Below are 57,671 nucleotides of genomic sequence, written 5' to 3' on the forward strand. Positions count from 1 at the left end.
GGGTCTGACCATCGCACTTTTCATGGGAATTAACAGTGCATACCAATATGCGGACAGTTCATCTCAGGCAATTGAATATTTCTTTGTAGTGTTTATCTTTTCAATAATAATTTACGTTCCATTATATTTACTGCTTTTATTTGCTGCCTATAAAAGCGCATTGAATAAAAGCCAAAAAGTGAACAGCAAAATGCTTGAAGATGATGATGATGATGCGGGGCGATACCGATGAAAAATATTCGCTTGAAAATGGCCCGAATTGAACATGATCTATCACAGGACGAACTTGCAAAGAAAGTTGGGGTTACACGCCAAACAATCGGACTCATCGAGCTTGGCAAGTATAATCCGACATTAAGTGTCTGTATCGCAATTTGCAGAACATTAAACAAGACATTGGATGAACTATTTTGGGATGAACAGTCCGAATAACGGCAACGACAAAAGGGGAGTTCAAAAGTTATTTCACTTTTGCACTCCCTTCTCCTATAACTCAAGCTTGTACAGCTGGTCGTCCTTTTCTCCCCGTGTACCGCGTCCATCCGTATTATTCGTTATCCAGTACAATGTATTTTCTTCAATCCATACATCGCGGATTCTCCCCATATTATTGACGATTTCTCTTACCTCTTTTGACTCCAAATCAAATTCAAGCACTGCTGTACCCCGTAGTGCTGCAACATATAGCTTGCTGTCGTAGAACGCCATACCTGAAGGGGCCCATGTATTTTCACTGCCTGATGTAAATAAAGGGGATATGAATCCTTCCTGCTTTTCTTCCCCTTCTATTAAAGGCCAGCCATAATTTTGTCCAGCTTCAATTTTATTAATTTCATCATTTGCGCTTTGTCCATGTTCACTTGCATACATTGTGCCGTCCGGTGACCACGTAATACCTTGCGGGTTTCGGTGTCCGTAACTGTACACATATGAATTTGGAAAAGGATTGTCGTCCGGAATGCTCCCGTCCAAATTCATGCGCAATATTTTTCCGCTGAGTGTAGACAAGTCCTGTGCAGTTTGTGCATTCGAGGCATCACCTGCTGTCGCATAAAGATTTTGATCCGGACCGATCTTTAAACGTCCGCCGTGATGATACGTACCACTAGGGATTTCATCGAGCAGTACGCGTTTCTCCAACCAGTTATTATTTTCAAGCAAAAGCAATACAATCCGGTTAAACTGATCGCTCCCATTTTCATACGTATAATAAGCGTATGCCTCATTTGACTGTTCAAAATCCGGTGCCAATACAAAGCCAAGCAGCCCTGCCTCTGATGCAGTGGAAAGTGCTTTTTCAAGCTTTACGTCCTGTCTTGTCATTTCACCTGACTCCACTTTTACAATATGCCCTGTTCGCTCCGATATATATAAAGTGTCCCCAAATTTATTAATTGCCCACGGTGCCTCTAAATTAACAGCAATAGTTTCGTATTGCTCAATCGTTTGCGAACTATTACTTCCAATGGACACAGGTTTTTTTTCATTTGTAGAACACCCTGTTAAACATAGCAGGGAAATACCTAACCCAACGAATAACTGCTTCACAGAAAAACCTCCATACCATTTCAAAATTCCTCATTTAAAAATCTATAAAAAACGGGTGTTTCGTTGCGTCCAAACAATATTCTATTCTTTGACGAAAGTTTCCGACTGTCACCATATCCAGGGCCACTTCAATTGGGAAATACCCGACTTCCAGACTTTCCGGTGAAGTTGTCGGTGTCCCCCCGATTGGTTTCGCTAAGAAAAGCGTATTGCATATAGATTTTTTTACATTTTGAAAAATACCGCAGAATTTGAGTATTTCCACATCTATTCCCGATTCTTCTTTTGTTTCCCTAATCGCTGCAGCCGTCAAAGATTCGCCTTCTTCCACTTGACCGCCCGGCATTTCCCATCCTCGTTTAGGTCCTTTAATAAGCAGAATCTCATTTTTACTGTTCAGTACAATCGTTGCTGCAGACACAATATGTTTTGGGGTTGCATTTATTACTTGCTGAATTTGTTCCAATCTCATCAGTCCTTTTAAAATTATCTATATCGCTTATTTTAAAAGGTTCTATAGAGGAAATTTAAAACCCTGCCATTAAGAGAATCTTTCTTTTAATCCTGCATTTCCTAATTAACAAACAACGATACACACGCAACGCCAAATATAATTACTGATACAACCCAAAAGAGAATTCCTGATTGTTTATTTTGAGTCCGTCTGTATTCTCTAAATCCTATTATCCCAAACATCGCACTCATAAAGATAAACATAAGCGGCTGCAGGTGGAAGCGATCTGTAACCAAACTATAAATACCAATCAATGATGCCAAAAATGCTAAAGTTAGTTGAAAGGCAGCAAGTATATCTACTTTCGTTTCCTTCATTTGTAACTTCCACCTCAATTCCTGATATGGAATTAAATAAGTTATTCTATAAAATATTCCTCAGCTAAAATAGCTAAGTAATCCATATCTTCATATAAATCGCCTTTTAAAAATTCCTGCCTGTGGCGTCCTTCCCAAACCATGCCGGACTTCTCCATTACTTTTCTTGAAGCGATGTTTCTAACCATGCAGCGGCTGTAAATTCTATTTAATTGATGTTCCTGAAATCCGTAATCAATTATTTTTTTGCATGCTTCTGTTGCATAGCCATTACCCCACGCCGAGACATCGATAAAATAGCCCACCTCTGCACTGCGGTGGTTTTTCGAAACTGTAACGAGACCGCAATTCCCGATATAGCGGCCATTCTCTTTTAAAAACACAGCAAACTCATAGGCTGTCCCTTGCTCAAAGCTTTTTTGCAAATAGGAAATCCACTGATCGACAACTTCGCGTGGATACGGATGCGGAATCATGACCATTGTGTCCGCAATCTCCCTATGCTTTACTACTTCAAAAATAGCATCTGCAAATTCAACTTCATATGGCTTTAATATGAGTCTTTCCGTTTCTAATATCATTTCCTCATCCCCTAAACTATTTAATGAAATATTCCATGTAAATATCATTTTCCTTAAAACCCATTTTTTTGTACAACGGTTTTCCCATCGGTGAAGAAACCAAAAATATGTGATGTACATTTCTTTCTTTTGCATCTGCCAGTAACCGCTCGACCAACTGTTTGGCTAGCCCCCGACCTCTGCTTTCCGGTGTTGTGTACATATTTAAAATATACCCGCGAATGCCTGTATGATTGGAATAACTAGGGGGAAAGGAAATAAAATGAATGCCCCCTGTAGCGATCGCACTTTTCTCTTCCTCAATGATCCATTGAACAAATTGTTTGGAGTTCAATTGCTTCTCAAAAAAGCTCCTTAATTGTTCATCAATATTAGAAGATACGGTTTGCCCTTCCTCCAATAATAATCGCTTACGTAAATCTATTAGTAATTCCATATCATCTGTAGTAGCCACTCGAAATTCCATTCATATCCACCTTCCTAATTTTATTGGGTCTCAACTATTCCCTATCCATAATGACGAGCTTTTTCGTCTTGAACTTTTCTGAAACAGCATAAATAAGTGTAATTATAACTGCTGTAATATATGGATAACCTACCATCACAACAAAGTTTGTATGTTCGACTAAACTGAATTCTCCCCACTCAAGCCATAGACGCCAGCCCATTCCGAGAGCACTGAATAGTAGCGAAATGAAAAAAACCAGTACCGTTTTGTGAACAAAAATCCCCACAAAGACATTTGCAACAATTATATAGATAAGGAAAACTAACAATGAAAAGCCCAAATCAAATCCCTTTAAATTTGGAATAACATAATTAAAGGATATACCCGTAAAAAACAGAATCGTAATGAGATTAAAAATTAAAAAATGTTTTCTATTCTTTTCTATTTTTTTATAATCATCTTTGCCGAACATTCCTTCACCTCTTTTACTTATTGTAACAATTAATGGAATATATAGAAGTAGTAAATCCTTATTTGTACGGTGATCGGTATAGTTATCATTTTAATTACGGTTCTCGTTGCTGCAGGTGCCGCATTTTTAAAACATGTACTTATAAAAATCCGATTGAAAGTGAATTAAAAAACAACCACTCCGATCATCTTTCGGAGTGGTTGTTCGATTTCTATTATTTTATTTCGCTAATATCCAATAGCTTTTCTGCCGTGCCATTCACACTTCCATATGCATCATTCAGTTCATGCATACTTGTAGCAAACTGTTCTGTAAATGCTGCGATTTGGCTTGTCGTTCCATTAACTTCTTCAATAGAAGTGCTAATTTTATTAAGCTGCGCAGCAATTTTTTCTGCGCTTTCTTTGCTGTTCTGCGCCATTTTTTGAATTTCCTTTGCTACAACAGCAAAGCCTCTTCCATGCTCGCCAGAACGCGCAGCTTCAATCGATGCATTTAATCCTAAAATCTGTGATTTCGATGCAATTCCTTTTACAAGGTCTACCATTTGGTTAATTTCACCGATATCGGCCGTCATCATTTCTGTTGATGTAACAAGCCCGTCCAAACGACTCGATACGTCCATGCTCGCCGAAGTTAACTCTTCATTCGTTGCAGTCATTTCCTCTACCGCACTCGATAACTCTGTCGCTAATTGGCGCATGGAATCCATCTTTTCATTTGAAATAATGGCACTTACTACTCCGATTATATTTTTCCCATCAAAAATTGGCTGAGCTGATGAAATATAAGCAAAACCAAATCTTTCCGGACCTTTTTCTTCTCTTAAATAGCGCTTTGTCGTCAATGCACGCTCTGTAACAGTGCCGCGGAAGTCCGTCATTCTCAACCCTACATTAATTTTTAAATCTATGTACTTTCCTGGTAAGTATCCGACAACCTCTTCATTGCTCGCTACAATGATACAAGCATCTTCCGGAAAAGTTGCCTGGTATAACTCCATTGAATCTACTACTGCTTGTAATTTTGTATGCATGCCCATCTCTCCTTTAAATGTATTATATAATAGATAATAGTATCTTAATATCGCAATCTTCCGAAATGTACTTGAATAATCTCTGCTAAATGCTCTTATAAAAAAATCCCCTTCTCTATAAAAGAAGGGGAAATTATTATTGTTCTTCCATCGCTGCAGCTGCAGTCAGCATATTATCATAGTCTTCTTCATCATAGACCAGATTATAGATTTTCCACAGGCCGTCTTCTGTTTTCTTTAAGTAAGCCGTTCCGGATAAGTCTAAAGTCATTTCCAGATTAAAGTTGATTTCCGGGTCAGTCATCTTAATATGAACTTTCAAATCATCAATTTTTACTGCGGCAAAACGTTTATTCAGTGAAATTACCTTACTTGAATACTCGCCGATTTTTTCAGATGAACTCGAACCAGTTGAAAAATCTGCATCTTCCAATAGCAATTGGCTATCAAGTGAATAAGCTAAGTAGTAGCCTGTTGTTGTTTCACGATAGAGCGCATCCATATCCTCTACGTTTTCCATGTCTGAAGAAAACTCAAACTCTTTGTCAATATAGCGATTCACTGTTGCAATGATTGAAGCTTCATTCTCTGTTTCACCACTCTCTAAATGCAACGCCCTGTCAATCATCAGTACTGCATGGGAACGTTTTGCATAATCATTCGGTTTAAATGTTTCTCCGTAGCCATTTACAATACCGGCACCTGCTGTTTTCACAATCGCCTCATAAGAATAGCTATTCGGATTTACATCGATAAACATTTTTCCTGTTTTCGAAAAATCAACTGTCCCATTAAATGCACGATAAATCATCGCTGCCATTTGAGCACGTGTAATTTTATCGTTCGGTTTAAATGTACCGTCTTCTTTCCCGGTAATAATGCCTTTACTGCTGGCAATCTGAACAAAATCATAATACCATGCAGAAGATTTTACATCAGAGAACTCTTTTTTAATATCGCCGTTTTTTAAATTCATTGCGTTAACTAAAATCTTTGTAAACTGTGCACGCGTAATACTATTTTCTGGCTTTAAAAGAATTGAAGTATATTCGTATACTTCACCATCTTCTTCATAAACTGTTGGTTCTTCATATCCGTCGATAATATTTGCATATAAGAAACGTTCCAACTGCTCATATGCGCCATGTTCATAACTTACATCATCCATGTAATACTGATCGATCGTTTTTTCTGCTGCCGACGCTGGCGTTACAGTAATTAAACAAACTGTAAAAATTAATAAAAATGCTAATTGAAGTACCTTCAATCTAGTTAACCCCACTTCTCCAAAATCTATAATACCTTAACATATTACATAAACAGAATTTATATGAATACAAGTATATTTTGGTAATGTTTTATTAATAGCCTAAATAGTAGTAAAAGATGAATGCGACAACAAAGTTAGGGACTGCCATCGTCAGGGAACACCATGCAATCTTATTTCTTTGAACCCAATTTTCTTTCGTTTCCATTGCCAAGTTTGCCCTCATCCGGTCACCATTTACGAACGCACCGGAAAAAATGCATGCCACAATTAAAAAGATAAAACCAATCCTGCTCGTAATATTAGAAATCATATGAACATCCCAAAAAATAATAGCAAATAAAATACCTATTATTGATAATCCCATACCAATTAGAAAATATTTCATATTTATTTCTCCCTTCTCCTATATACCTTATTAGTTTGGAAAAGGTTTCAAAATAGACAATTACAGTGAAAACTACTTTGTTAGGCATCCTCTGGAACTAAGTAATAATGTACGATACTTAGAAATCCCTTCGCTGAATTTTTCATTGCCTGTTCGTCGATATTAAAATAAGGTGTTCAGTATAGGTATTTGTCCAATGAAAAAAGAGCTTCGGCTTTAATCCGAAACTCCTTTTATTTTATTCTTCATAATAGCCGGCAACAACCTGCCCCACTGCTTTTGCTGCTACTAGAAGTGCATCTTCATCGATATCAAACTTCGGGTGATGATTGTAGAACGGTTTTTCCACTCCTTTTGGTGTACAGCCAATATAGAAGAAACAAGAAGGGAATTTTTCCGCATAATAGGCAAAGTCTTCAGATGGCGACATTGGTGGTACTTCCTTCACTTCTTTAATATCCGGATCCTCCGCATCTATTAAATAACCCGCTACTTTCGCCGTTAGCTCCGGATCGTTATATAATGGCGGATAGTCGTTTTCATACGTCAATTCACAAGTAACACCGAATTGTTCTTCCAAACCTCTTACTAATCTTTTTACTTCCGTTTCAATCTTTTCTTTCGTTTCAATCGTCATATAGCGAATATCGCCTTCAAGTTCCACGCTATCTTTAATTACATTGAATGTCCCTTTGCCATCGAATGAGCCGATTGTAATCACACCGATATCAAACGGACTTAAACGACGGCTAATAATTGTTTGCGCAGCAGTGACAAAGTGTGCTCCGGCAACAATTGCATCGTTTGCCAAATGCGGTGAGGAACCGTGTCCGCCCCGTCCTTGAATTTTCAGCTTCAAGTATGCACGGCCATTGAACGCAAAACCTGAATTATAACCGACAAATCCTGCAGGTCCCATAGGCAGCAAGTGTATCCCGAAAACATTATCTAAATCATCGAGAAGCCCTGACTCTACAATACTTTTCGCACCGCCTGGCGGAACTTCTTCTGCATGTTGGTGAATAATTTTTATTGTCCCTGCAATCTCATCTTTCAACTCGATTAAACAGTCCGCCAATACAAGTAAATAGGCGGTATGCCCGTCATGTCCACATGCGTGCATGACTCCTTCGTTTACGGATTTGAACGGAACATCGGCTTCTTCTGTTATCGGCAGTGCATCAAAGTCTGCGCGAAGTCCTATATTTTTACCTGGCTTGCCACCTTTAATCGTTACGATAATTCCGTAGCCATTCCCTACGTTTGAATGTATTTCTACATCTTTTTCTTTATAAAAATCGAGAATATATTGTGCGGTGTTTTCCTCTTGGAACGATATTTCAGGATGCTGGTGTAAATGTCTCCGGATTTGAATGATTTCATTTTTACGAACTTCCAGCATCTCCATTAGTTTTTGTCTCATGTTTACCACTCCTAAGCGTCTATTTTTAAAGGAAATAATGCAAACGCCTTGTACTCGACGCTTACATTATTAATACTACTCAACCGATTTGCCCGCATTTTTCGGAACTAGAAAGACTACCGACAAGATGGATAGGACACCGAATATAACGTTAATGATAATCCCTGTTGTTGCGCCAAACTCCAGATTGCCGTTTGCAGATGCCGCGCCGTAAGCCGTCATGGAAATGGCCACACCGAACGCACTCCCTAAAGAACTTGCCATTTTATATACGCCTGCAGCTTCCCCTACTTTATCAGAAGGTGCATTGGACACAGATGTATCTGTAGAAGGTGTTGCATAAATTCCTAAACCAAGACCGAATAAGGCGAATCCTACAAACACTGCAATTGTATACGCTAAATCCGGCAGGAATGTTAATCCCATTAACGCGACACCAACCGTAGTAATTATCCCACCCCAAATCATTGGCTTTTTTGCTCCGACACGTTGAAGAATCTTTTCACCTACACGAATCATCGCCAGTACTGTTACTAAATAGCCGAGTGAAAGTAAACCAGATTGGAAAGCATTAAATCCGCGTCCAACCTGTACGTAAGTATTCGCTACTACCAATGTTCCCGCAATTGCATTAAGTAAAAAGTTCGAAATTGTTGCACCTGTATAGGCTTTATTTTTAAATACTGCAAAGTCGATCAATACAACTTCCTTTTTCATTTCTACTCGAATGAATGTAATTAAACCAACTACTGATACTGCCAGTAAAAGCAACGAAGTACCGCTTGTCCAACCAAAGTCTGCACCATATGTGATAAAGATATTTAATGCAACCATTGTAACAATAAAGATTCCTAAACCAACATAGTCAAATCGGAATTTCCCTGTCGATTCCTGCTTACTTTCAGGTGTATCTTTCAGCAAAAACAAACCAACTAAAGCAAAAACAATCGAGAAGATGAAAATCCATCTCCATCCTAGTGTTGTCGCAATTGCACCGCCTGCAAATGATGCAACACCTGAACCTCCCCAAGAACCAATGGACCAGTAGCTCAGTGCTCTTTGACGGTCTGGACCATCAAAATATGCTTTGATTAAAGCAATTGTGGAAGGCATAATGAATGCTGCTGAAAGACCGATTATAATTCGGCCAATAATTAATAAAACCGCGCCTTGTGCCAATACTAAACAGAGTGAACCAAGTATGCTTAGCCAGTAACCGATAACCGCTATTTTTTTACGTCCAATTTTGTCAGCAAGTCCACCTGCTGCTACAATGAACATTCCCGAGAATAAAGCAGATAAGCTAATTGCAATATTAATAGTACCAAGTGAAATACCTAAATCTTCTTGAACTGCTGGTACAACGTTTACCATTGCTTGTGCAAATAACCAGAATGTAATAACACCGAATACAATTCCGATGATCATTTTATTCGTACCTTTGTAAGTATTCATAATAAATCCTCCAATATTTTTAAAGCATAACTATAATGTCTTCATATCTCTTTAAATCATACTTTCCACAAGTATAAGAATTGGTCCAAAAGAAAAAGCAATCGCTGCGATAAATACGCAACAATTGCTTTAAATTTAATTACTTATATTAACCAGCAGATAATCACATTCCCATACTCCATGTTTAGATTAACTGTCTATTATGTTGAATCGTTTCAATAAATTTTTCGATAGTTGTCGTTAAGTACGCATCTGCCCTGCGGATAAAGACTGTTTTAACTTTGCTGTATTCACCTGGCAATTGATGACAAGTGATTTCTCCGCTTTTTTCAAGGTGAGCTACTGCCGACCTCGGGACAAATGATACGCCAAGTCCCATTGCAACACTTCGTATAATAGTTTCCAATGTTCCGAATTCCATCACTTTTTCGGGCATTGCACCTTCTAGCTCATACCATTTTTCCAGACGTGCCCTGTAACCGCAGCCTTTTTTAAAACAAAGGAACGGTTCATCTTTCAGCCCCTCCAATGTCTTCTTACGAGGTTCCGTAATCAGGACAAGCTCCTCATCAAATACATCGTACGCTTCTAGATCCGGATGAACATTTGAAGCCGTAATAAAAGCTCCATCCAATTTATAATTTAATACTTTTTCTTCTAGCTTTTCCGTGACCCCTGTTATTAATGACAAGTCTACATTTTCATAGCTTTTTATATAGGAAGACAAGATGTTCGGTAAATGATAAACCGTTTCCACTGTACCGATTTCCAGTTTGCCGATTGGTTCTTCTTTATTAAGGACGGCGCGTTTCATTTCATCCGTCAGCAGTAATATCTTTTCACTATAGGCTAATAGTTTTTTTCCTTCGGGTGTTAAAATCATTCCACGACGATGTCTGTTGAACAATGGTGTATTTAACTCCACCTCAAGCTTTTGAATTCTTGATGTAATATTCGATTGTACGTAATTCAACTCTTTTGCAACTTCCGTGACAGTGCCTTTCTCTGCAACGAGCTGGAAAATTTCCAAGTCTTTAAACTCCATACTTTTTCACCATCCCTCTATATAACCTTCTATTATGGTATCAAAAAAAATGATATTAACAATGTTTTTTATTCATTTTACGAGATATCATTTCAATTGTAATATGATGTTGATATTAATTGAATGAAAGAGGTAAATAAGAAGTGAAAAATAGCGTTTTAATAGGTTCTATTCTTTGTTTTATAGCTGCAGTATCATGGGGTGCAATGTTTCCGGTAGCACATGATGCGTTTAAACATATAGATCCATTTTACTTTACGATTTTCAGATATGGCGCTGTGACGGTCATTTTGATTGTGTTACTTTTATGGAAAGAAGGAAAGAGCGCTTTCCGTTTGGAACGGAAAGGTCTTCAGCTTTGGTTTTTCGGTACAATGGCCTTTACAATATATAATTTACTTATTTTCTGGGGCGAGGATTTGCTCGGGCAATCCGGTGTAATGACTGCCTCTATAATGGAATCACTGATGCCGATGATTTCGATTGTAATTTCGTGGATGATTTTTAAACACCGTCCATCCCTGTTTACATTGCTCTGTGTATTGCTATCATTTGTCGGGGCGGTATTAGTAATTACAAAAGGCGATCTTCAGGCATTTTTAGGCACGACAGGTCAGTTTATCCCGTCACTGTTAATCTTTATCGCTGTTGTTGGCTGGGTTATTTATACAATGGGTGCCAATGAATTCAGTCATTGGTCTGCTTTGCGCTATTCTACATTGAGCTGTTTACTTGGAACGGTTACTGCATTGTTCGTTACTTTAGGTGCAACAATGTTCGGTGCTGTACCGGTGCCGCCTGTAAATGATGTAGTCGCTGTAGGTCCCCACTTACTGTTTATGATTATTTTCCCGGGTGTTATTGCTTTATTGGGCTGGAACATTGGCGTTAGCTACTTATCCCCTTTAAATGCATTACTGTTCATTAATTTCGTTGCTGTTACAACATTGTTCATTTCCATTGTTCAGGGGAATTCGGTAACGGTATTTGATATTGTTGGAACAGTGTTGATTATCATTGCGCTTTTATCTAACAATATGTATTTAAGAATGCGTGACAAGAAAAGGACCAATCATTCGGTGCATTCTACATGGAGTGAAGGGGTTTCTTAAATACAACAATCTATAAGCCTAATACAAATAAGCGAATCTATCATATAAGATAGATTCGCTTATTTAAATTTCACTACTTTATAGTTCATTGTGTTATTTTCCTTATAATGTTATCTTTTAGGTTAAAATACTCTCGCAATGGAAAAAATCCAAACACTAACAAATAATACAACTGTTAAATATTTAGCTTCCTATAGAGATGTACGTTATTTAAATGCTGTGACTATGGCAACGAAGATTTATAAAGAAGGAGACATTTTGTTCGAAGATATTAACGTGAAAATGGATGTTTCAAAAGATGCGAACGGGAAATGGCAATTGAATGTTGAGAAGATCAAATAATAGAAGTTAAATTATATCAGCTAGATAGCTAATCTTATTGATTAGCCTTTTTCTATAAGTTGAAGTTTACGTTTTTCTGTTCGGCCTCTCTCTCGGTGTAATATTGATAATATAGTAACTAATAATCAAAATTAGAATTACTCCTGCAAAAATGAGTGTATCTATTGCGGAGTCATGTTCGACAATAATAAGTCGGAGCATTGCCGTAATTCCGATATACATAAAATAACGAAGCGGGAAATGATAATCCTCTTTGAAATACTTCACAATCATCGTGATAAACTCGAAATACAGAAAGAATACTAAAATTTTTGCCAGAAAGTATTTGTATTCATTCTTTTCCCCGTTAAATATGAACTTTAAAAGCTCGACCATTTCGATGATGAGCATGACGCAAAGAGCCAACGCCAGTACTGTTAAACCAATATTCAAAATCACTTGCAGCACTTTCGGAATGATTTCTTTATAAGGCTTAGGTTTGGATAAAAACTTCATTTATTCACACCTCCAGACGTTATATTTTCAGATTATTCCATCATTAGAGGCGTGTCAATTTTGTAAGCGATTACTATTTCAAAAAATTTTCCTGCGTACATTTTTATATAAAAAAATCAATTTAAACTTCTAAATTGCTTAAGTTCTTTTTTAAATATTGAATAAAAGAATGCTCCCGCTTATCCACTTTTCTTGTACAACTGAATAGGCTCTGACTGATTTCCACCTGATCTACAAAGACACGTGCAATGCTGCCTTGAGATAACTTTTCCTTTACACTGCATGCTGGGGCAATAGCCATTCCATACCCTGCTTCGACAACTTTAATCGATTCCAGTACACCTTCTATTTGTAAGCCGAACCTCGGTAACGGGCAATTATGCGTATAAAAAATAGCCTCCATCAAGTCCAGCGTTGAACTGCCTCGTTCCCTATATATAAAATCATGTTCACTTAGTTCGAAAATCGATACTACTTTATTTGCTAAAGGATGCGTTGGATGGACAACAAACCAAAAAGGGATATCCATTATATTTTCAAAGTTTAAATCTTCATGACCTATATTGCTTTGCACAACGAAACCAAAATCGACTTTATAATCGAGGACAAGTCGTTCAACAGATTGAACATTTCCTAATGATACATATATATCGATATTCGGGTTTTCCTTTTTATAGCCTGCAATGATTGTCGGCAAAATATAATTCGTTGAAATATAGGACGAAGCAATTTTTATTTTCTCTTTTTTTCCTAAAAAGTTTTTAAACTTTTCATCAATCTGTTCTTCCAGATGAAATAACCGTAACCCTTGCTCATAAAGAAATTCGCCTTCATATGTGAGCTGGATCCCTCTACCTTTTCCTTCTATAAGTTTAACTCCTATTTCTCTTTCAAGTTTTCGTATTTGGACAGTAACAGCTGGCTGACTGATATGAAGGAATTTCGCTGCTTCTGTTATACTGCCCAGCTTTGCAACATTTGTGAAAATTCGTAGCGTATGTAAATTCATTTTCTCACCCACTCATAACTTATATTTATGAATATACAAAATATATATATTTGTTTTATGAGTAGTATAGCAGTATTTTGTGAATAGGGGGGATTTGTTTGGAGAACTTATTTATAGAGTGGCTATCGTTAGATGATCTCATTTTATTCGCAATCGGCATACTTGCTTCCATTGTAGGGGTCATGTTTGGAGCTGCAGGATTCGTATTGCTTCCTTCCTTATTGTTAGTCGGCATACCAATTCATGCGACAGTCGCAATTAATAAATTTGCAACAGGCATATCTTCATTTTCAACCGTCATTGTTTTGACGAGAAAAAAAAGAGTATCACTGAAAAAAATGATTCCTTTTATGCTGATTTCTGCAATTGGCGGTATAAGCGGGGCATTTTTAGCAACAAGGTTAGCGGAACATACGATGAATATTGTTGCTTGTACGGTGTTGATCGTGATGTTCTTTTTCGTTATTAAAAGTAAGAAGAAGGAAGTTATAAATGAACAGCCGGACATCGAAAAGAAAACTAATTTAATCGCGCCTTTTTTTATTAGTATTTATGATGGCGGGCTAGGAACAGGGTCTGCACTGCTAAACATTACATATTTTCTGAAGAAACAAGTCAGCTATGTAATGGCTGCAGAGATGACTCGTTTTTTAATGTTTGCAAGCTGTACAACTGCTTTTTTATTTTACTTATTTTATGGCATTGTTAATTGGAGTGTGGCCGTTCCGGTAGCTGTCGGATCGATTGTCGGCTCACATATCGGTCTGAAAATCATTCCTTATTTAAAAGGGAAATGGGTTGAGATTCTGCTGCCAATTATATTTTTCCTTTTAATTATCCAGGTTATATCGGACTTACTATTTTAATGTTTTGGCTGGGACAAACTTAAGTTGCATCTGTCCCAGCCATATTTATTTACTGGCCTTCTTCTTATGGACAACGCCATTGATTAATAACATAATCATTAAAAGTATCGATAGATTAAATGTCATTTTAGAAATTTCTGTATGTAGTACAAGGACTGATAAAATATTTAATAAAATAACCGCACATAATATAAATGATAAATTAGCAATAGACTGATTTCTCAAGTTGTATGACACCTCTAATCTCTTTTTATTCCGATCGGCAAATAATAAGATAAATTATTTGTAATCATCCCGCCAACACGCAACCCCATTGCTGCCGGTTTTCCGCTTATTAAAAAACTGCCGACCAATAATTCCCCTTTTTGTACTCCCTTTTCGCTTCGGAATGTTGTTTCCGGCTGCTTGATAAATTGCTGGTACACTTTTGGATAGTGATTATACGATTTTTGGACATCCTCTTTTATAAGCTGTCCGTCTTCATCATAAATTTCCACCGTATCCCCCTCGCGGCCAAATACCGGTTTCTTCACATAGCGTAGACCTTTTTCGATGAATGGGGTGTCTTCCAAATACGTCGGTAAAAAGTATTCAGCAATCCATTCATGCTCTTCGGATGTGAAAAATGCATTCCGTTCTTCATGCAATCCCCAGATAATGGCCTGTACTGCTTTGTTTTGCATTAAAAATGCAGAAGGTGGATTGAGAATCGTCAGCAAATTCAGTTCTATCAGTTCTATTAACCACAATCCTATTCTATTCTGCGCATCATCTTCGTCCTGAATTAGGTTTTCAATCGGAAATGTCGGACGATACAGTAAGTCAATCCGCTTTCCGTCTTCATCAAACAATCCTACACCTTTTTGTATTTGCAACTGATGTAGAGGCGTAAATTTCGCTCCGGGCACAAATTGCATTATGTAAAGCGTAGTAAAATAATCTTCTATATTGTCCTCATGTGCCGTAAAAACAATATGTGCATCCGGGGAAAATATACTTTGGGCAACACTTTTTCGCACATTGCCTTTTAAAAGCTCTTCCATTTCGGCATTTGGATTTTCCATGCCAAATTCTTTGCAAATTTGTTCGTTTACAACAAACAATTCCTTAATGAAGGTAGGTGTATCAGCATTGATTTCGATACATTTATAGCCGCCGTTATGTGCAATAAAATCAAAACGGGCAATTACACTTTCGGCTTCCAGTGTTTTCATGCGTAGAAAGGGCAGCGTTTCTTCCGGATATCCCATTTCAAGCAGTGCTTCATCCGGAATATTGCGTAATAAATGGGCTGTCTTAAAATAGATTTTCCCTGCACATTCCGAAGCTATACGGATTTTTTCGACCTCTTCATCTGTTACTTCATAGAGATCATAGAGGGCATACTCATCGTCATATAAATCTGCCCAAAATTGGTCAATATTCGCATAAAACTGGCTGCGCTCGCTGTTCGTCATGAATTGCTCAGCTCACTTTCATCTCAGTTACGTAAATTACATAAACACCACGATCTTCGTCAATCTCTGTAGATGTAACGAGCATTTGCCCAATGGATGGTATATCCACTACATCTTTCAATAAGTAACGGATCACTTCAAAATGAGTATCACAAGGAATACGCGACAACAGGCGATAATTTTCACGTTCATTCGGGTTTCTGAATTCTATATGGATGCCCCGTTCGCGAAAGCTTTTTTCATCCTCACCGGATAAATTGCGGCCCATCTCCTTTAACACTAGGACTTCCATATCTTCTTCCATTTCATTCGATACGAGCTCATACTGTGTACCGCGCATAATAAAATAGGTGCAAAGCTGTCTTGCATAAAACTCATCGAGCCCTACATTTGTTTCCGTGTATTCATAAAATGGCTCATAATGGCCATTTCCCTTATCTACATAGTAAATTAAACGCTTCACTGTTTCCGCTCCCTAAATTAATAAGATATGCATTTCGCTACAATCCATCCAACCGCAATTGATAACGACAATAACATTGTTCCGACAGCACGGTTATCTTCTTCGATCGCTTTTTGAATACTAAATCGGATTGTTATAACTTCTGCCAGGAAAAATACAATTACTTGTGCTACAATTCCAATCGCTCCCCATATCGCCATATCCATTAAAGAAATCGAGTACTCGGCAGCTGCACCTAATACAATTGCCAGTCCGACTACTTTACCACCTAATAGCAGTGCGGCCGATACATTCCTTTGTGCGATTAACTGAAATTCTTTAATCTTTGGTGTACTGAGCGCAAACAGCACCATTCCGATTATTAACAAACCTAAAGACACACCAAGATATGATAAAAAGTTTAAATACCCGTTCATGTTATTTTGTCTCCCCTATCCTCCGAAACTTTTTGTGCCACTGCCAAAACCCGAACTTGTTTTTGCAGCTTTAAAGCTATTGCTGTTTTTATAATTTATGTAGCTGCTGTCGCTGTTTAGTGCCGCTTTATTATTGAAAAATCTGCCACCATAATAATAGGCTCCATAATATCCCGAACGGCTTTCGTCACATCGCCATACACCTTCTTCTTCCGACCAGTCCCAATCCCTGCAGCTTTGGTCAGTAGGCTTTGGCGGTAAACTGCTATTTGAAGTACCACAGCCTGCCAAGCTTAAAGTAAGTGCAGTTGCTGAAACGCCGGCCATCAATTTCTTCGTCTTCTCCATCTGTCTTAGCCTCCATTCCCTTTCCTATTTATTCGTACGTAACAGCAGTAAAAAAAGATTCTATAAATTTTTATTTTAGTACTTTTGTAGAATAAAAAAATCCTGTAAAAGAAAACAGGATTCACAATAAGCAGTACTTTTTAATATTTATCTAGAAACAGAAGAACATAGCTCCCTGCACAAACAAACATCGCAATTCGTGTTATTATATACGCTGCACGTTCCGATGATGTAAGCTTTTTTTCTTTCTTCATTTTTTTAAAATGCCAATAAAAATATATACCACATATAAGGAGGATCGCTCCCGAAATTTGAAATGCATTTTCCAATAAGTTAACCATAAACCCCTCCTATTCTATTATCAACTTTTGTATTCAATCATTTCACACAATGAAATATAAACGACTTTGCCCGATTAGTAGCCGGCTGTAACTTGAAATCTTCATAAGCGTTCACTGTAGAAAAGCCCGCTTTTTTAAGTGAAGATGAAATATTCTCCAGGCTACGGAATATTAGCTGGACCTTTGCTTCATGTGTAATATCCGTATTAACATTTTTGATTTTTTCATAAAAGGTAAAAATGTTTCGATCTAACCCTTCATATTCATCCCAATATAGCAAAGGGTCTCCTGTATGAACATCTTGAAATTCATCTACTGTCTCATCTTTTTGCCATTCTTCCCATGCTTTTGCCTGAGGGTTCCGTGCATCAAAAATAAAATGCCCGCCAGTCTTTAAAGCTGTGAATACATCCTGCAGTACACTATTCCAGCTCTCTTCTGAAATAAAGACCTGCGCCACATTCGCTGTCATGATTACGGCATCATATGAGTTAGTTGTTAAGTCCTGACTATCGCCGATTATCCATGAAACAGATTGTGCATTGTCTTTATTTTGAGCTCGAAGAACGGCTTCTTCATTTGGATCAATTCCAGTTACTTCATAACCGGCCTTTGCCAATTCTATCGTTACCCGTCCAGTACCACAGCCCAAGTCGGCAATCTTTTTAGCTTTTGTTAACTGTAGCAGCTCCACGAAGAAATCATCTTCTTTCCCCCATGTATGAAGCTGATCGTAGTAATAGGCAATCATTCAACTTCCCCTGCCTTCCTTTTGAGCATCCGTTCAGTTATTATTCCTACTGCTGCCCCCACAAAGACTGGCAGTAAAGCAATTTCAGTATGTGAGAGTGAAATTTTAAATATAAGAAAATTTAAGTCAGCTAAATAACCGATAAAATATAAAACAGCCATTGTTATAAACGAGGAAATTAATGGCATCCAAAATACTTTCCCCATTATTTCATCTCCATTCTATTCTATTTATTGTCCATTAGCTTTTAATCATCCAAATTTAATTCTCCCTTATACCAAGTCGGTACAGGATTGTTCATACTGTTAAACCATTCCAGAACATTTTTTGCCTGATTTTTCATTACGTTTAAATCGTCTTCCCCGTAATCTACAGCCCAAGGAAGGGATGACAGCATATTACTGCTTATATAAAATGCAAGCAAAGAGAAAAATTCCATCGGCGGTGTTCCGTTAAAATATCCGTTGAGCTGTCCTGTAGCAAAGTAAGGACTGGTATCGGCACTCCACACTATCCGGTTAAACTCTTCCCACGGATCTCCATAGTCACTGCGGTTAAAGTCAATTACATACAGCTCTTTCTGAGGGGATATAATCATATTTCCAACATGGAAATCACCGTGATGAAAACATTGCTCCCTGCCTTCCAGGAGGTGTCTGTTCTCTTCAATATACCGAATAATTTTATCGTCATTCGCTATTTTCACATCACAGTCTTGGTACATTTTAATTTTACTGTCCGCTTTACGATTAAATCTTGTTCCCCATTCCTCCTGCTCTGCTGGTGCAGGAATGCTGTGAATTTCCTTCAGTATTTGCCCTGATTTTACCCCTAGTGAATATTGTTCGGCTTCTGTCAGGTTAGGCAGTATCTGCTCCGCATCTTCACCGTTACACCATACAAAAATCGTATAGACACTTTTGCCCTTGTCACACAATCCAAAATCGACAGGCCGTGAAACGGGCAAGCCCCTTTCAGCTAAGCAATTTATAATTTCATAATCATTTTTCTTTTTATCATACTCCGCGATATCGCATATGCGAAGCAACAGCCTCTCATTTGTAACTGTTTCTATATAGTACTTTTTATCGTCCGACCATCCTTTATGGATCGCTTCAATTTTCTTGAATGTATCGTAGTTTTTTATATCGACCATAAATTTCCTCCATTTGTTAGTAATTGCTTTTAGTAGTTTAACATATATATGTAAATAATTTTCCAAATTAGTTAAAATTGATATTCTAAATTTAAAGTAAGTGCAGATAAAATACGATTACTCCAAACCCGATAAATGTGCCGCATATAATTTTGAAGACTGAAGATTTATGAAGTGCCGGATATAAGATTTCTGAGACGGTGACTATAAAAATCATCCCCATAGCGAAACTCAAGAAGATAGTATTAAGTAACGGGTGAACAAGAAAACTACCGATAAAAACCCCTAAAGCTACTGGTATCGATACGAGAAGTGAAATTATTAAAACAGTAAATATATTGAATCCAGCTAAAATTAAAGGGATAAACAAAATTATTCCCTCGGGAATACTATGAAATAAAAGTGTTTGCAATAAGGCCTTTGTAAGATCGGGTTGTTCATTGGCACCTAGCGTTATTCCAATCGGTAAATTGTGTACAGCAAAACTAAGCATTAATAATAGACTAGTTCGAATATATAATTTCTTTTTAGTGTGACTTTCTTTATCCTGTTTAAAGTGCAATCTACTATGTAGCACTTTGAACAGCATCATTCCTAGAATAAATCCAATAATCGTACTTAACCAGCCGCCTGATTCTACAGCTTCCGGGAGTATTTCAAAACTGATCAAACCTAGAATTACCCCTGTACAAAGCGCATAAATAATATGTGCCCCTTGGTTGATTCCTTTAAAAAGCCAAGCGATCATGCCACCAATGAATATGCCTGCAGAAGTCCATAAAAAGCCTAGTAGCCACATCGTTATCACCTTTCACTGAGTATAGTTAGTCGTATGGTTAATGCGGATAATTTATGAAAATAAAAAAATCGTATTTTTAATAATTTTTGCAAGTTTTGCATCTTCTGCTGTTACTTTGCCTTTCATTTTACGTACTAACAGCAACTGATCTAACACCGTTAATTACGGAATTAAATTCGATGTTTGTAAAATGAACCCGACATCTGTTAAGCGCAAAGCCGATAAATCTTTTTCTTTCATCTTGCCGATATACCATTAACAAGTACTTCGCCTGTCGATGGTTGAAGTAATGCCCCCGCAATCGATAAAAGTGTACTTTTCCCTGAACCTGATGCCGATAATAGCGATGAACTCACCCGGGTTTACAGTAAGGGATACATTTTTAAGTACATCCACTTTAGAGTTCCCTTCTTTGAATGATTTCCTTACGTTTTTTAGTACTACTGTCATTTATTCCACTCTCCCAAATATACAAAAAACCGTTCGCTTTATAGATAAGCGAATGTTCAGTTACAACTAAGTCGGGTACTATGAAACGTTCAAACCTGCATTCCTATATTATGTGAAATTCTTCACATAAAACAAAGTCGGGTACTGGTGTTTTTTACTACGTGACAACTAAGTCGGGTACTGAGAACGAGAATACACTTCGAATTATGGTTGCTTAAATTACATTTAATCAAAATGTTAAAAAAGCACAACCCAATAAAACCTGAATCGCGCTTTAAATTAATTTTCAATTGAATATGTAAGTTCCAAACCTTTATGTCATTCAAAAACATTATTCATCATATTCCTATCGAAATAAGGGTCTTGTTTAATTAAACCCGTTAGATAAATAAGAAAACCCGTTATGCTTCTTCTCTATTATCTATTTTTGAACTTGGTCACTTATTGTTTGAAAAATTCGACTGTAAACATCTTTTATGTTTACATCGTTTTTCACATCGTTATACAAAAAATATCGCCAAACATCTGTCTTGTTTTCTTCTTTTGTCTCATTATTTAGGTAGCCTGTTGCATAGGAGGTTTCACCTTTAATTTCAGGTGCAGTTTCATATGTAAGGTCTTCATTCACAAAAGGAAGATGTCTTTTTGGTGATTCAATAAAAAAAGTTGGAATTGTTAAGCTCTGATAAGTTGCCACATATTTATCATCATCAGCTTCAGAAAACTGTGCAGGTGTTATAAATACTGCGTCAAATTCATTTGAAGTATTCTTTACATCTCCAGCAATATCTTCTAATGATTTTTGAGTAAATGTAATATTTTCTTCTCTCACTTCGGGAATATCACCAATAACTATAATGGACAAATCACGACCACTATATAGTTCAGATTTCACTTCATCTTTGTTACAAGCCCCTAAGAAAAACGTAAGTACTAAAATAAATGGCATAATCCTTTTCATACACTACACTCCAATCGTTTTGATGTTTCGTTACTATTCCTATTAAACTAGTCTGATACGATAGTTTAAGTGAACAATTTCATAATCTTTCTTACATCATAATATTACCAAATTATTATTCAATCCCCTTTAATTATCTGTAAATAATGATAAACATAAAAGAGCACGACCCCATAAAAACCTGGGTCGTGCTTTAGATTAAATTTTCTTATTGAAAATATCAGTTCCCGACTTTGTTGTTCAGTACCCAACTTTGTTGTCCAGTACCCGACTTTGTTGTCATTCAACAGCTGTATAGTGACAAAAAAGTTTTACACTATTAACTACCTAACCCTGCATTCTTACATTGTGAGAACTAAAAAAGTAACAAAAAAGTTTTACACTCAAAATTGGTAATTATGCCTCTATTTTATTTAAAAATTACAAAAAAGATGTACACTATTTTAGTTTTACTTTTATACAATAAATTCCCTTAGTGTTATTTCTACTTAATCCCCCATAGACATCTTCTATTTTTAATGCAGCTATAAAGTTTGAATAATTAAGTGGACCGAACCCTTTTAGAAATGATAAATTATTTTATCCTAACTTTATGGAAATCATCTTATGTATCAAAATATATTCACTTTGTATTTATCTATTTGCTATATCTATTCAAAATTCCTTATTAGAGACTTGCATAATTTCCTCTAAATGTTTTTCTGCTTTTGGCTCTAAATTCCTCAAACCACTAATCATAAGTATTTTATATTTTTTTATTTCTTCATCTTTAAAATGATTTTCAATACATTGGTCAATCAATCGGATTTGATAATCTTCCTTTGATTCTATAAATGTTGAAATATATTTTACTGATATTGGGTATTTCTCTTCAAACTTCTTATTTATACCTATCCTTGAATATAACGTATATTGAGTTCTCTTGATTATTTTCCCAGCTTGTTTCTCATATAAAGGCCAATTGTTCAGTATACTCTTGGCTTTTTTTAATAAACTTAAGTCTCTTTTATGGTTTATTTCTTCACTTGTTTTACTCTTACCTCTTTTGGAATTCGGTAAGTTTAAATCTAGCCACTTTTTGTCATAGCGAGCTAATCTTTCATAGAGGTTTTGGAAATTATCACGTAATTCTGAACGGGAATAATTCGGAAATTTGTTAGTTAATTTAAGCCACTCTTCCTTATCCGTTTTTTTTTGAATACTTATTTTTTCTTTAAACTCTTGTTTTTTCTTCTTTCTACCAATTTCTATATATTTATGACCTTCCCTTATTTTCCTTAAAACTGTTCCTTTACTTATATTGGTTATTTCAGCTAGGTCTTTTACAGACATTCCTTTACTAACTAGAATGTCAAATTCTCTCTCCCACTCTTTCCCTTTTGCCTTTACTCTATGATGAAAAGCTTTAATTTCATAGGGACTTTTCTCTCCCTCATATAAAACATAAGCAAATCCACAACTGCATAAAAATAAACCCTGAAACTCGTTTCTAGCTGTATTGTGAGTAATATTAATATTAGTAATTACTTCTTCTAAATAATGTTTTGATAATGGATTCATACATGGCCATGGTCCTATTCCAAATGGTTGATAATGAGGGGTTGTATTAAGGAAATTTTGAACTGATTCGTTCAAGGTCATCATTAATAAAATATGTCTTATTGGATGTATATTTTTTAACCTTTCAACACTTAAATGTGATAACCAATCATTTTTCAATGGATTAGAATTAAGTACATCCAAAGTTTCCTCATTAAATCTTGATAGAACTAAATCGGCTAATTTACTTTTTATTTGTAAGGGTTGACTTGCAATTCCTAATATTTTGATAAACTCATAATATTTTTCGTAAAGATTCCTATAACTTGTGGCATCTACTTTATGTTTAAAGAAATATTCAACGTTGCCTGATATTTCTAACATAAATTCAAAAGCCTTACCTCCTAATTCAACTTCTTCTGATAAGTCCATATCAAGATCTGGCATTATAAATTTATTTAAAGGATTCTTTTCAATATTTATATTTAATTTGAAAAGAGTTTTTTGGTGTTTACTGCATACCATTACTCCAGGAACTTGGAATATCCTATTCCAAAAACATTCCCCGTAATTTTCTAGTTCTTCTTTAACGCACTCGCTACAATAATAAAAATTTTCCTTTTCATGGATGTCCCAGGTAAACCTTTTTCTACTTTTCACATAAATATCTAAAGAACCTAAAGTAACAGGTTTTCCACTCATAAATGGGGCGTAAAGTGGAAAGATAGTATGGTTATACAAAAAATAATCTTCTGTATATTCACTTGAAAAATGCTTGATATTAGATACAAGGATATTTATGTGGGAAATATAATCTTCATACATAACTGGCCGTACAATATTAAATGTATCCTTTATAGCTTTTCTTTTTGATATAATCCCCATATGACTAGCGTATCTAGCGGATAGGCTATAAATACTTTCGTTTTTATAGGGTTGAGGAAAATAACCTAACATTAAATTTTCACCTACCAAAATTAGTATATTAGTTATATACTAACATCCTTCTATTAGTCGCACATTTTTATTTCATATGGTTATGAAACAGGTATGAGTAAACCCACACTATATTGTTATCTCAAACTTTTGAAAAGTAACATGTAAAAAAGCATCTTTGGATATTCAACAGATGCTTTAACGATGCTTTATAAAGCTTTTCTTCTTTCCAATAACAGATTGTCTTTCCACTCCCCATCTAGTTGAGCAATCTTTTCGCGAATACCCACGATCCGAATGCCATTCTTTTTATGGAGTTTTAAACTAGCTACGTTTTCTTTAAAGATCTTGGATTCCAGTGTCCAGTATCCCTCTTTTTCAGAAGCTACAATCAAATGGTTTAGTAATAAATCCCCAATTCCCTTTCCCTTCGCATAAGACGCTATATAAATGCTAACTTCCCCCACACCTTTATACACATTTCGTTTAGAAACAGGGGATAATTTACACCAACCTAAAATTTGATTTTCCTCAGTTGCAACAAATGAACAACTTGAATTTGCTTCACCAAACCATTCATTATAAGATGCAGGTGCCTTCGATTCAAATTTAGCCATTTTTGTATCTATTCCTGCTTCCCCCTTTAACTGAACAACGCGATCTTCTTATTGAGGAATCGCGCCCAGATTGTGGAATAACAATGGCCTTCCCAGTATAGAATTTTTTACGAAATAAATGCTGCCATTATATATTTTTGAGCTACTAAAAATATTCCCCAAGCAACTACTCCTAGTGAAATTGCTAGCGTTAAATGAACAGATTGTTTCAAAGCGAAATAAATCACCAATAGCATTACCATTGTTGCTGGAAATCCTGCTAGAACCCCCAGTGTAAATTTGTTGATGTTTTGAGTAGTTTCCCCTTGAACCGTTAACCAAATGATACTTAATATGCTAATTAAAGGTAGGGCAGCTATAATGCCACCATAAACAGGATATCGTCTTGCCAATTCCGTTACGATACCAATAATGGCAGCCGAACTTATAATTTTTATTAGCAAATACATTTATTTTGATACCTCACTTAAAAGTCGAAATGCTTCAACAATCTTTTCTTTTTCATTAGTCGATAATCGGCTAAGTGCGACTTGCAATTTATTTTCATCTAATTCTGTATTCTTTTTTAATATTTCTGAACCTAATTCTGTTAAATGTAAATACACCTTTCGTTGATCTTCATCCGACCTCTCTTTATACAACCACCCATTACTCACTAATTTTTTCACATGTTCTGATGCTGTATTGTGTGAAATTGATAATTGCTCAGCAATGTCACGAATTACTACATATTGCTGTTTCTGAACCATTTGTAAAATGCGGACACTTTGATGCGAAATCACTTCTTCTTGTACGGGATGTAAATTGAAATAAATGTCAGTAAAGTATTTGTTTATATCTTGAATCACTATAATCACCTCAATTTTAAATCGATTAAAACGATTATATCGTAATATACGATATATTTACAACAATAAAATTGCCTTTCCCTAATGACCAATATTATTAATTAAAGCTTAATTCCATAACTGGTCCCTTACTTCATTAAATGGCCCGATTGTGGAATAAGAATATAACTTGCCTATCTACACAGGAATCTGATCAAAATTTTTTACAAATTATCAATCTTTATTTCAAAGCCACAAAAGGCGTGCCCGAATGAATTTAATCATTTGAGCTGCGCCTTTTTTGTTCTAAATATAGAATGATCCCTTAAAAAGAAAATAAATATTAATATCCCTTATAATGCTTTTAACACTTTTACCGCGCCATCATGAATTGTTACAAACAATGTAGCTAATCCATTAAAAGCAGTCGGCTCTATAACTTCCGATAAAAAGTCATTGTCTAAATCTACTGCATATAAGTGCTCCTTAGTCGTATCGTTGAACGATAAGAAATTACCTTTTTTACGTAAATGACGGAAGAAGAACGTCTTGTATTTATTATTTAGTCGCATTTCAAGTATTTCAATATTTGATGTAGTTGTCGTTGTTTTCATTATAAATTCCACCTTGTCATGTTTAATTCGCAAAAATAAAAGACACTCTTCCCTTAAATAGCTGTGCTACTAATGGAAAAGTGTCGTAAGAACCGTTTATTAATGCGGTTTAATTATATTGGTCAGTTTTAATTAGCTTTTGTACCCATCACAACCTGTTGTAACGAAGCGATTGTACTTACATATAGCTTTGGACCATCAAACGATAATATAATCGTTTCATTGCCCGTAGCAATAGCTTCTTTTAGGAATTGAGCATTTACATTAAATGTTTCAGGTAGTGTTCCGGCAGTAACCGTAACAGGTAATTCTGTACTGAACTCACCGCCTTGGTGTATACATTGAACTTGTAACCCGGTATCAGCTGCAGAAAAACGAATAACCTTTTTGATATCGTCTTTTTCTTTTGAAAAACTACTAAATAAATCAGTTAATTTTATAACACTCTTAAGTGATTTTAAGTCAACTTGTACTCTAAATGCAGTATCTGAAATAGTGAACAATGGGGCTACATTTGGATAAGCACCATCGATTAGCTTCATAAAAACCGTTACACTTTCTTGCTTAAGCACAAGAAAGCCATTTCCGATTTCCGATACAACTTCTTCATCACTAAATAATAGTAGTGCGTCTGCAAGCATTTTATTAGGCACAATAATTGATGGGATTTCCTCAGTTCTTAATTCGTAGTTGAACAATGCAGCGCGGCGACTATCTGTACCCGTCGCAATTACTCGCTCACCATTAGAAACGATTTGAATCCCTTTAAGCACTGGACGAGGAGCTTTATCTTTCGTTTCGCAGGCATATCCGACATTCATTAAAAGCTCTGAATAAAAGCTCTTTTTAACTACTGGAAGATAAGGAGTCAATTCGCACTTTGGTTTCTCGGTAAACACAGCATCAGACTTCAAATTAAGCTTCAAATTAACAGTTTTAGTATGAATACCAAGTGTATTATCTGCGACTGATAATACAACTTCGTCTTCAACTAAGTTACTTAATACGCTTAAAACACTGAAATCTAACAGCATTTGACCAGGTTGTTCAATTTCAAAAATAGTAACTAATTCCTCTTTTTCAACTATACTGTCTAGAACTGTTTTGGATGCAAATATTTCGTCATTACCCGCCTCTAAGATCAAATGATCCTCGGCTGCAGTAACTTTCAATACATCGTTTTTAGCATACTTTGATAATGAGCGAATTTCTTTAACAATAACTTCTTTGTTTTTTAATGTAATTTTCATAATAATATACTCTCCTATTTTAAAAACGAACAGGTCACCATTAGCGTGTCTGTTCGTTTTCTTTAAATTATTTATTTCAGATTATTTGTAGTTTGTAATTAACGATGGAAACAAAAATTTTCAACTTGCGGTGGAGGAGTATAACCGCCCTGCTTAGTTAATTGAGATTGATTCGTAGCAGAAGGATCTTCTGATTGTTGTTGCTGTTGAATAGTTGGTTCCTTCTTATCCAAGAAACGAACTTCTTCAGCTACAATATCATGACCGTAAACTGTTTTGCCTGTTTGATCTTGGTATGAATTCGACTTATAGCGGCCGCGAAATGAAATCAAGCTCCCTTTTTTTAGGTACTTTGCAGCGTTAACCGCATTGCCCTTCCAAAGCAGAAATTTCAAAGTATTAGAACTTTTTTTGTGTGAAATTTATAAAGCTTCTTCTATAATAAGATTGTTAGTTTCACACATAAATAATTTAATTTCATTTAAAATTTGAACACATTCATGTATTGTGCTAAATAAATATTATTCATACTAAAACAAATTTTAAAAATAAAAAAAGCCCATTAATTCTTATTTAAGATTAATGGGCTAACAAAGATTTCACATAAATATTCTTTTTAACATTCAGTTCCTTCTTTTTATGCTTTATAAAACATTAAATCACTAGAGACTTGCTAAATTTAATAAAGCTGTCTTTTGCTTAACCGGAAATTTGTGATAACATCTTAGGATAGATACCCTGAGAACTATTTAGTTTTAATTCTGTACTCTTTATACATTTTATAGATCTGTTCCGGATTACTTATTTCTATTTTATTTTCATACAATAAGTGATTTAACGAATTTTCTATCATACCCAACCATTCCTCTGAGAGAAATTGTAATTTTTGCACCGATTACTCCACCTAATATTCCTGCCAAACCTGAAATGGCCGTATTAATCCAGCTAAAATCATCCATAATAGTTCTCCCATATCTTTATAATAGTATTATTTTCATATAATTTAATATTACCATAGTGCCCTATATCTAGCATACCATTTAATTGGAAGACCTCTTTAACAAACTTACCCTACAAAATTTCTTCAATATACTCCCAATCAAAGCTTATTACCACACTTGTTTGATCTACAATAGGGCCATAATGTAGCTTTAGAATAAAGTTTGATCAAAAACAATCCACAGACCCATAATTTAAGCTAAATTAAAAGAGCCCGTTTTGAACAAAGTTTGTTCGAAACGGGTTAATTCTTTATGAAACAATGTGCAATTTTTATAAAAAAGTTTAATCATTTCCTATTGCTAATATTCCACAATCGCGCCCATTTAATTGAATAACGTTAAACTTCTATTAGCTGGTTTGCGGAAGAACATTCAAATATTTCTATAAGCCTATTTAAACCAATTGATTGATTCAACGATTACAAATAATAGTTGGATGACCATTATTTAAAACAATTTTCAGGCATACATTTTTAAGATAAAATTAAATAATTCACTAAAATTTGTATTTGAACGATGAATTTAATTAAAACTGTAAACTTTCCTAAATGCTTAGAAAAATTATTTAGACAAGAAGAATATTCCAGACTCCGTATCATATAAAAAATGAATTGCTATTTGATCAAAACTTTGCCATGGTTTTGGAGACACTGAAAACGAAATTAGTTGCCACTTTTATTCCATCAAAAAGAAAAATTAAAGAAATTAATTTAATCCTAAATCTTTTCTTAAATCATTTAATTCATCGTTTGAATATTTATTAATAATAATGCCGTTAGGGTCTATTATAATTATTGTAGGAACATCATATACATCATAATTTGCTATTATAGAATCCGAGCGAACTAAGGATGTATAATCGTTGTGGTAGTTTACATCAAACTCTTCAGATTCAGATGTAACTATAATCAGGCGCATTGGTACTGGTGAACTCGAAATAACATTATTTAATGTAATTAATGTTGTTTTACAAACATTACAAGTAGCCTTTGCAAAAAATAAGATTGTATTTCTTTGATTAAAGTCACTTAATTTTATAATTTCTCCGTTTTCAGTTAACTCTCTGAATAATGGAGCCTTAGCTCCTACGGTTACTAACTTTGTATTAGCTTTTTCTAATTTAAATCTATTTAAAAATTCGACAATAGATTTGGTTAATAAATATATAAATACGGTTTGTAGAATCATAAACACCCATAATAATATATTTGAATACATTAAACTGTTACTCATAGAATCAATTCCTTTTATTGTTTACAAATTTTTAAAAGATGAAATTATACGGGAGAAATTTTTTTTTATATTTGTGATTTCTTTAGCAATAAGTACCATAATAATGATTAGTAAAGAAATAAAAAAAGTTTCCCATGCTTTATATCCGAATACCATTAATGAATTATTTCTAAATAAAATAGCATCTAAAGAAAATAGTAATTCTTTATTAAATGCTACTTTAATACATATCAAGCTTAATAAAATGTTACGTGTGACAAGTATCCAAGATAGATTATGATTACCTAGGACGCCTCCACATCCACAAGAAATTTCATTCCGTCCACGTAAAAGATTAATGACAATTGCAATTGTGTATATCAGTAATATACAAGCTGCAAAAAAACCACCAAAAAACTGAAATAAACCCACTAAGAGTAAGAGCCCTACAACAAATTCTGCTGTAATATCTAACTTACCCATTACTCTCGACCAGTTGGTAGGTAAAACTTTATAATCTTCAATTATTCCGATATGTTTATCAAAGGTATTATATTTAGAAATGGAGCTACTTATAAAAATTATAGCTATACATATTCGTATAAATAAATCAAGTTCTGCAATCATACTAATACCTCATTTGTTTCTTTTTTAAAATCCTCATTGTTCCATTCGGTCTGATTCTTATACATGCTTGCATATAGTCCATTTAAACTCATTAATTCTTCATGATTACCTGTTTCAACAACAGTCCCTTTATCTAAAACAAATATACGATCTGCTAACTTTGTTGAAGCCATTCTGTGGGAAATAAAAATAGTTGTTCTACCCCTAGAGATTTCATAAAATTTCTTAAATATATCAATCTCCGTAAGCGGATCTAACGAGGCTGTGGGTTCGTCTAATATTAAAATTTCACTATCTTTAAATATGGCCCTTGATATCGCTATTTTCTGCCATTGACCACCGGATAAATCTACTCCATCACCTAAAAAACGGCCTAATAAAGTATCATATCCATTTTCCAATTTAGAAATAAATTCATGTGCTTCTGCTAATTTCGAAGTATGTTCAATTTGGTTTTTATCGTTCATATTATCAGGGGAACTTATTCCTATATTTTCTTTAACGGTGAAATTATACTTAATAAAATCTTGAAAAATAACTGTTATTTTATTATATAATTGTTCACTTTTCACATATTCTATATCTGTATCATCGTAGTATATTCGCCCTTTAGTCGGTGAAAACAAACCTGTAAGACATTTTATCAGTGTAGTTTTTCCTGACCCATTCTCTCCTACTATTGCAATTTTCTCACCAGGTTTAATACTAAATGAAACATCTTTTATTATTTCATTTTCGTTATTAGGATAACTAAATGAAACGTTTTCAAATTTAATTCCTTCAACTAATTTAGTAGGTAAAGATAAATTTTTTTCATTACAGCTCTCCTTGATAATCGAATCTATAAAATCATAATAATCATTTATATATAGAGATTTTTCATAAATATTAGCAAGGTGAACCGCAATGTTATTTATAGATTGTTGAGTTTTTTGAACAGCATCTCCAATAACAACAAAATCCCCAATTTGAATTTTAGTTTTTTGAATTAGCCAGATGATTATCATAGCTGCTCCTCCATAAAACAATGCAGAAACGCCATCTAGAGTGATATATGATGTATGTTCTTTCTTTGCTAATGCTAAGTTTGCTTTATTATTTATTTGAAATTTTTCAGACCATCGATTAAGTAAATACGCTTGTAACCTAAAAGTACGAACTTCCTTGGCGGCCTCACGTATTTTTAATAGACCTGAAAGGTAATTAGCTTCACGTGCTTCGGGAGTAAGATTATATTGCATCCAAAACCTTGTATTACCAAATTTAGCATGAATAATAAACATTGGAATAGCTACTATTATGCTAAATAAAACTAACGACCAATGTATACTTAAAAGAAATACTAACATAGAGAAAAAGGTTATTAATGTTTTTAAAATTTGTAAAATTGACTTAAATGGTGCTAAGAAATTATTCCCGCTTCCCTCTATTCTTGAAAGATGGTTATAAAATTTATGATCCTCAAAATAAGCTAAAGGGACAGTAGCAGACTTCTGCAAAATAATTAACTTTAGTTTATAATCAAGCTGGATTTCAAACTTCTTATCTATGTATTCTTGGATATTCTGTAAAATAGCACTGATAAGAGCTACTACTAATTGTAGTGATAACAAAAAAATTGGAGTAGAGAAGGAAAGACTCGGTTCCTGTATTGTTTGTGCTACAGAATTAACTAATTCTTTAATTATGTAAAGTGTTATAGCAGGAATAAATCCTAAAATTATACTTGTAAAAATCGAAAAGAAAATCCAGTATTTACCTATACTTGTTATAAACAGAAACGCTTTTTTTAAATTTTTATAATTCATTACTTTCCCCCTGAATTTTAACCTTTTCCAACATATAATAATCTAGTTTCTTTATTAAACTGGTAACTAGAGAAATTTCACCTTCTTGGTCAATTACCATAAATGTAGGATTTTGTTTAATATTCATTTTTTCAATAAATTCACTGGAATAAGGAAGGAAATTCACTAAATCCTTATACATATCTATAAAGTTTCTACTTTTTTTATTATCATCAGTAGGCATAAGAACAATGTGAATTTCCGCCTTATATACTTTATTATCCACTAGTAATTGCTCTATTGCAGCATGACAACTCGAGCAGGTTGGTGAAGCAAATTGAATAATTACATTTTTCGGGGGGATAACCCAATTACTAGGTCCTAAAGTATGTATACTCTCACCAACTAAGGGATGATTATTTTTTAAATCTAATTTAATTTCTGGTGGCAAGTAAGAAATTTCATTATTAAGAACTCTATATTGTTTAAAAGTAAAAGCTAACATAGTTATAAAAACTATAAATAACAGAATAATTATATCCATTTCATACACATCCTCAAATATCTTAAGGCTTAATTTAATTTACGCTACAAAAAAAACACTCATATAACCCAAATTTTATAAATGAAATTAACAGGTTTTATGAGTGTTTTTTAGGATAAGCAGTTTCAATTGAAGATAAATAGAACTTATGTATACCTTATTATCGAAAATGCTTTATAAATCTAAAAGGAAAAGACAACTTAACAGCAATCTATCCAAGACTTACTACCATCGCGACAAATAGCGTATTTAGAGTGCCTAACTCGATCTTGGAAAAAACAAATACTCCAGTTTAATTCACAAGTATAACCACAAAATGTATCTGCTTGTGGTTGAACAATACCTAAACTAGCCATGAAACCTTTTAACATCTTATTTTCACCTCCTCAATTACCAGTATATCCATATTATACTATATAATGGTAATGAATTGTAAAAATAATTGTATTTTTTTATACTATTTTAAAAATTGGCGTAAAAAAGCTTAATCCATTCTAAAATTTAAATTTCTCTACCTAAAGAAATTTGATTAGTATCTAGAAATTAAATAGAATAAAATACAGATTTATATGTCGTTTCATTATTAAATCAATCGATTAAAGGTAAAGAGACTGTGAATATTTCTGAGCCCCGTACGAAGAAATAACTTTAGCAGATTTACAAGAGCTGACTCCGGCACGTTACCGAAATCTTCGTAGCGTTAGAAACAACTACAACTTTAATAAACTATCTACAAAAAGGTTTAGCATTATAAATCGAATTTTTTTACACCTTTAACTTTTTATTTCTAAAAGTTAGCAAATTTAAAATTTCCATCTAATCCTCGCATAAATAACGAGCATTACGAAGTTTGCCGTAGCGCTAATAACTGTACCATAAGCAATCGATGTCGCACCATATGATTCTATCATCAAATAAATAACTCCTATATTAATTCCTAAAACGCTAATTATACTAAATATTACCGGTACTATCGAATTGCCCTTTGCATAATAGAACCGCGTTATATATGTATTTGCTGCGAGAAAAAACATTGAAAGTGAGAATGCACGAAATATCGGTACCGTTAGTAATACCGACTCCCTTGTAAATTTCTCACTTTCGAAAATAAGACTTACGATGGGTTCTGCTAAGAAATAAGCGACTACCGTTGCAGGAAAGAGTAATCCGGCTAGGTAAAGCATTCCTTTTTTATAGAGTAAACGAATAGTCTCCGTGTCTCCCTCTTCCTCTTTTTTACTTAGTAGGGGATAAATCACTGTTGTCACTGCGGTCATCAAGATTGCTTGTGGAAGGCCAGTCGTTTTTGAAGCTATATTTACCGCAGTAGTTACTCCTTCTTCAAACTGACCAGATACAATTCTATGAATGAGAATATAGAATTGTAAGGAAGCTCCTCCGAATAATATCGGCAAAGCTATCACCCATAACTTTTTAATATCATTAGACATACCAAAAGAGGGTATAAACGAGTAGTTTTTCGATTTTTGAAGACCCGCAAAAAGAAACCCTCCCATTAACAATGCACCAAACAATGCACCAATACCATAAGATTCAGGTCCGAAACTACTGGTTAATAAAACAGCTAATCCGAGAAATCCTGCATTATAAAGAAAAACTGCTACACTCGACAAATAGTATTTACCATTTACATTAAGCAATCCACTCATCCATGTCGCTAGGACCAGAAAGAGTGATGAAGGCATCATCCAAAGATATAGATTACGTACCAATGCAAACTCTTCAGCACTCGGGCTGTTGAAGAATAATCTCAAAGTTGGTTCTGTAAAAATAATTAGTATTACAGTTATCGAAACTGCTGTGACAAGAACGGTTGCAAGCGACTTACGAACATACAAATCTTTATCTAATTTAGTTGAATGATAAACAGATATGAATGCCGTCGTCAATCCACCACCAACAACTAAATAAACGAAATTCGGAATTGCATATGCTGTTGCAATGGCATCGGCTGTAGCCGTTGCACCATATTGATTGGTTATTATTATCTCCCTATAATATCCAAGTAACCTAGCCAATATATTAATAACTGCTATGGACCCTATAATTTTTAGCATCTTACTCATAAATCCACCTTGACCTTTCCCTAAAACAAAAGAAATAAAGAATATTACAATTTAAAGTAGAACAATTAATATAAATATACCTCCAATTACCATTACCCTCAATAAAAATACTTTATTTACCTATTATATCATTTAATGGAGTATATTTTTTCCTGTCTTTTTATAAACATTCCTAAACTGAACTGCATCATAATTGATAAACACATCTAATTAATATCATACAAAGGAATTTCTCTATGTGTTTTACTGCTGCTTAAGGAGTCTTCCTAAATCGCTGTTTGGAACATTTGAAGCAACGTCAAGTTTTGGGACACATTCTGCCTAAATTTCTTCTTGAAACAACACCTTGAATGGATTGTCTACAGTCCTCCAGTAGCAAATAACTTATTTGCTATTAACTACTTATCTACATATCTACATTTAGCTAATTCTATTGTGGTTCCGGGAGATAAAGATGAATGCAAACGATATTTATCAGCTCTACCGTATTGCTATAAAATTGATTTTAATCTATGTAAAAAAAGCAGGAGTCCTTTTAAGACTCCCGCCACCAACGACATTTACAAGTTTATTTTAATCTCTAACTGAACATGCTTTTCTAGCCCTTTACTCTGCATTTCTTGTATTAACATTATTATTTGCACTTCCATGGCATCTAATAAAGTTTTTACTTTTACATCTACATGTTCACTCTCTGGAATAATATATCTTATAAACGCAGTTTCTTTTTCAAAAATATAATTTTTTACATCTGTAAGGTGATGTATAGAATTGATTGTACCTAAAAAAGTTTGTGCAAAAGCAGCATTATAAATATCGTAGCCGTTTGGTGCAAAATTCAAATAACCACCTGCTTGAAAACCATAAATCTGTCCATTTTGATTTTTATAAAAAATAATATGCAAACCGCTCTCTACGTTTATTCTTTCTAATACATCTATATGTTTCTTTCCTTTACTATGAGTAGCAACGTAGGGACTAACCCGCCCTATAATCACCATAAATAGAAAATCAATTTCCATACGAGAATGTTTTAACATATTTTCAATTAACTTTTTATCGTCCCTAGAAGGCATTGGAATGTCTTCAGGGTGTGTATGCCACTCTCCTAAGTAAATTCGTTCTCCATTAGATTCTTTCCACGCTTTTTCTACAATTTTTTGGGCTTTCTTAACACTTCTTTCGAAATAATATTTCCCCGATTTATCTTCATTTGACGGTTCTGAAATTTGGTCAATAATAATCAGATTGTTATAAATCTTCCCTAATAAGATTCCACCAGATTCATGTTGCTTTTTCTCAATTTGCTTATATCTTTCAAAAAGTGACACTACTTCTGATGTAAATACAACAGATTTATCGCCATATTTAAATATCATATGAACTTTCTACTTTCTTCTTCATTTTTTAAAGAAATGATTCTTGTTGAAAAATCATTTGCTCCAACCCAACGAGGCTCTAAATATCTAGCATTTTTTCGTTGCTCTTTTAAATTCCCTAACCAAGTAAACGCAATATTATTTCTTATGTCTTTTTCCCATTGCTGACAAATAAATAACACTACATCTGTTGTGAATTTTTTCAATTCCAAAACTCCGTACGGAACAAACGAAGTACTACAGCCTAATTCTCTCTTAGTATATTGATTGCTATCTCTAAGAACCTGATATTTATATTTCCCTTGATAAAAAAGTTGATTAATATTTATTGGATTAATGGAATCTACCCATAGAGCATGTCCTGCTGCTAAATATGGTTCTACCCATACATTTAATATTGGCGGAGTAATTGTACCCTTTAGTTGCATTTCATTCAGACGCTGCTCAACCGGTGTATTACTATTAGCAGAAATTATAAAGTCATATGAATTTAAACCCTCTGGATATAAAGTTAAAAATCTTAAAACATCTTCATTACAAACATGTATTTGACTTGTTGGATAATGACCACGTAATTGATTCTTCAAAGCAGACGCCTTTTTAATCCCTACATTCGTAGCACCGCAAACATGACGATTAATATTTTCAAAACTTAAAGTGTCGGGATCTATTAGAAGAACATGCTCGATTCCGATATCAAATAATCCTTGGACTAAATGACTCCCAACAGAACCACAACCTATAACAGCAACTTTCTTATCAATATTAGACAAGTTACCGTCTCCACCTCTTACCTTTAACCTTCTAGATCTAATATCTTCAACATAATACTTATTTATTTCTTGATTGGAGAAATCCCGTATTAACTCAACCTTGCTATTACGTGTCTTTTTTCTAAAACCTTTAAGACTTTTTTGTCTCCTTTTTTTTCCTTTGTATACAGAAGTATTTTCTTTAAATAGTTCGTCATGTTCCCAAATCCCCCACATATAATCACCGTTTTTTTCAATAGAAAACAATACTTTAGACGGTCTTGGTCTTTGATTTAGATATTCAAAAAATCTTTCTATATCAAGTGATTGTTCAGCCTTCAATAATTTATAAATATCTTTATTTGACTTTGGGAATGGGTATGGTACAGCTTTTTGTAGTGGTATATACAAAACTTCTACTATATCTTCTTCTTTATAATCTGCTCCAATATTTTGAATCCAAGTAATTGCTTCTGATTTTCTGTCAGCAAAAAGACCTCTTCTCTTCTGTGTTTTCAATTCACATGATAATAAATACACTGTTTTTATATCATTTGCTGGCTCCACTAATGAAAGATATATGCCATTACCACTTTCTTGAAGCCAGTATGCGTCAAATTCTTCTATGAAATCGTGAGTATTTTTTTTAGAAATACCATTTGTTATAACCTCTATTGCTCTGTTTAATGTAGCATCTAAAAGCCCCTGTGGATTTTTGGGATTAGGACTTGCTTCAACATTATCAAATAAGCATAGTGTTTTAGAATTATCTAAATGTGGAATAGGAAAGATTTTTTTAAAAGTTTGTTCGTCTAATTTAACTTTTGGGAACGTATCTGGAAAATTAAATGGAATGTTAACAATTAAGCCAATTGTTAATATTTCTAGAGGGATTGCAATAGCCAAGGTTACAGGATATTTATCTATGTTTTCAGAAACTAGAATTCTTGCATCATATTGTTGTTGAAGATAATCTATCGCAATATCCCTTTGGCTTGCATAAATGGCTTTTAAATCATGAAGATCGCCCATAATTTCCCAGCACAGGTGGTTCCGACGTTTGTAAAGCATAACCTCTATCCATTTTATTTTCTCCCTTTAGTGATGTGTATTTTGGGAATCTATCTCCAAATACTTTTATCCAAGTTTCTGACGCCTTTTCTTTGTCTTCTTCCTCTAAAGCCTTCTGACCGTTTGTAATTAATGAAGACAATTTAGTCATAAATTTTGTTTTTGCAGATTCCGACCAATCACCCAATAATTCTTCATTTGGAAATACGGGTCTCTCTAAAGTAAAACTATCTTCTAAAGTTTCATAGATTACCTTTGCAACTGCAATGAATGCAGAATCATCATCTTCTTCATAACCTTCGACATAATTATTAACAGCAAGAATGGTAAAAACCATTCCACTTGGGAATATATCTCCATTAGCCTTAAAATCTTTCCACGCCTTGAAATAACGAACAATTCGTTTCAATTGATCGCTCTTGTCTTGTACTTCATCTCTAAACCAATTTGTTAACTCTTTCGGATCACTATCAACCCATCCCTTCGACTTATGTGCTAATTTAGGGTGATCCATATCCTTATGTTTAATATAAATCGGTAAATCTATATGATAATCATCTTTATAAATTACACGTATGCATGTATTTTTATCTGCAGGTGGTGTTGAAGTACGGTTTTCTACCGCTTTTTTTACCCAACTATGCACGGTACTTGTCGTTGGCCAATCTTCTTCATTTGTATCTGATAAATGCATTAGGTAAACACCACTATCAATATCATACTCACCCTCAATAGGCTTAATGATTGTATTCATCATATACGAGCCTTGTCCCCAAAATTTAGGTTTCTTTACTTTAAGTATTTCATCAAAGTATTTTTGAATATCTTTACCAATTGAATTTCTCGATGTACGTAAAGATTTCTTCTTTTTTGAACTGAGTTTAATTTCATCATTAAATTTTAAAAATAAATCATTACAATTCGCCATTCTTTACCATCCCCTATATATTTATTCAAAAAAAACTTTTATTTTATCACTTTCGATCCATTTAGCACTTGCTTCATGTCCTTTATTGATTAATAGATTAATTGATTTTTCTCCTGCTTTATCTAAATCAACTAATTTACTTTCCCTTTTCTCTAAAGGCTCACTTTCAATCCTCACATAATGCCCATTTAATGTACTATTTAGATACTCTATATGGTAATGAGTAGAAACAGACTGTAAATCCATCATTAATGAAATTAATTTTACATTCCATTGAAACAAAGATCTCCTTTGTACTCGTAACTTTTTTTCAAAAGAAAAGTTTTGGTGTAAGGTGGAAACAGACAACAAACTATACTTTTTAAACGGCCGGTCATTTTTATTAATAAAAAATTTATATGCTTCCTGTATACCATGTAATGATGGATTGTTTGCAAAAATTCCACCATCTGCAAACTGGTTATCATGTCCCATTGATTTTATTTCTTGAATAGGAAAGTAGGTAGGTGCTGCAGTTGTTGCTAGAGCGACATCTACTAATGTATGTTTATCATCACGAGTAAGCCCCTCACTATGATTGTTTTTAATAATACATGGCATCCCTGTAGTTATATTTGCAGTTGGAATCAATATATTTGTTTCACATTCACCTACTGTTTTTTTTCCAAATACAGATTCTAATGCTTCTTTTAAATTATCTTCTCTATATTTAGAGCGTAACAATCCTTGTTTTAACTTGTGTAAAAAATATAATATTCCATTAGTATATGGAAAAATTTTTTCACCTTTAATTTGATACAATTTAACGATTTCTTTAGCAGGAATTCCTGCTGCAAGTGCTAATGCAATGATACCTCCAGTTGAAGTGCCACAGATTAAATTAAAATGATTACTTAACTTGCCATATTTTTCTTCAAAATCCGCTAAAATTACTGCTGAATATAAACCTTTTATGCCACCCCCATCAATTGATAAAATTTTAAAATTCTCTTCATTAGTCAAAATATCAACACCCTTTATTTGGAACATATATAATTATCTAGTATACTACATAATTATTACTAAACAATACAAAAGAACAAACGTTCCGTCGATTCATAGAATTTATATGCTCGCAGTTCAAGGACGCTTTGGGAATGTTTATCTTTCCTTTCACCATTATCCTAAAAAATGTTAAAATATATTTACATAAAAAGAGAGGGTGTTCTTTAAAAAATAAACCAGGGGGAATAAAAATGGAATTATTTAATGAACTTTATTACATGAATTCTTTTGATTTTAAATTTGCTAGAATTATTTTAGAGATTTTATTAGTGACTTCTTGTATCTCAACAATTATTTTTATTTTAACTAAAAATCAATATATTTCGTACCTTTCATCAGCACCACTTTACTATATTTTTTCATGGATTGGTCATGGTTTTACACATTTAATCCTTCTTGTTTTATCGATGACTATTCAAGCTGGGATAATTCTTTTAATAAATCGACAAAGTAAAAAGCCATTATTACTAAATGAACCAAAAGATAACATACAATAAGTAGCTTTTTAGACTAATGGAATGCTTTAGTTTAAATTATACAAACACAATACAAAATAACGTTCCCAAATGAAAGTTTGGGATGACACTAGAATGGCACAAATGTTGTAAAATCAACGTTCGTGCCTTTTTCCGAGGACTATTGCTTATACAGCTTTTTATACAAATGGCGCAAACGATTGATACAGCAACATTTATACTTTCTGTGCTTGTTCTTTAATTTGCATAAAAACTTGTATAGCTAATCACTTATCGTTATAAATCTGCATTTTTTCAACACCCCCCCAGAAAAAATGTTGCTCCACAATCTGGCCCGATTGTGGAATAAGGAAACCAGCATTTAGGTTTTTATCAAACTTTATTATAAATAATCGAACTTAATTATAAATTATCAATCTTTATTAAAAGACCACAACGGGAACATGGGCTACACCGAATCCTGTTCATGCAGATAATGTTTGAACATCAGCTGAACAAAAGCTTGCTGACAAGATCTTTTACGGTATTCCAAATATTGAAACATTAAAAGAACGCTATATAGGCAAACGTATCGCCGTTATCGGAGGTGGGCACTCAGCCATTAATACGATTTTAGAATTGGAAAAGCTTGAAGATGTTGAAATTACATTGATGGTGATTTCAATCACCCTAGCCTAACAATTAATGTACCATTGGTAATTGATAAAATAGCATGATTAAAATAAGCCAACCTCAATGGGTTGACTTATTTTAATCATTTATACATTATGTTCTCCGATGATTATTCGAGGATTTCCGGATTGACAATTCACGTAACCCTACTGAATTAGACAATTTCGTTTCTATATTAAGACTAATTTCAGGATCTAATTTAGAGTAAAAAGATGCTTTTATTCCAGCTTCTCGTCTGATTCTCCATAGCGATAGATCTTCTAAATCTAGTTGGTCTATGGACCATTTTATTCGTCTCTTCTGAAATTCTTCTATTGTTTCACTTACATCATCTATATATTCCTTAGTTAGCGGCAGCTTATGTAACTTCTTTTCTAATAAGGATAAGTGTCTTATTGTCATTCCTATTTTACTTAGAGTTAACCTTACAGGTTTTTGACTGTTTCTTAATTCAGCAACTGCAAATTTAACTTCTTTTAATATTTGGAGATCTCTTTCGTGCCAGTTAATTCTAGCTAGATTATTTTCTTGCTTAACTTTTGCAGGTGAATTTTCTAACAGCCAGTCTTTATCAAAGCGATAAAGTCTCATATAAAGTGATGGGTTAATTTTTCTTAATTGTGCTCTTGAATAATCCGGAAATTTATTTCTCAATTCTAGCCAAAGGTTCTTAATATCATCTTTTTCTTGATTAACCTTTATTTCTGCTTTTTCTTTACTCTTCGCATATTTAATGACTGTATTTGTATCCACTTTTAATACTCTTGCGCAAGCCCTGTAACTTAATTTTTCTTGATTAATCAAATGATTAAGCTTTTCAAACCATGTATCCCCAAACTCTTTTATTCGTCCAATTTTTAAGTTATCTTCTGTTGTGACATCAGGCCCCCTCCTAGAATATACAAACCCACATAGACAATGAAAAGTTCCAACAGGCTTCTTCGTATCACGACATGTTGTTACCTTTAAATCTGTAATTACAGGCTCTAGGTAGTGTTCTGCAGCAGCATTTAAACAGAGGAACGGCCCTATACCAAATGGATTATATGCAGTATTATGATGTTCATAAATTGTGTCTACAGATTCCCCAAAAAAATGAATAATTAATAAATGTCTAACGGGGTGAAAAGATTTCCTCTGCTTTCTAGTTATCGCTCTTAACCAACATTCTCCATCTACACCACTAGGTAAGGATTGCATTAATTCCAAAAAGCCTACACCATAAAACTTTATAAAATCTTCTTTTAGTTTTATTTGGTTGATGTTACCATTTGCATTGATATATCCTTTCTCTCTTAAAATAGAGCGGTAAATAGCAGATAAATTATCTGGGCAAAAATTATAATTTTTAATTGTAATTTTATAACTTTCCCTTGCTAGAGAAAATAAAAAATAGGTATTTATTTTTGAAATTTTTTCTATATTCTCCTCTTTTAAAGCACAAACATTAATATTTGTATTAGTAAGTTGGGTATTTATTTGTCTGAAATACTCCGTACTCTCTTCTAGGAAAGACATATGTTCGAGACATACAAACACACTAGGTAGCTGATGATACGTTCTCCAATAAGTTTCGCCGTATTTATCGGTGTCTTCTTGCCAACACTTCTGGCAATATTTAAAATACATTGGTTCTTTTACTGTACTCGCTACTTGTCCAGTTAAGTAATGTAATTTATTTTCTCCATTACCCTTTATCATATATTTCTTTATTGTAGCTTTCACAGCATCTGTATTGAAATTTGTATAATAATTGTAAAGCGTATGATTATTTATCCACTCATTAATACTTTCTAATGTAAAATTGCGGGCATTTTCAAATAATAGTTCTAAATCTGTAGTTAAATCTGGAATTATATACTTTTTCTTTCCAAATAAATCCTTTGTAGTCTGAGTAATTGATACGTTTCCTGAATGATGATGGTACCTACTAATTACACTATAAATTAACTCATCCTTATAGAACATTGGAAAGAAAGGTATCACATGTATTCCCCCTATAGCATAAATTCATCTAAGGGACTTTTTATATATCCCTCTTCCATTAATGCCTCATAAGCGGATTTTTTATTCTTTTTCCCATTATTAATAATTAATTGTAGTTTATTAGTAGTAGACGTTTCCTTCTTAAAAGATCGTTTCTTTGGTTGATCCTCTATATATTGAAGTGAAGCCGTCATTAACTCCTTCATACTTGAATTAGGGGCCTTATTTATTACATATTTCGCAGTCTTTTCTGCTACCTTCTCATCAACCTCCAAGTTCATTAACGATATAACTAATTTTTCTGTAAGAGATACTTCTGTTATGAACTCCGATTGTCTTAACTTCTCTTTTTTTAACTTCGCCTGCTCTTTTATATCAATTGCAGGTACTCGGTTTAGAAGATATTCTTCAATATCTAAAGGGATAATATCCTCAAAATTTGCTATTGCTCTTGGATTTCCAGATTTAAGAGCATCTAATGAGGTACGCATTAATTGTAAATCTTCTTTTACAACCTTCTTTATTAAAGCTGGTGTTACTTTTTCGATTCCTGTTTCAATTGCCCTAGATTGAGCAAGAATAAAAATTTTGACGGCAACATCAATAATTCCTTGGCTTTCATAATAAATAGTATCAATCATTTCTCGGTTAAGTTCTATTGGATGAATAGTCCATTGATAATCCCACATTGAAGTAATTAGTACTTCCCAGTCATCATCATTTTCCATCTGTTGCCACACCATATCGCCTTGTCCACTACTTCTACGTGCTTGTCTAAAATCTTTTTGTAATAACGCTCTTGCCTTCATTGTCCCAATAAACATAACCGGGATACCAATTTCATTTACTAACGTGACGAAGAAATTTAACATTGTCTCTGAAGCATTTCCTTTTGCCGTTAGTAAATGTTGAATTTCATCAATGATAAGTACTCCTATGGCATGTATTCTAGAAATTTGTGCCATTCTTATAACCATAGAGCTTATTGAATTTCTGTTTTTTCCGTATTTGTCATAATAATTGGTACCAATCAATGTATCTATTTCTTGGAAGAAATTTATACAAAGTGTCTTAATATTTCCATCATGAGGGCAGTTTAATTTTAGCCAAACAATTTGTATCGTATTTAAGGGATGTTGATGCAAAATTACTTGTGGATATAACGATAAAATACGTTCGATAGCAGAAGTTTTCCCTATCCCAGGAAACCCCATTAGGGTGAAACTCGATGCTGACGACCTCATATCAGTTGATATTTCAAGCTCTTCATTTGTTAAAAGTTTACCGTGTAATTCATTAAGCATTTGTACATGTTGCTTTTTTAAAGGATTTCTATTTGTATAGCCATGTCTAAGAAATCTGGAAAATTTCTGTTCTAAAGTTATCGTCTGATTTATCGGTTGGAAAAATTGAGTCAACCTTATGAGTGCGTGGTAACGATGTGTTGCAGATAGATTTCTTTCACTCTCAAGATAAGGTGGTAGAAAATATAATTGATCAAACGATTCTTCACGCGATAAAATTGTAGGTAATGCCTCAATAAGAGGATTCCCATTATAATCTATTATTCCTTGATCTCTGTAAGTCGCAATAGGAATTTCTGTTCCATTCTCTAACAAGATTACTTTTGCCTTTTCCATCATTTCTCCCTTTTTTAATGTTTATTTTTTTGTCTTCTCTGATTAAATAATTCTTTAATCGAAGGAACTTTTGTTTCCACTCCATTGTCTGTCTTTTTTTCAAACTCAATAATATCCTCGATATCTCCTTTATTACTTTTTTCTTGTTTACTTAAATTAAATGCTTCTTTTTTTCGTTGTTGAGATTTCTCAAAATGTCTATTTACACGAATATCTCCTGTCTTTTTCGACTTGCTAATTTGTTTAGTTTGCGTTTTATTTGCCGTTTGTATTGACTCCTTGATTATTGATTCTATACTGCTAAAGAGGTTTATTTCTTCTTGTAATTGAGTATGTCCATTGCTTTCTAAGTTTTCTTTTTCTCTTTTTATTAATTCATCAATATCTTCTATAATTTTATCTTTATACCTTTCCTGATGGTCTAAAAGTGAGCACGGTTCAAATATTTTTTCATCTTTTGTATGAAGGTAGATAGTATTCATATTTCGGGGATCATAGGAAACATCCACCTTCCATGTTTTATAACTTCTAGCTTTTACAAACCATGCTTCTCCTATAGCTGTTTCAGAACTATATAGCATTCCCTTGAATTTTATCCCTTTCGGAGTAATGGTAGCTTTATCTTTAGGTAACAAGTAAAATTTAATTGTATTAGAATCAACTTTTCTTAACTTTCCAGCTCTATTCTTAATCCCCCAATTCCAAAGGTCAATTGGTTTCGGTTTGACATTCGCTTCTATCATTTCATCATCCCTTGGATAATCTTTCATGTAATGGTTACGGTTATAATACAGAATAAAATTGATTATAATTTTTGTGTATTGTTCAAGTGTCAATTTTGCTTGCAATCGATAATCTTTTGCCCCTCTTTCCCCAAAGTCAGTTTGTATATAACCGGGTAAGAAAGGCTTAATCTTCACATCCGAATTATCAAATAATTTTTCCACTATCCCTTTCCAATCAGGGCGATATGATGGTGTATTTTCAATTGATACATTTAGGCCGCTTATTAATGAATTAATATTATATCCTTCTAATTCACCTCTATCGCCTAAAATTATCTCTGGTAAATGTGCGGACGGCCACCACTCATTAGATATTTCAATTCCATTTTGGCTACAAAATTCTTTTTTGTCAGATACAGCATTCGCAATAGCCATCATCATTCCTGCCCAAGATGGTCCCTCTAGACCAATATATACTCCTGTAATCATATGTGTAAAAACATCTACTACAAAGTAAATAATAGGTCTTCCGATAATCCAGTCGGAGTTATAACTAGAAATAAGATATACATTTGCAGTTGTTGCATCAATTTGGTACCTTGAACCCGGTCCCATTGTTTCAAATGATGATGAACCTAAAATTGCTCTGTTATCCCTTTCAAACTTCTTAATTCCTTGCCTACTTTTTATGGATTGCTCAATACTATATTCATTTTTGAACCAATATCTGAATTGTCTTATTGTGGGTATGCTATTTTCATCTAGTATAACAATATGCTTTACTCCATTTTCATAACGAACTTCAAAGGCAAAATGCTCTTTTATCATCATTTTATACGCGAAAGTTAAGGAGTTTTTTTTATCATTAAAATAATATTTTTTTATAGTTTTTTTGAATATATCTTTTATTTCCTCTGAAACGATAATTCCTATGCTATTATTTTTTCTTCTGCGTCCGTTTTTAGAGTCTTTATATTGTTTACTTTTATTTTTACCACCTGAATTTGAATATTCGGGTATAAGACTGTTAATAGTCATTCCCTTTTGCCAATACCTTCTTAAATATTTATAAGCCGTCTTATTGCTGCAAATATTGTCTTCGACAAGCTTTTTAATAAGTGGTCCTCGCTCTCTATTTATATAGATTGCAGGTTCATCTTTTATTAAGTTTTTTATAATACCCCATGCTTTATCTCTATGTGTTAACATCTTTTCAGATATATCAATATTTATAAATGCTAAATTCGAATTTACGCCCTCTAATTTAATGTAAGTACCTTCATTTAACCCTTGAATGATTTCTTTTATACTCATGTTAAAGGGTATTGCTTTTTCACTTTTTATATCAATTAAATAAGCAATTATATTACCCTCATCAATCCAAAGAAGTCTAAAAGTTATTTTTGTTTCAACATCTTGTATTAGTTCATTAACTGCTAATGTAATCAATTTTACCCTCCTCAAACTCATATATCTCAATATCATTTAATGTTAATTTAGCTACTATAACTCTTTCTTCTAAGTTTAAATTGATTAATTTTCTCGCAATAAAATGCCTGAGATATGTGAGGGCAGAACCAATTTCTAAATTATAATCCTTATCAAATTGATCACATATTATTTGCAAGTTGCTATTCTCTTTTGAATTTTTAAATAATTCTAATAACAACTTTGCATAACTCTTTTCTTCTAAATCCTCTAAATAATAATATTTGTTTGCCCAAGCTATATTTAGTGCCATGTTTTTAGTAATGTCTTTTTCCGTTACTATTCCCCAGTCTATTCCTTTTCGCTCCCAATACTCTCGTTCAATTTCAAATTTTTGAATAACCCGAGGATCTTCTAATTCTATAGCAGGTTTAACTGTTCTCGCCAAATAAGTTAACTGATTATTTACCTTTAAAGTTATAAGAAAATCTGTTGTCATTGGAATATATACTTCTGTTTGATTATCTATTGAATGGTCTATTTTTTTCTCTTCTGCAATTTTTACTGTCATTGTTCTGTCTAAGGGATATTGTTCTCTAATATCGAAAACGCTGTCTTCCCGTTCCAATAAAAGAAAATAATCTCTTTCTATATTTGACAAAAATTCATGTTGCCTTCTTGTTTTATATCCCCAATACCGCGTTACATTTCCATTACTTGAAAAGTCTTGAATTTTTATCCAGGGTATGTATTCCGAAAGCTCCCCTTGGCCTCTACCTTCTTTTATATACCTTTTTATTTTTGACTCGCTCCAATTATTTTTCCGCTTTACCATTCCATAACCCCCTTTTGATCTAATAAAAAAAGCGTAATTAAAAGGTAGGTTTTACCTTTTAATTACGTTTTTAGACATTTTATTCAGTGTACAACTTTTTTGTCTAGTGTACACCTTTTTTGTCCAGTGTACGACTTTTTTGTTCAGTGTATATCTTTTTTGTAACTTAACAACAGCGAACGGTTTTTATATTCAATCCTATTCAACTGTAACTGATTTTGCCAGGTTACGAGGTTTATCAACGTCACAACGACGATGAAGTGCAGCATAGTAGCTAATTAATTGTAATGGTACAACAGATACAAGTGGTGTTAATAGTTCATGTACTGAAGGGATAACTAAACGGTCGCCCTCTTCTTCCATGCCTTCCATTGCAATAATGCATGCGTTGGCACCGCGCGCCACTACTTCTTTCACGTTACCGCGAATGTTGAGCGCCACACTTTTTTGTGTTGCTAAAGCGAAGACTGGTGTACCTTCTTCGATTAATGCAATCGTACCGTGTTTTAACTCACCACCGGCAAAACCTTCTGCCTGAATGTATGAGATCTCTTTAAGTTTTAATGCCCCTTCCAATGAAACACAGAAGTCCATATTACGACCGATGAAGAACGCATTGCGCGCGATTTTTAAATAATCTTCGGCAATCTGCTCCATTTCATCCTTAGAGTCGATAATTGTCTGAATGCCGTTTGCAACGATCGCCAGCTCCTGCTTTAAATCAAAGTCCAGTTCCACACCTAATTCTTTTGCAACTGCATAGGCAGCTACTGCTAAAACAGCTACTTGAGCAACATATGCTTTCGTAGATGCTACAGCGATTTCTGGTCCTGCATGTAATAGTAATGTGTAATCAGCTTCACGTGAAAGAGTTGAACCTTGTACGTTTGTTATAGTTAACGCTTTGTAGCCAAGCTCTTTGATTTTTACTAATACTTGACGGCTATCCGCTGTTTCACCTGATTGTGAAATGAAGATAAATAAAGGTTTCTTCGATAGTAATGGCATATTATAGCCAAACTCGCTTGAAATGTGTACTTCAACTGGAATACCAGCGATTTTTTCGAAATACTGTTTTCCGATTAAGCCGGCATGGTAACTCGTACCTGCCGCAATAATATATAGACGATCAGCTTCAGATAAAGCTTTTAGAATATCTGCATCAACCGTAACATCTTCGCCCTGTTCATATGCTTGAATAATTTTACGGATAACAGTTGGCTGTTCATCCATTTCTTTTAACATATAGTGAGGATATGTTCCCTTTTCGATATCAGAAGCATCCAATTGTGCTGTATATGGTGCGCGCTCAACAACGCGGCCATTTAATGTTGTAATTTCAACTTTATCTTTACGAACGATTACAACTTCTTTATCGTGCAATTCGATAAACTGGTCAGTTACTTGCAGCATCGCCATTGCGTCTGAAGCGATAACGTTGAAGTCTTCACCCACACCTACTAATAACGGTGATTTGTTTTTCGCTACGTAAATTGTTTCCACATCTTCATTATCTAAAAGCGCTAATGCATAAGATCCGTGCACTAATGATAATGTTTTACGGAATGCTTCTAAAGTAGATAAGCCTTCTTTCGCAAATAAATCGATTAACTGTACGATAACTTCTGTATCAGTATCCGAGTTCATCTGAATCCCTTTAAGATAAGCTTTTTGTAATAAGTGATAGTTTTCGATAACCCCGTTGTGTACAAGCGTATAACGGCCTGAAGCACTTGTATGAGGGTGTGCATTTAAGCGGTTTGGTACACCGTGAGTTGCCCAACGTGTATGACCAATCCCAACAGCTGCTTCTACATCGCCATCAACTGCTTTACGTAAATCTGCAATACGTCCTTTTTCTTTGAATACCGTTATGCCTTCTTCATTGTGTACAGCAATCCCTGCAGAATCATAGCCACGGTACTCAAGTTTCTCTAAACCTTTTAATAAAATCTCTTTAGCGTCCAATACGCCGTTATATCCTACAATTCCACACATAATCCGTTTCCTCCAATGTAATTGCTACATCAAAGCACATTTTGGCAACACAAAAGTAGACTACGAAATCTACCCTTTTTTGCCTAGTGCGCTTTAGAAGTTAATTCGAAGGTGATGTTTGCTCTCGTTTAACAAAGCTAGCACGCATCGTTAACATTCCTGCTCTTTTTTGAAAAAGGTAATGTAGCTAAATATTATTTTTAATTGTATGCCGTTTCGCTTTTCTGTCCAGAAAATCACTTCTCTGTTTTAAAACGAAAGTTACAACCGGGCATGTGCGATCGGGAGGCATCCGCCGAAATTTCGATAAACCTCCACCTCGTCAACTAAGGATTATGTCCGCTCGATTTCCTTAGTTCTGGCGCTATAATTGTTTTCCGATTTTGTATGCGCGATTTTCTCCCCTTTTGCGCAGCTCAACGATTTCCTTTTGCTGAGCATTTACATCATACACATAAACAATTTCACCGTCAATCCTACGCTACCATTGTAAGCGCTTCACAGAAAAAATTTTTTCTTAAAAATAGTGCAGCTATTGCCTTACATATGTGAATTTCTCCCCATAAGAAAAACATCCCGTTTTGATTGGGGAGATGAAGTTTGTAACAGCAGTAACGTTGTCATTCCCACTGATTACAAGACTCACCACATGACATCAAAACGGGATATGCACTATTTTCTATCGTATGCAAAGAGCTCGATTATAGCCCCTTCTCTTCTAATAAATTTACAATTTCTCGGTTAAATGCAGGTAAATCATCCGGTGTACGGCTTGTTACAAGCTGTTTTTGACAAACAAATACTTCTTCATCATGGAAGTTTACCCCTGCATATTCCATATCGACTTTAATCGATTTATAACCTGTCGCATCTCGTCCCTCTAATGACTTCGCCGTAATTAGCAGCTGTGGTCCATGGCAAATTGCAAAGACAGGTTTCTTTTCATCCATGAAATACTTTGCAAATGCTACAACGCGCTCATCATCACGCAGTAAATCCGGTGAAAAACCACCTGGAATAAATAACGCATCAAAGTCCTGCGGGTTTGCCTCTGCTACCCCTTTATCAATTTGAACTGTTGCTTCGCCATTTTTACCTGTAATCGATTTATTACCTTCTTTATCGATCGTTACAATTGTATGCCCTGCAGCCTCTAGTGCCTGTTTCGGACTTGTGAACTCCACATCTTCAAACTTGTCAGTAATTAATGTTGCAATTTTAGCCAATGTAAAACACTCCTTCGTCTTATTAGGATACTTTATTTTGTTTCCCCGAATTCTTGAAAATGAAACATATTTACATGGGTCACGTTCTTTTATTACAACAAATGCAAATAGTTTTAAATCGGTTTCCGCAAATAGTAGAACAGTTTCAGTATTCATTAGAATGGTAAAATTTATAACTGGGTTTAAGCGGTAAAAAGGTTATTTTGTCGTTTTGAGTTATTCTTGAGTTCCTTTTATTAGAACAATTGGAGCTGATATTAGAAGAGTTGCATTCGATATTCGAAAGTTTCACATAGATATTTGAATACTTGGATAACATTTTAGAACATGGGTACGTTTATTAGGAGAACGGCTTTTTATTAGAACTCTTTTAGTTATATTAGATCTTCTAAACTGGATATTAGATAATCCATCATAAAAAAACCGAAAGCAATGTCTCCATCACTTCCGGTGCTGTCTCTATAATTTATTCAGCTAAACCCATTTCTGTACGGACTACATCTGCAATTCGTGCTACATAGTTTTCGCAAGCCTCTTCTGAAGCTGCTTCCACCATAACGCGCACTAAAGGCTCTGTACCTGAAGGGCGTACTAATACACGACCATTGCCTGCCATTTCCGCTTCTACTTCAGCGATGACAGCGGCAACCTTTTCATTTTGTGTTACAGCATGTTTATCTGTTACACGCACGTTCACTAACTTTTGCGGGTAAATCGTCATTTCGCCTGCAAGTTCAGAAAGTTTTTTGCCTGTTGCTTTCATAATATTCACTAACTGAATACCTGTAAGCAAACCGTCACCTGTTGTATTGTAATCTAAAAATACGATGTGACCCGATTGCTCGCCACCTAAGTTATAATCATTTGCACGCATTTCTTCCACAACATAGCGGTCTCCAACTGCTGTTTGAACACTTGTCATTTCGTTGCCTTCAAGCGCTTTGTAGAAGCCCATGTTACTCATAACGGTAGAAACAATCGTGCCTTTATTTAGGCGGCCTTTTGCGTGTAAATATTTTCCGATGATGAACATAATCTGGTCACCGTCAACAACCGTACCGTTCTCATCTACAGCGATTAAACGGTCGCCATCTCCATCAAATGCTAAACCGACATCCGCGCCGCGCTCCGCGACAAATGCAGCTAATTTTTCAGGATGTGTTGAACCGACACCTTCATTGATGTTCAGTCCATCCGGTGAAGCACCCATTGTTGAAATATCTGCCTCTAAATCTGCGAATAAATGTGTTGCTAGAGAAGAAGTCGCACCATGAGCACAGTCTAATGCCACATGTAATCCTTCAAAATCTTCTTCAACTGTTTGTTTTAAGTATGAAATATATTTTTGTCCACCTTCAAAGTAGTCTGTTACTGAACCAACAGCAGCACCTACTGGACGTGGTAATGCATCTTCTTCTGCATCAAGAATACGTTCAATCTCTTCTTCTTGTGCATCCGTTAATTTAAAGCCGTCTGGACCGAAAAATTTAATGCCGTTATCTGCGACAGGATTATGAGATGCTGAAATCATAACACCTGCTTCAGCATTCATAACGCGTGTAAGATACGCAACACCTGGTGTACTAATTACACCTAAACGCATAACTTCTGCTCCAATTGAAAGAAGACCTGCAACAAGTGCACCTTCCAACATCTCCCCAGAAATACGTGTATCGCGTCCAATTAATACTTTCGGGCGATCTTTAGCATCCTTCGTCAGCACATAGCCGCCAATACGGCCTAGTTTAAATGCCAACTCTGGTGTTAGTTCACTATTTGCGACACCGCGAACGCCATCTGTTCCGAAATATTTACCCATTACTTTTTCTCTCCTTCAACGCTTGAAATACCATACGTTTTTAAATTTACCACCTAAAGTGGATTGCTTGTTATTGATAGTTAGTTTCCATCTGTATCTTCACTATTAGAATCGGCATCTGTATCTGCTTCACTATCTTTTCCCTGTTCACGAACTGGCTCTCCACTCACAGTTGCGCGTACCGTAAGTTTCTCTTGTGATAACTTGGTAGCTCCTGTTGGAAGCTCAATTTTAAATTCGTACGGACCGGATTTTTTAATTTTCGAAACATCAACTTCTACGGCCACTTCTTTTAATAAATCCACTACAGATTTCGAACCATATACCGTTATGTTGGATTTTTCCGGGGATAAACTGTCAATCGTAAGCCCCTCTACTGGTTCCCCAATTTCGTTTATCTTAATCGGGACTTCTTTACTATATTCATTAATTTCTACTTTTACCTTGACCTTATCCGGATTAATGCTGACATCGAGCTTATTCAGATCACGGTCGAGTACTTTTACAGCCGCTTCCTGCTCAAATGATTTATTTACATCTTTCTCGCCTGAAACCGTCGCCTTTACATAGCTTATGTTATCGATGACACTCTTTGCTCCTGTTACCGCTACTTTTGACGGATCTGCCGTCATCTCGTTCAGTACGAAGTTCTCAGCTAAAAGACGATTATTCATTTCCGGTTCTACACGAAACTGTTCAGTAACCTTTTCCTCAATTGTTACATTAATTATTCTTGGTTCAATTGATACATCCAGTTTTTCCGAAAAGTTTTCTTGATGTATTGTAACGCTATGTTCACCAATTAACAATGAGTTTAAATCGACAAAAAGTTTGAAATCCTTTTCAAGCTTTGTTTTCATGACAATTTGTTTCGGTCCTGAAATTTTCACATCAACCGTTTCAGGGACCCCAGTAACAAATAAATTATCAGAATCATAGTACACTTCCAATGGCACATTTGTGATAACATCTGTTTCATTGGATGAGCTCGACTCCGTTTCGCGTTTTTCTTCTGTTTGAATATACAGGAATAGTGCCACCGCTAAAAACAAAGCGGTTAAACGGAGCATCCATGAGCTATCAAATATTTTATCCATTCTTTTTCCCTCCCCAAGTCCACTTAGATGCTAAGTTAGAATCTTGTTCAGGACCAAACCACAGTTTACGCAGTAATTCTTCAAATTCTGTAATAGTGAGATTACGGTGTAAATTACCATTAGCTGTTATACTAATCGCACCTGTTTCTTCGGATACAACAATTGTAATTGCATCTGTTACTTCACTTAACCCAAGTGCTGCCCGGTGACGTGTACCAAGCTCTTTGGAAATAAATGCACTTTCTGACAATGGCAAGTAACATGCCGACGCGGCTATTTGGTTTTTCTGTATAATTACGGCCCCGTCATGTAACGGTGTATTTGGGATGAAAATATTAATCATTAATTCAGAAGAAATTGCGGCATCCATCTTAATGCCTGTTTCTACATATTCATTTAAACCTGTATCTTTTTCAATTGAAATAAGTGCTCCAATTCGGCGTTTTGCCATATAACTTACAGACTTTTTCATCGCCTCGACTAAGCGTGTCTGCTCATCTTCCTGCTGGTTATTCGTTCGTTGGAAAATCTTACCCCGTCCGATCTGCTCAAGGGCTCGGCGAATTTCCGGCTGGAATATTATAATAATGGCTAAGAAACCCCAATCAATTACTTCTTGCAATAACCAATCAAGAGTGTCTAAACCGAAAACGTAGGTAGCAAATTTCGCTAACACAACAATTAATAACCCTTTCAATAATTGAACGGCTTTCGTTCCTTTAATGAGGGTCAATGCTTTATAAACTACGTACCATACGAGCAGTACGTCCAGTACTTTAAATATCATATCTACAGCAGCAATGTCTGTAAATTGCTCAATTATTTGCATGTGGCATCCCCCACCTTTACTTGCTATTCCATCTTGGTTTTAGTATAGCACAATTCTGTCAGTGATTAACTTTCCTAACAGAAAAAAGTCTACCCGAACGAGTAGACTTTTCTTTCTATACTAGAACGGCTTTTTTTTGAGAAAAGTTCCGATTTATTAAGAAAATATTATTTCTTGTTGTATTTATCGTGATGATAGTTCTGAGTTATTACTCATTAAAAACAGCGATTGCTTTATTGAAGCCGTCTTTAATTTTGTACCATAGCCATTCGAACATTTCATCAATTTCCTCTACTTGCCCTGTAACGACTGCCGTAGATGCCATGTAGTTGCCATTGATAACTGTTATATTGCCGTCCACTTCCCCTTCGACAATAATATCTCCATTTTTCACAACGATGTCACCTTTAACAACTTCACCAACCGGCACTGTTACCGTTTGCCCTTCAACGACTAAATTAGGCTGTTTCGTCACAGAGAATTGATCATCATTCGGAAAACTGCCTAACAATGTGGCACTCATACATAAAAAGAAAACTGCTGCAGCTACAAGTACAGGATGCTGACGGAACCAACGTTTGATGCCGGCAGAACTTTTGCGTTTCGGTAAACGGCTTATCACTTGATCCTCAAAGCGCGGAGGGGCAGTAATATGTGCTGCACTCTTGATAAACGCAACCGTGTCACTTAATTCATGCATATGTTGTTGGCAATCAGGGCATGTTTGTAAATGCTGCTTCAATATTTGTTCATGCTCACGACTAATATCACCATCTAAATATTCGTGCATATAATCCACGAATTCTGATGCACACGTTTTCATGCGTATCTTCCTCCTACAAATTGTTTAACTGCTTTCTTAACGCTTCACGGCCACGGTGAATCCGCGTTTTAACTGTTCCTAAAGGCATATCCAAAATTTCGCTTATTTCCTGAAGGGACAGTTCTTCAATATATTTTAATACAATGACCGATCGATACTTATCGGGAAGGCGGCTAATTTCATATTGTATTCGGTCCTGAAGCTCCATCTGCTCAACGGCCTCTTCCGGCAACTGCTCCTCTGCGGCAATCTGAGAATACATATCCAGCCCTTCTGTTCCCGCTACCTCCGCATCTAAGTAATAATCGGGCTTCTTTTTACGAATTCGGTCAATGCATAGATTTGTTCCGATTCGGTAAAGCCATGTTGAAAATTTTCGATTTTGATCATACGAATGTAAATTAATATAGGCACGTATGAATGCCTCTTGTGCGATATCTTCTGCTTCCTGCTTATTTCCAAGCATTCGATAGCACACTTGATACAGCTTGTGCTGGTAGAGGTTAACGATGTCTGCATATGCGTTTTGGTCACCTTTAAGCACTTGCTTTATTCTTTTATTAACTAACGCATCCATTTGTCTTTCCTCTCCACCTTTTCAGCTGTTCTATATATACGGATTGCTTTTTAAAAGGTTTCATTTTCTCTAAAAATTTTTTTCACCAATAAATATGTGCCTTTATTATAACAAACTTCGTAACGACCAATCGAATTTTTTCGTAATAATCATACTAAAGTTTCGCCAAATAAAGAGCCGATTAAGGCAACCGCTACATCTGCTGTTTTATTTCGTTCATCTAATATAGGATTCACCTCTACAAACTCCGCCGATGTCATTAAGCCTGATTCCTGGATCATTTCCATTGCTAAATGACTTTCCCGGTAAGTGATCCCACCTGCTACAGGTGTCCCCACCCCAGGAGTATATAATGGATCTAATGCGTCCAAATCAAGTGATAAATGAAGGCCGTCTATTTGCAATTGGTTAAAATATTTTAGAGTTTCTTCCATTACATATGTCATTCCAAGGCGATCGATTTCGTGCATAGTATATATTTTAATGCCTCTGGACTTAATTAGTTCCCGTTCTCCTTCATCGATAGAACGTCCGCCAATTATAACAATGTTTTCGGCTTTGATTTTAGGTTCTGAATGTAAAATTGATGTTAGCCTTTCATGTCCTAATCCAATACTTGTTGCTAAGGGCATCCCATGAATATTTCCGGATGGCGTTGTTTCCGGTGTATTTAAATCTGCATGGGCATCAAACCAGATAATGCCCTGATTTTTATATTTCATTGATAGACCTGCCAATGTACCAATTGCAATACTATGGTCGCCCCCTAATACAAGCGGTATGTAATCCTTATTTACAACACTCAATACTTTTTCGGCAAGTGCTGTATTGACCTTAATTACTTCTTCCAGATTAAGCAACTTTTCATCTTTATGTGCAGCTGCATCTCCCTCAATAACTTGAATATTCCCTTCATCTTCAACTTCATAACCAAGATCAGTCAAACGCTTTTGCAGCCCTGCATATCTAATTGCACTTGGTCCCATATCTACCCCGCGGCGCTGTTGTCCATAATCACATGGTACCCCTACAATTGAAATATTCTTATTCATCATTTCTGCATCCCCTAACATGTCATGTAATTTTTCTATTCTATTCTATTCTTTTCTCTTCTCCGCTCACCCTCCTATAGAAATTTCGAGCAGCTAAACGATTTTCCCTTTTTATACGCAAAAAATCCTTTACTTATAACTAAGTAAAGGATTGTTATTTTTGTTATTTGATATTTAAGTACACTTCTAAGTTTATAAAATAAAAGTGAGCCATGAAGGACTCGAACCTTCGACCCTCTGATTAAAAGTCAGATGCTCTACCAACTGAGCTAATGGCTCATAAAAAATAAAAAAAATGGCTGGGGTACCTGGATTCGAACCAGGGCATGACGGAATCAAAATCCGTTGCCTTACCGCTTGGCTATACCCCAAACATTTTATAGATGGTGGAGGGGGACGGATTCGAACCGCCGAACCCTAAGGAGCGGATTTACAGTCCGCCGCGTTTAGCCACTTCGCTACCCCTCCGACAAATGATGCAACACTGTTAAAGTTGAATGGTGGAGGATGACGGGCTCGAACCGCCGACCCCCTGCTTGTAAGGCAGGTGCTCTCCCAGCTGAGCTAATCCTCCATACATAACAAGTGTTACTGCTTTATTTTTTTATGAAGCCTTAAATGGTGACCCGTACGGGATTCGAACCCGTGTTACCGCCGTGAAAGGGCGGTGTCTTAACCACTTGACCAACGGGCCGTTATATAAGTTGTTCTCTTTAAGACAAGATTTATAATATCATCATTTTTTATATAGTGCAAGCTTTTTTGAAAACTTTTTAAAAAAAGTTTTAATGTTTATTTTGTAATAGTAAAAAG

General features: G+C 34.8%; 59 protein-coding genes and 5 tRNA genes (1 of these 64 running past the window's edge). 6 read left to right on the top strand and 58 right to left on the bottom strand.

Annotated elements, in window-relative coordinates:
- Positions 1-232: the end of a DUF6773 family protein gene (locus tag AC0VXV_RS19010; protein WP_475529685.1), read on the top strand. It extends 299 nt beyond the left edge of the window; the window shows 232 of its 531 coding nt (coding positions 300-531); its start codon lies off the left edge, out of view; the stop codon is at positions 230-232.
- Positions 229-432: a helix-turn-helix transcriptional regulator gene (locus tag AC0VXV_RS19015; RefSeq protein ID WP_079523390.1), complete on the top strand. Its 204-nt coding sequence runs from the start codon at positions 229-231 to the stop codon at positions 430-432. Before AC0VXV_RS19010 ends, AC0VXV_RS19015 begins: the two co-directional genes overlap by 4 nt.
- A gap of 54 nt (positions 433-486) precedes the next feature.
- Here AC0VXV_RS19015 and AC0VXV_RS19020 read toward each other — a convergent pair whose 3' ends face one another.
- From AC0VXV_RS19020 to AC0VXV_RS19075, 12 genes are all read right to left on the bottom strand, one after another.
- A complete protein-coding gene (locus tag AC0VXV_RS19020) occupies positions 487-1,548 on the bottom strand; it encodes a PQQ-dependent sugar dehydrogenase (RefSeq protein ID WP_475529686.1) in 1,062 nt (353 codons plus the stop codon).
- 34 nt (positions 1,549-1,582) lie between these two features.
- Complete coding sequence (locus AC0VXV_RS19025) at positions 1,583-2,014, bottom strand: NUDIX hydrolase (protein ID WP_475529687.1); 432 nt, start codon at positions 2,012-2,014, stop codon at positions 1,583-1,585.
- A gap of 107 nt (positions 2,015-2,121) precedes the next feature.
- Entirely contained in the window at positions 2,122-2,379 is a 258-nt protein-coding gene (locus tag AC0VXV_RS19030; RefSeq protein WP_475529688.1) for a YczI family protein, read from the bottom strand.
- Between the two features lie 41 nt (positions 2,380-2,420).
- Positions 2,421-2,960: a GNAT family N-acetyltransferase gene (locus AC0VXV_RS19035; RefSeq protein ID WP_475529689.1), complete on the bottom strand. Its 540-nt coding sequence runs from the start codon at positions 2,958-2,960 to the stop codon at positions 2,421-2,423.
- A gap of 16 nt (positions 2,961-2,976) precedes the next feature.
- Positions 2,977-3,426 (bottom strand): GNAT family N-acetyltransferase, encoded by a 450-nt coding sequence (locus AC0VXV_RS19040; protein ID WP_475529690.1) that lies wholly within the window; start codon positions 3,424-3,426, stop codon positions 2,977-2,979.
- 34 nt (positions 3,427-3,460) lie between these two features.
- Complete coding sequence (locus tag AC0VXV_RS19045) at positions 3,461-3,880, bottom strand: ABC transporter permease (RefSeq protein WP_475529691.1); 420 nt, start codon at positions 3,878-3,880, stop codon at positions 3,461-3,463.
- Between the two features lie 214 nt (positions 3,881-4,094).
- On the bottom strand, positions 4,095-4,916 hold the full coding sequence (locus AC0VXV_RS19050; protein WP_475529692.1) for a methyl-accepting chemotaxis protein: 822 nt from the start codon (positions 4,914-4,916) through the stop codon (positions 4,095-4,097).
- Between the two features lie 136 nt (positions 4,917-5,052).
- On the bottom strand, positions 5,053-6,183 hold the full coding sequence (locus AC0VXV_RS19055; protein WP_475529693.1) for an S-layer homology domain-containing protein: 1,131 nt from the start codon (positions 6,181-6,183) through the stop codon (positions 5,053-5,055).
- Positions 6,184-6,277: 94 nt separating this feature from the next.
- Positions 6,278-6,571, bottom strand: coding sequence for a DUF5316 domain-containing protein (locus AC0VXV_RS19060; RefSeq protein ID WP_475529694.1), 294 nt, complete (start codon positions 6,569-6,571; stop codon positions 6,278-6,280).
- Positions 6,572-6,809: 238 nt separating this feature from the next.
- Complete coding sequence (locus AC0VXV_RS19065; protein ID WP_475529695.1) at positions 6,810-7,994, bottom strand: amidohydrolase; 1,185 nt, start codon at positions 7,992-7,994, stop codon at positions 6,810-6,812.
- Between the two features lie 75 nt (positions 7,995-8,069).
- Positions 8,070-9,449 carry an MFS transporter gene (locus tag AC0VXV_RS19070; protein WP_475529696.1) on the bottom strand — a complete coding sequence of 460 codons (1,380 nt, stop codon included), beginning with the start codon at positions 9,447-9,449 and terminating at the stop codon, positions 8,070-8,072.
- Between the two features lie 184 nt (positions 9,450-9,633).
- Positions 9,634-10,494 carry a LysR family transcriptional regulator gene (locus AC0VXV_RS19075; RefSeq protein WP_475529697.1) on the bottom strand — a complete coding sequence of 287 codons (861 nt, stop codon included), beginning with the start codon at positions 10,492-10,494 and terminating at the stop codon, positions 9,634-9,636.
- Between the two features lie 143 nt (positions 10,495-10,637).
- Here AC0VXV_RS19075 and AC0VXV_RS19080 point away from each other — a divergent pair, with 143 nt between their 5' ends.
- Entirely contained in the window at positions 10,638-11,606 is a 969-nt protein-coding gene (locus tag AC0VXV_RS19080) for a DMT family transporter (protein ID WP_475529698.1), read from the top strand.
- 138 nt (positions 11,607-11,744) lie between these two features.
- Positions 11,745-11,948 carry a hypothetical protein gene (locus AC0VXV_RS19085; protein WP_475529699.1) on the top strand — a complete coding sequence of 68 codons (204 nt, stop codon included), beginning with the start codon at positions 11,745-11,747 and terminating at the stop codon, positions 11,946-11,948.
- A gap of 66 nt (positions 11,949-12,014) precedes the next feature.
- On the opposite strand, the gene psiE is transcribed toward AC0VXV_RS19085, so the two are convergent.
- Both psiE and AC0VXV_RS19095 read right to left on the bottom strand, forming a co-directional pair.
- The gene (gene psiE / locus AC0VXV_RS19090) at positions 12,015-12,443 is read right to left on the bottom strand and encodes a phosphate-starvation-inducible protein PsiE (protein WP_475529700.1); all 429 of its coding nucleotides are present in this window, start codon (positions 12,441-12,443) and stop codon (positions 12,015-12,017) included.
- A 121-nt stretch (positions 12,444-12,564) separates the two neighbouring features.
- Entirely contained in the window at positions 12,565-13,452 is an 888-nt protein-coding gene (locus tag AC0VXV_RS19095) for a LysR family transcriptional regulator (RefSeq protein ID WP_475529701.1), read from the bottom strand.
- A gap of 98 nt (positions 13,453-13,550) precedes the next feature.
- On the opposite strand from AC0VXV_RS19095, the gene AC0VXV_RS19100 reads away from it, so the two are divergent.
- Positions 13,551-14,318: a sulfite exporter TauE/SafE family protein gene (locus AC0VXV_RS19100; protein WP_475529702.1), complete on the top strand. Its 768-nt coding sequence runs from the start codon at positions 13,551-13,553 to the stop codon at positions 14,316-14,318.
- A gap of 239 nt (positions 14,319-14,557) precedes the next feature.
- Here AC0VXV_RS19100 and AC0VXV_RS19105 read toward each other — a convergent pair whose 3' ends face one another.
- From AC0VXV_RS19105 to AC0VXV_RS19235, 27 genes are all read right to left on the bottom strand, one after another.
- On the bottom strand, positions 14,558-15,775 hold the full coding sequence (locus tag AC0VXV_RS19105) for a glutathionylspermidine synthase family protein (protein WP_475529703.1): 1,218 nt from the start codon (positions 15,773-15,775) through the stop codon (positions 14,558-14,560).
- A gap of 7 nt (positions 15,776-15,782) precedes the next feature.
- A complete protein-coding gene (locus tag AC0VXV_RS19110) occupies positions 15,783-16,238 on the bottom strand; it encodes an RNA helicase (protein ID WP_475529704.1) in 456 nt (151 codons plus the stop codon).
- A gap of 17 nt (positions 16,239-16,255) precedes the next feature.
- On the bottom strand, positions 16,256-16,654 hold the full coding sequence (locus tag AC0VXV_RS19115) for a DUF350 domain-containing protein (protein ID WP_475529705.1): 399 nt from the start codon (positions 16,652-16,654) through the stop codon (positions 16,256-16,258).
- 15 nt (positions 16,655-16,669) lie between these two features.
- A complete protein-coding gene (locus AC0VXV_RS19120) occupies positions 16,670-17,002 on the bottom strand; it encodes an aminotransferase yhxA (protein WP_475529706.1) in 333 nt (110 codons plus the stop codon).
- Positions 17,003-17,142: 140 nt separating this feature from the next.
- Positions 17,143-17,343 (bottom strand): hypothetical protein, encoded by a 201-nt coding sequence (locus AC0VXV_RS19125; RefSeq protein WP_475529707.1) that lies wholly within the window; start codon positions 17,341-17,343, stop codon positions 17,143-17,145.
- 37 nt (positions 17,344-17,380) lie between these two features.
- A complete protein-coding gene (locus tag AC0VXV_RS19130) occupies positions 17,381-18,094 on the bottom strand; it encodes a class I SAM-dependent methyltransferase (RefSeq protein ID WP_475529708.1) in 714 nt (237 codons plus the stop codon).
- Positions 18,091-18,300: an ATPase gene (locus AC0VXV_RS19135; RefSeq protein ID WP_475529709.1), complete on the bottom strand. Its 210-nt coding sequence runs from the start codon at positions 18,298-18,300 to the stop codon at positions 18,091-18,093. The genes AC0VXV_RS19130 and AC0VXV_RS19135 overlap by 4 nt, the downstream gene beginning before the upstream one ends.
- Before the next feature lie 41 nt (positions 18,301-18,341).
- Positions 18,342-19,250: an aminoglycoside phosphotransferase family protein gene (locus AC0VXV_RS19140; RefSeq protein WP_475529710.1), complete on the bottom strand. Its 909-nt coding sequence runs from the start codon at positions 19,248-19,250 to the stop codon at positions 18,342-18,344.
- Positions 19,251-19,341: 91 nt separating this feature from the next.
- Positions 19,342-20,049 (bottom strand): ZIP family metal transporter, encoded by a 708-nt coding sequence (locus tag AC0VXV_RS19145; protein WP_475529711.1) that lies wholly within the window; start codon positions 20,047-20,049, stop codon positions 19,342-19,344.
- Positions 20,050-20,920: 871 nt separating this feature from the next.
- Positions 20,921-21,460: a hypothetical protein gene (locus tag AC0VXV_RS19150; RefSeq protein ID WP_475529712.1), complete on the bottom strand. Its 540-nt coding sequence runs from the start codon at positions 21,458-21,460 to the stop codon at positions 20,921-20,923.
- Positions 21,461-22,114: 654 nt separating this feature from the next.
- Complete coding sequence (locus tag AC0VXV_RS19155) at positions 22,115-23,956, bottom strand: TnsD family Tn7-like transposition protein (protein WP_475529713.1); 1,842 nt, start codon at positions 23,954-23,956, stop codon at positions 22,115-22,117.
- A gap of 188 nt (positions 23,957-24,144) precedes the next feature.
- Positions 24,145-24,552, bottom strand: coding sequence for an N-acetyltransferase family protein (locus tag AC0VXV_RS19160; protein ID WP_475529714.1), 408 nt, complete (start codon positions 24,550-24,552; stop codon positions 24,145-24,147).
- Positions 24,553-24,659: 107 nt separating this feature from the next.
- The gene (locus AC0VXV_RS19165) at positions 24,660-25,001 is read right to left on the bottom strand and encodes a DUF3147 family protein (RefSeq protein ID WP_475529715.1); all 342 of its coding nucleotides are present in this window, start codon (positions 24,999-25,001) and stop codon (positions 24,660-24,662) included.
- Positions 25,002-25,400 carry a MarR family winged helix-turn-helix transcriptional regulator gene (locus AC0VXV_RS19170; protein WP_475529716.1) on the bottom strand — a complete coding sequence of 133 codons (399 nt, stop codon included), beginning with the start codon at positions 25,398-25,400 and terminating at the stop codon, positions 25,002-25,004.
- A gap of 332 nt (positions 25,401-25,732) precedes the next feature.
- On the bottom strand, positions 25,733-25,993 hold the full coding sequence (locus tag AC0VXV_RS19175) for a hypothetical protein (protein ID WP_475529717.1): 261 nt from the start codon (positions 25,991-25,993) through the stop codon (positions 25,733-25,735).
- Between the two features lie 128 nt (positions 25,994-26,121).
- A complete protein-coding gene (locus AC0VXV_RS19180; RefSeq protein ID WP_475529718.1) occupies positions 26,122-27,243 on the bottom strand; it encodes a DNA polymerase III subunit beta in 1,122 nt (373 codons plus the stop codon).
- A 98-nt stretch (positions 27,244-27,341) separates the two neighbouring features.
- Positions 27,342-27,638, bottom strand: a complete 297-nt coding sequence (locus tag AC0VXV_RS19185; RefSeq protein ID WP_475529719.1) for a single-stranded DNA-binding protein — start codon at positions 27,636-27,638, stop codon at positions 27,342-27,344.
- 423 nt (positions 27,639-28,061) lie between these two features.
- Positions 28,062-28,202 carry a hypothetical protein gene (locus AC0VXV_RS19190; RefSeq protein ID WP_475529720.1) on the bottom strand — a complete coding sequence of 47 codons (141 nt, stop codon included), beginning with the start codon at positions 28,200-28,202 and terminating at the stop codon, positions 28,062-28,064.
- A gap of 747 nt (positions 28,203-28,949) precedes the next feature.
- Entirely contained in the window at positions 28,950-29,477 is a 528-nt protein-coding gene (locus AC0VXV_RS19195) for a redoxin domain-containing protein (RefSeq protein ID WP_475529721.1), read from the bottom strand.
- A 21-nt stretch (positions 29,478-29,498) separates the two neighbouring features.
- On the bottom strand, positions 29,499-30,083 hold the full coding sequence (locus tag AC0VXV_RS19200) for a MauE/DoxX family redox-associated membrane protein (protein WP_475529722.1): 585 nt from the start codon (positions 30,081-30,083) through the stop codon (positions 29,499-29,501).
- Positions 30,080-31,891, bottom strand: coding sequence for an ABC transporter ATP-binding protein (locus tag AC0VXV_RS19205; protein WP_475529723.1), 1,812 nt, complete (start codon positions 31,889-31,891; stop codon positions 30,080-30,082). Before AC0VXV_RS19205 ends, AC0VXV_RS19200 begins: the two co-directional genes overlap by 4 nt.
- Positions 31,881-32,414 (bottom strand): TlpA family protein disulfide reductase, encoded by a 534-nt coding sequence (locus AC0VXV_RS19210; RefSeq protein ID WP_475529724.1) that lies wholly within the window; start codon positions 32,412-32,414, stop codon positions 31,881-31,883. The genes AC0VXV_RS19205 and AC0VXV_RS19210 overlap by 11 nt, the downstream gene beginning before the upstream one ends.
- An 803-nt stretch (positions 32,415-33,217) precedes the next feature.
- Positions 33,218-34,501 carry a murein biosynthesis integral membrane protein MurJ gene (gene murJ, locus AC0VXV_RS19215; protein ID WP_475529725.1) on the bottom strand — a complete coding sequence of 428 codons (1,284 nt, stop codon included), beginning with the start codon at positions 34,499-34,501 and terminating at the stop codon, positions 33,218-33,220.
- 560 nt (positions 34,502-35,061) lie between these two features.
- The gene (locus tag AC0VXV_RS19220) at positions 35,062-35,880 is read right to left on the bottom strand and encodes a ribosomal-processing cysteine protease Prp (protein WP_475529726.1); all 819 of its coding nucleotides are present in this window, start codon (positions 35,878-35,880) and stop codon (positions 35,062-35,064) included.
- Positions 35,877-37,664 carry a ThiF family adenylyltransferase gene (locus tag AC0VXV_RS19225; RefSeq protein WP_475529727.1) on the bottom strand — a complete coding sequence of 596 codons (1,788 nt, stop codon included), beginning with the start codon at positions 37,662-37,664 and terminating at the stop codon, positions 35,877-35,879. Before AC0VXV_RS19225 ends, AC0VXV_RS19220 begins: the two co-directional genes overlap by 4 nt.
- Entirely contained in the window at positions 37,648-38,631 is a 984-nt protein-coding gene (locus AC0VXV_RS19230; RefSeq protein ID WP_475529728.1) for a CBASS cGAMP synthase, read from the bottom strand. Before AC0VXV_RS19230 ends, AC0VXV_RS19225 begins: the two co-directional genes overlap by 17 nt.
- Positions 38,632-38,652: 21 nt before the next feature.
- A complete protein-coding gene (locus AC0VXV_RS19235; protein WP_475529729.1) occupies positions 38,653-39,633 on the bottom strand; it encodes a CBASS cGAMP-activated phospholipase in 981 nt (326 codons plus the stop codon).
- A 233-nt stretch (positions 39,634-39,866) separates the two neighbouring features.
- Between AC0VXV_RS19235 and AC0VXV_RS19240 the strand changes: the two genes are divergently transcribed.
- On the top strand, positions 39,867-40,172 hold the full coding sequence (locus AC0VXV_RS19240; RefSeq protein ID WP_475529730.1) for a hypothetical protein: 306 nt from the start codon (positions 39,867-39,869) through the stop codon (positions 40,170-40,172).
- 744 nt (positions 40,173-40,916) lie between these two features.
- Here the strand turns inward: AC0VXV_RS19240 and AC0VXV_RS19245 are convergent.
- The 17 genes from AC0VXV_RS19245 to AC0VXV_RS19325 all read right to left on the bottom strand — a co-directional run bounded on the left by AC0VXV_RS19245 (position 40,917) and on the right by AC0VXV_RS19325 (position 57,552).
- Complete coding sequence (locus AC0VXV_RS19245; RefSeq protein ID WP_475529731.1) at positions 40,917-42,809, bottom strand: TnsD family transposase; 1,893 nt, start codon at positions 42,807-42,809, stop codon at positions 40,917-40,919.
- A gap of 11 nt (positions 42,810-42,820) precedes the next feature.
- Complete coding sequence (locus AC0VXV_RS19250; protein ID WP_475529732.1) at positions 42,821-44,452, bottom strand: ATP-binding protein; 1,632 nt, start codon at positions 44,450-44,452, stop codon at positions 42,821-42,823.
- A gap of 11 nt (positions 44,453-44,463) precedes the next feature.
- Positions 44,464-46,623 carry a Mu transposase C-terminal domain-containing protein gene (locus tag AC0VXV_RS19255; protein WP_475529733.1) on the bottom strand — a complete coding sequence of 720 codons (2,160 nt, stop codon included), beginning with the start codon at positions 46,621-46,623 and terminating at the stop codon, positions 44,464-44,466.
- Positions 46,604-47,437: a TnsA endonuclease N-terminal domain-containing protein gene (locus AC0VXV_RS19260; protein ID WP_475529734.1), complete on the bottom strand. Its 834-nt coding sequence runs from the start codon at positions 47,435-47,437 to the stop codon at positions 46,604-46,606. The genes AC0VXV_RS19255 and AC0VXV_RS19260 overlap by 20 nt, the downstream gene beginning before the upstream one ends.
- A 198-nt stretch (positions 47,438-47,635) precedes the next feature.
- Positions 47,636-49,435 (bottom strand): glutamine--fructose-6-phosphate transaminase (isomerizing), encoded by a 1,800-nt coding sequence (gene glmS, locus AC0VXV_RS19265; RefSeq protein ID WP_475529735.1) that lies wholly within the window; start codon positions 49,433-49,435, stop codon positions 47,636-47,638.
- A gap of 701 nt (positions 49,436-50,136) precedes the next feature.
- Positions 50,137-50,661: a type 1 glutamine amidotransferase domain-containing protein gene (locus AC0VXV_RS19270; RefSeq protein ID WP_079523419.1), complete on the bottom strand. Its 525-nt coding sequence runs from the start codon at positions 50,659-50,661 to the stop codon at positions 50,137-50,139.
- Positions 50,662-51,127: 466 nt separating this feature from the next.
- Positions 51,128-52,480: a phosphoglucosamine mutase gene (gene glmM / locus AC0VXV_RS19275; RefSeq protein WP_475529736.1), complete on the bottom strand. Its 1,353-nt coding sequence runs from the start codon at positions 52,478-52,480 to the stop codon at positions 51,128-51,130.
- A gap of 80 nt (positions 52,481-52,560) precedes the next feature.
- Positions 52,561-53,577: a CdaR family protein gene (locus tag AC0VXV_RS19280; protein WP_475529737.1), complete on the bottom strand. Its 1,017-nt coding sequence runs from the start codon at positions 53,575-53,577 to the stop codon at positions 52,561-52,563.
- The gene (cdaA, locus tag AC0VXV_RS19285) at positions 53,570-54,406 is read right to left on the bottom strand and encodes a diadenylate cyclase CdaA (RefSeq protein ID WP_079523422.1); all 837 of its coding nucleotides are present in this window, start codon (positions 54,404-54,406) and stop codon (positions 53,570-53,572) included. The genes AC0VXV_RS19280 and cdaA overlap by 8 nt, the downstream gene beginning before the upstream one ends.
- A gap of 208 nt (positions 54,407-54,614) precedes the next feature.
- Positions 54,615-55,229, bottom strand: a complete 615-nt coding sequence (locus tag AC0VXV_RS19290) for an anti-sigma factor family protein (protein WP_079523423.1) — start codon at positions 55,227-55,229, stop codon at positions 54,615-54,617.
- A 13-nt stretch (positions 55,230-55,242) separates the two neighbouring features.
- Entirely contained in the window at positions 55,243-55,806 is a 564-nt protein-coding gene (gene sigW, locus AC0VXV_RS19295) for an RNA polymerase sigma factor SigW (RefSeq protein ID WP_251691080.1), read from the bottom strand.
- Positions 55,807-55,955: 149 nt separating this feature from the next.
- The gene (rocF, locus tag AC0VXV_RS19300) at positions 55,956-56,858 is read right to left on the bottom strand and encodes an arginase (protein WP_475531501.1); all 903 of its coding nucleotides are present in this window, start codon (positions 56,856-56,858) and stop codon (positions 55,956-55,958) included.
- 206 nt (positions 56,859-57,064) lie between these two features.
- Positions 57,065-57,137, bottom strand: a tRNA-Lys gene (locus tag AC0VXV_RS19305).
- A 17-nt stretch (positions 57,138-57,154) separates the two neighbouring features.
- Positions 57,155-57,229: transfer RNA gene (locus AC0VXV_RS19310), tRNA-Gln, on the bottom strand.
- A gap of 13 nt (positions 57,230-57,242) precedes the next feature.
- Positions 57,243-57,326, bottom strand: a tRNA-Tyr gene (locus AC0VXV_RS19315).
- Between the two features lie 30 nt (positions 57,327-57,356).
- Positions 57,357-57,432, bottom strand: a tRNA-Val gene (locus tag AC0VXV_RS19320).
- A 45-nt stretch (positions 57,433-57,477) separates the two neighbouring features.
- Positions 57,478-57,552: transfer RNA gene (locus AC0VXV_RS19325), tRNA-Glu, on the bottom strand.
- Positions 57,553-57,671: the final 119 nt, after the last annotated feature.

The organism is Solibacillus sp. iso_87, assembly GCF_056173085.1.

Coding starts and splice junctions, on each gene's coding strand:
- AC0VXV_RS19015 (WP_079523390.1), top strand. CDS start 229: ATGAAAAATATTCGCTTGAAAATGGCCCGAATTGAACATGATCTATCA.
- AC0VXV_RS19030 (WP_475529688.1), bottom strand. CDS start 2,379: ATGAAGGAAACGAAAGTAGATATACTTGCTGCCTTTCAACTAACTTTA.
- AC0VXV_RS19035 (WP_475529689.1), bottom strand. CDS start 2,960: ATGATATTAGAAACGGAAAGACTCATATTAAAGCCATATGAAGTTGAA.
- AC0VXV_RS19040 (WP_475529690.1), bottom strand. CDS start 3,426: ATGGAATTTCGAGTGGCTACTACAGATGATATGGAATTACTAATAGAT.
- AC0VXV_RS19045 (WP_475529691.1), bottom strand. CDS start 3,880: ATGTTCGGCAAAGATGATTATAAAAAAATAGAAAAGAATAGAAAACAT.
- AC0VXV_RS19050 (WP_475529692.1), bottom strand. CDS start 4,916: ATGCATACAAAATTACAAGCAGTAGTAGATTCAATGGAGTTATACCAG.
- AC0VXV_RS19060 (WP_475529694.1), bottom strand. CDS start 6,571: ATGAAATATTTTCTAATTGGTATGGGATTATCAATAATAGGTATTTTA.
- AC0VXV_RS19065 (WP_475529695.1), bottom strand. CDS start 7,994: ATGAGACAAAAACTAATGGAGATGCTGGAAGTTCGTAAAAATGAAATC.
- AC0VXV_RS19070 (WP_475529696.1), bottom strand. CDS start 9,449: ATGAATACTTACAAAGGTACGAATAAAATGATCATCGGAATTGTATTC.
- AC0VXV_RS19075 (WP_475529697.1), bottom strand. CDS start 10,494: ATGGAGTTTAAAGACTTGGAAATTTTCCAGCTCGTTGCAGAGAAAGGC.
- AC0VXV_RS19085 (WP_475529699.1), top strand. CDS start 11,745: ATGGAAAAAATCCAAACACTAACAAATAATACAACTGTTAAATATTTA.
- psiE (WP_475529700.1), bottom strand. CDS start 12,443: ATGAAGTTTTTATCCAAACCTAAGCCTTATAAAGAAATCATTCCGAAA.
- AC0VXV_RS19095 (WP_475529701.1), bottom strand. CDS start 13,452: ATGAATTTACATACGCTACGAATTTTCACAAATGTTGCAAAGCTGGGC.
- AC0VXV_RS19105 (WP_475529703.1), bottom strand. CDS start 15,775: ATGACGAACAGCGAGCGCAGCCAGTTTTATGCGAATATTGACCAATTT.
- AC0VXV_RS19115 (WP_475529705.1), bottom strand. CDS start 16,654: ATGAACGGGTATTTAAACTTTTTATCATATCTTGGTGTGTCTTTAGGT.
- AC0VXV_RS19120 (WP_475529706.1), bottom strand. CDS start 17,002: ATGGAGAAGACGAAGAAATTGATGGCCGGCGTTTCAGCAACTGCACTT.
- AC0VXV_RS19125 (WP_475529707.1), bottom strand. CDS start 17,343: ATGGTTAACTTATTGGAAAATGCATTTCAAATTTCGGGAGCGATCCTC.
- AC0VXV_RS19130 (WP_475529708.1), bottom strand. CDS start 18,094: ATGATTGCCTATTACTACGATCAGCTTCATACATGGGGGAAAGAAGAT.
- AC0VXV_RS19135 (WP_475529709.1), bottom strand. CDS start 18,300: ATGGGGAAAGTATTTTGGATGCCATTAATTTCCTCGTTTATAACAATG.
- AC0VXV_RS19140 (WP_475529710.1), bottom strand. CDS start 19,250: ATGGTCGATATAAAAAACTACGATACATTCAAGAAAATTGAAGCGATC.
- AC0VXV_RS19145 (WP_475529711.1), bottom strand. CDS start 20,049: ATGTGGCTACTAGGCTTTTTATGGACTTCTGCAGGCATATTCATTGGT.
- AC0VXV_RS19150 (WP_475529712.1), bottom strand. CDS start 21,460: ATGAAAAGGATTATGCCATTTATTTTAGTACTTACGTTTTTCTTAGGG.
- AC0VXV_RS19155 (WP_475529713.1), bottom strand. CDS start 23,956: ATGTTAGGTTATTTTCCTCAACCCTATAAAAACGAAAGTATTTATAGC.
- AC0VXV_RS19160 (WP_475529714.1), bottom strand. CDS start 24,552: ATGGCTAAATTTGAATCGAAGGCACCTGCATCTTATAATGAATGGTTT.
- AC0VXV_RS19165 (WP_475529715.1), bottom strand. CDS start 25,001: ATGTATTTGCTAATAAAAATTATAAGTTCGGCTGCCATTATTGGTATC.
- AC0VXV_RS19175 (WP_475529717.1), bottom strand. CDS start 25,993: ATGAAAACAACGACAACTACATCAAATATTGAAATACTTGAAATGCGA.
- AC0VXV_RS19180 (WP_475529718.1), bottom strand. CDS start 27,243: ATGAAAATTACATTAAAAAACAAAGAAGTTATTGTTAAAGAAATTCGC.
- AC0VXV_RS19190 (WP_475529720.1), bottom strand. CDS start 28,202: ATGGATGATTTTAGCTGGATTAATACGGCCATTTCAGGTTTGGCAGGA.
- AC0VXV_RS19195 (WP_475529721.1), bottom strand. CDS start 29,477: ATGAGTAACAGTTTAATGTATTCAAATATATTATTATGGGTGTTTATG.
- AC0VXV_RS19200 (WP_475529722.1), bottom strand. CDS start 30,083: ATGATTGCAGAACTTGATTTATTTATACGAATATGTATAGCTATAATT.
- AC0VXV_RS19205 (WP_475529723.1), bottom strand. CDS start 31,891: ATGAATTATAAAAATTTAAAAAAAGCGTTTCTGTTTATAACAAGTATA.
- AC0VXV_RS19210 (WP_475529724.1), bottom strand. CDS start 32,414: ATGGATATAATTATTCTGTTATTTATAGTTTTTATAACTATGTTAGCT.
- murJ (WP_475529725.1), bottom strand. CDS start 34,501: ATGAGTAAGATGCTAAAAATTATAGGGTCCATAGCAGTTATTAATATA.
- AC0VXV_RS19220 (WP_475529726.1), bottom strand. CDS start 35,880: ATGATATTTAAATATGGCGATAAATCTGTTGTATTTACATCAGAAGTA.
- AC0VXV_RS19225 (WP_475529727.1), bottom strand. CDS start 37,664: ATGGGCGATCTTCATGATTTAAAAGCCATTTATGCAAGCCAAAGGGAT.
- AC0VXV_RS19230 (WP_475529728.1), bottom strand. CDS start 38,631: ATGGCGAATTGTAATGATTTATTTTTAAAATTTAATGATGAAATTAAA.
- AC0VXV_RS19240 (WP_475529730.1), top strand. CDS start 39,867: ATGGAATTATTTAATGAACTTTATTACATGAATTCTTTTGATTTTAAA.
- AC0VXV_RS19250 (WP_475529732.1), bottom strand. CDS start 44,452: ATGATGGAAAAGGCAAAAGTAATCTTGTTAGAGAATGGAACAGAAATT.
- AC0VXV_RS19260 (WP_475529734.1), bottom strand. CDS start 47,437: ATGGTAAAGCGGAAAAATAATTGGAGCGAGTCAAAAATAAAAAGGTAT.
- glmS (WP_475529735.1), bottom strand. CDS start 49,435: ATGTGTGGAATTGTAGGATATAACGGCGTATTGGACGCTAAAGAGATT.
- glmM (WP_475529736.1), bottom strand. CDS start 52,480: ATGGGTAAATATTTCGGAACAGATGGCGTTCGCGGTGTCGCAAATAGT.
- AC0VXV_RS19280 (WP_475529737.1), bottom strand. CDS start 53,577: ATGGATAAAATATTTGATAGCTCATGGATGCTCCGTTTAACCGCTTTG.
- cdaA (WP_079523422.1), bottom strand. CDS start 54,406: ATGCAAATAATTGAGCAATTTACAGACATTGCTGCTGTAGATATGATA.
- AC0VXV_RS19290 (WP_079523423.1), bottom strand. CDS start 55,229: ATGAAAACGTGTGCATCAGAATTCGTGGATTATATGCACGAATATTTA.
- sigW (WP_251691080.1), bottom strand. CDS start 55,806: ATGGATGCGTTAGTTAATAAAAGAATAAAGCAAGTGCTTAAAGGTGAC.
- rocF (WP_475531501.1), bottom strand. CDS start 56,858: ATGAATAAGAATATTTCAATTGTAGGGGTACCATGTGATTATGGACAA.